41 protein-coding genes and 1 pseudogene (1 of these 42 cut by a window edge) are annotated in these 47,157 nt (G+C 71.1%); 28 read left to right on the plus strand and 14 right to left on the minus strand.

The window, feature by feature from the left end; genetic code table 11:
• Window positions 1–774, minus strand: partial view of an NADH-quinone oxidoreductase subunit D gene (locus tag AB0B35_RS31395; protein WP_203695271.1) — the 5' portion only. It extends 384 nt beyond the left edge of the window; only the first 774 of its 1,158 coding nucleotides appear in the window; the start codon lies at window positions 772–774; its stop codon lies beyond the left edge, outside the window.
• Between the two features lie 115 nt (window positions 775–889).
• Window positions 890–1,894, minus strand: coding sequence for an SAM-dependent methyltransferase (locus tag AB0B35_RS31400; protein ID WP_361052237.1), 1,005 nt, complete (start codon window positions 1,892–1,894; stop codon window positions 890–892).
• A 76-nt stretch (window positions 1,895–1,970) separates the two neighbouring features.
• On the opposite strand from AB0B35_RS31400, the gene AB0B35_RS31405 reads away from it, so the two are divergent.
• The 10 genes from AB0B35_RS31405 to AB0B35_RS31450 all read left to right on the plus strand — a co-directional run bounded on the left by AB0B35_RS31405 (window position 1,971) and on the right by AB0B35_RS31450 (window position 12,043).
• Window positions 1,971–3,236: a phytase gene (locus tag AB0B35_RS31405; protein WP_361052240.1), complete on the plus strand. Its 1,266-nt coding sequence runs from the start codon at window positions 1,971–1,973 to the stop codon at window positions 3,234–3,236.
• Window positions 3,237–3,413: 177 nt separating this feature from the next.
• Window positions 3,414–4,328 (plus strand): DUF2520 domain-containing protein, encoded by a 915-nt coding sequence (locus AB0B35_RS31410; protein ID WP_361052242.1) that lies wholly within the window; start codon window positions 3,414–3,416, stop codon window positions 4,326–4,328.
• Entirely contained in the window at window positions 4,325–5,173 is an 849-nt protein-coding gene (panC, locus tag AB0B35_RS31415) for a pantoate--beta-alanine ligase (protein ID WP_361052245.1), read from the plus strand. Before AB0B35_RS31410 ends, panC begins: the two co-directional genes overlap by 4 nt.
• Window positions 5,173–5,601 carry an aspartate 1-decarboxylase gene (gene panD / locus AB0B35_RS31420; RefSeq protein ID WP_361052248.1) on the plus strand — a complete coding sequence of 143 codons (429 nt, stop codon included), beginning with the start codon at window positions 5,173–5,175 and terminating at the stop codon, window positions 5,599–5,601. Before panC ends, panD begins: the two co-directional genes overlap by 1 nt.
• A gap of 139 nt (window positions 5,602–5,740) precedes the next feature.
• Complete coding sequence (locus AB0B35_RS31425) at window positions 5,741–6,622, plus strand: septum formation family protein (protein WP_361052251.1); 882 nt, start codon at window positions 5,741–5,743, stop codon at window positions 6,620–6,622.
• Between the two features lie 75 nt (window positions 6,623–6,697).
• Window positions 6,698–7,597: a septum formation family protein gene (locus AB0B35_RS31430; protein ID WP_361052254.1), complete on the plus strand. Its 900-nt coding sequence runs from the start codon at window positions 6,698–6,700 to the stop codon at window positions 7,595–7,597.
• An 86-nt stretch (window positions 7,598–7,683) separates the two neighbouring features.
• Window positions 7,684–8,571, plus strand: coding sequence for a septum formation family protein (locus AB0B35_RS31435; RefSeq protein ID WP_361052257.1), 888 nt, complete (start codon window positions 7,684–7,686; stop codon window positions 8,569–8,571).
• Window positions 8,572–8,686: 115 nt separating this feature from the next.
• Entirely contained in the window at window positions 8,687–10,393 is a 1,707-nt protein-coding gene (locus AB0B35_RS31440) for an L-aspartate oxidase (RefSeq protein WP_361052317.1), read from the plus strand.
• A complete protein-coding gene (gene nadC / locus AB0B35_RS31445) occupies window positions 10,390–11,271 on the plus strand; it encodes a carboxylating nicotinate-nucleotide diphosphorylase (RefSeq protein WP_361052260.1) in 882 nt (293 codons plus the stop codon). Before AB0B35_RS31440 ends, nadC begins: the two co-directional genes overlap by 4 nt.
• A gap of 7 nt (window positions 11,272–11,278) precedes the next feature.
• Window positions 11,279–12,043 (plus strand): type III pantothenate kinase, encoded by a 765-nt coding sequence (locus AB0B35_RS31450; RefSeq protein WP_144119701.1) that lies wholly within the window; start codon window positions 11,279–11,281, stop codon window positions 12,041–12,043.
• Here AB0B35_RS31450 and AB0B35_RS31455 read toward each other — a convergent pair.
• Window positions 12,033–12,761 carry a class I SAM-dependent methyltransferase gene (locus AB0B35_RS31455; RefSeq protein WP_361052263.1) on the minus strand — a complete coding sequence of 243 codons (729 nt, stop codon included), beginning with the start codon at window positions 12,759–12,761 and terminating at the stop codon, window positions 12,033–12,035. The genes AB0B35_RS31450 and AB0B35_RS31455 overlap by 11 nt on opposite strands.
• Window positions 12,762–13,341: 580 nt before the next feature.
• Here AB0B35_RS31455 and AB0B35_RS31460 point away from each other — a divergent pair.
• Entirely contained in the window at window positions 13,342–13,692 is a 351-nt protein-coding gene (locus AB0B35_RS31460; protein ID WP_203695248.1) for an Lsr2 family protein, read from the plus strand.
• A 411-nt stretch (window positions 13,693–14,103) separates the two neighbouring features.
• Window positions 14,104–16,632: an ATP-dependent Clp protease ATP-binding subunit gene (locus AB0B35_RS31465; RefSeq protein WP_360524034.1), complete on the plus strand. Its 2,529-nt coding sequence runs from the start codon at window positions 14,104–14,106 to the stop codon at window positions 16,630–16,632.
• A gap of 57 nt (window positions 16,633–16,689) precedes the next feature.
• On the opposite strand, the gene AB0B35_RS31470 is transcribed toward AB0B35_RS31465, so the two are convergent.
• The gene (locus tag AB0B35_RS31470; RefSeq protein ID WP_360524037.1) at window positions 16,690–17,538 is read right to left on the minus strand and encodes a polysaccharide deacetylase family protein; all 849 of its coding nucleotides are present in this window, start codon (window positions 17,536–17,538) and stop codon (window positions 16,690–16,692) included.
• Between the two features lie 58 nt (window positions 17,539–17,596).
• Window positions 17,597–18,481 (minus strand): A/G-specific adenine glycosylase, encoded by an 885-nt coding sequence (locus AB0B35_RS31475; RefSeq protein ID WP_361052266.1) that lies wholly within the window; start codon window positions 18,479–18,481, stop codon window positions 17,597–17,599.
• 55 nt (window positions 18,482–18,536) lie between these two features.
• On the opposite strand from AB0B35_RS31475, the gene AB0B35_RS31480 reads away from it, so the two are divergent.
• The 3 genes from AB0B35_RS31480 to AB0B35_RS31490 all read left to right on the plus strand — a co-directional run bounded on the left by AB0B35_RS31480 (window position 18,537) and on the right by AB0B35_RS31490 (window position 20,439).
• Entirely contained in the window at window positions 18,537–19,067 is a 531-nt protein-coding gene (locus tag AB0B35_RS31480) for an ACT domain-containing protein (RefSeq protein ID WP_361052269.1), read from the plus strand.
• A 43-nt stretch (window positions 19,068–19,110) separates the two neighbouring features.
• A complete protein-coding gene (def, locus tag AB0B35_RS31485) occupies window positions 19,111–19,653 on the plus strand; it encodes a peptide deformylase (RefSeq protein WP_203695238.1) in 543 nt (180 codons plus the stop codon).
• An 81-nt stretch (window positions 19,654–19,734) separates the two neighbouring features.
• A complete protein-coding gene (locus tag AB0B35_RS31490; protein WP_361052272.1) occupies window positions 19,735–20,439 on the plus strand; it encodes a hypothetical protein in 705 nt (234 codons plus the stop codon).
• 485 nt (window positions 20,440–20,924) lie between these two features.
• Here the strand turns inward: AB0B35_RS31490 and disA are convergent, their stop codons facing one another.
• The 5 genes from disA to AB0B35_RS31515 form a co-directional block, all read right to left on the minus strand.
• Window positions 20,925–22,037 carry a DNA integrity scanning diadenylate cyclase DisA gene (gene disA / locus AB0B35_RS31495; RefSeq protein WP_203695235.1) on the minus strand — a complete coding sequence of 371 codons (1,113 nt, stop codon included), beginning with the start codon at window positions 22,035–22,037 and terminating at the stop codon, window positions 20,925–20,927.
• Between the two features lie 48 nt (window positions 22,038–22,085).
• Window positions 22,086–23,507 carry a DNA repair protein RadA gene (radA, locus tag AB0B35_RS31500; RefSeq protein ID WP_360524051.1) on the minus strand — a complete coding sequence of 474 codons (1,422 nt, stop codon included), beginning with the start codon at window positions 23,505–23,507 and terminating at the stop codon, window positions 22,086–22,088.
• Window positions 23,508–23,532: 25 nt separating this feature from the next.
• On the minus strand, window positions 23,533–24,258 hold the full coding sequence (locus tag AB0B35_RS31505; RefSeq protein WP_360524054.1) for a hypothetical protein: 726 nt from the start codon (window positions 24,256–24,258) through the stop codon (window positions 23,533–23,535).
• Window positions 24,259–24,310: 52 nt separating this feature from the next.
• Window positions 24,311–25,111 carry a UbiA family prenyltransferase gene (locus AB0B35_RS31510; protein ID WP_361052274.1) on the minus strand — a complete coding sequence of 267 codons (801 nt, stop codon included), beginning with the start codon at window positions 25,109–25,111 and terminating at the stop codon, window positions 24,311–24,313.
• A gap of 252 nt (window positions 25,112–25,363) precedes the next feature.
• Window positions 25,364–25,792: a hypothetical protein gene (locus AB0B35_RS31515; RefSeq protein WP_361052276.1), complete on the minus strand. Its 429-nt coding sequence runs from the start codon at window positions 25,790–25,792 to the stop codon at window positions 25,364–25,366.
• Window positions 25,793–26,088: 296 nt separating this feature from the next.
• Between AB0B35_RS31515 and AB0B35_RS31520 the strand changes: the two genes are divergently transcribed.
• The 6 genes from AB0B35_RS31520 to AB0B35_RS31545 all read left to right on the plus strand — a co-directional run bounded on the left by AB0B35_RS31520 (window position 26,089) and on the right by AB0B35_RS31545 (window position 34,117).
• Window positions 26,089–26,574 (plus strand): CarD family transcriptional regulator, encoded by a 486-nt coding sequence (locus AB0B35_RS31520; RefSeq protein WP_120317389.1) that lies wholly within the window; start codon window positions 26,089–26,091, stop codon window positions 26,572–26,574.
• A 26-nt stretch (window positions 26,575–26,600) separates the two neighbouring features.
• The gene (gene ispD / locus AB0B35_RS31525) at window positions 26,601–27,302 is read left to right on the plus strand and encodes a 2-C-methyl-D-erythritol 4-phosphate cytidylyltransferase (RefSeq protein ID WP_361052320.1); all 702 of its coding nucleotides are present in this window, start codon (window positions 26,601–26,603) and stop codon (window positions 27,300–27,302) included.
• 77 nt (window positions 27,303–27,379) lie between these two features.
• Window positions 27,380–27,847: a 2-C-methyl-D-erythritol 2,4-cyclodiphosphate synthase gene (gene ispF / locus AB0B35_RS31530; RefSeq protein ID WP_361052279.1), complete on the plus strand. Its 468-nt coding sequence runs from the start codon at window positions 27,380–27,382 to the stop codon at window positions 27,845–27,847.
• Window positions 27,848–28,327: 480 nt separating this feature from the next.
• Window positions 28,328–30,757: a malectin domain-containing carbohydrate-binding protein gene (locus tag AB0B35_RS31535; RefSeq protein WP_361052281.1), complete on the plus strand. Its 2,430-nt coding sequence runs from the start codon at window positions 28,328–28,330 to the stop codon at window positions 30,755–30,757.
• A 241-nt stretch (window positions 30,758–30,998) separates the two neighbouring features.
• On the plus strand, window positions 30,999–32,321 hold the full coding sequence (locus tag AB0B35_RS31540; protein ID WP_361052284.1) for a hypothetical protein: 1,323 nt from the start codon (window positions 30,999–31,001) through the stop codon (window positions 32,319–32,321).
• A 266-nt stretch (window positions 32,322–32,587) separates the two neighbouring features.
• Window positions 32,588–34,117, plus strand: coding sequence for a DNRLRE domain-containing protein (locus tag AB0B35_RS31545; RefSeq protein ID WP_361052285.1), 1,530 nt, complete (start codon window positions 32,588–32,590; stop codon window positions 34,115–34,117).
• 57 nt (window positions 34,118–34,174) lie between these two features.
• Here the strand turns inward: AB0B35_RS31545 and AB0B35_RS31550 are convergent, their stop codons facing one another.
• From AB0B35_RS31550 to AB0B35_RS31560, 3 genes are read right to left on the minus strand one after another with little or no spacing between them, the layout of a single operon-like run.
• Window positions 34,175–35,086, minus strand: coding sequence for a glycosyltransferase family 2 protein (locus tag AB0B35_RS31550; protein ID WP_361052288.1), 912 nt, complete (start codon window positions 35,084–35,086; stop codon window positions 34,175–34,177).
• Window positions 35,083–36,627: a glycosyltransferase gene (locus tag AB0B35_RS31555; protein ID WP_361052291.1), complete on the minus strand. Its 1,545-nt coding sequence runs from the start codon at window positions 36,625–36,627 to the stop codon at window positions 35,083–35,085. Before AB0B35_RS31555 ends, AB0B35_RS31550 begins: the two co-directional genes overlap by 4 nt.
• Window positions 36,624–37,064: a UDP-N-acetylglucosamine--LPS N-acetylglucosamine transferase gene (locus tag AB0B35_RS31560; protein ID WP_360524180.1), complete on the minus strand. Its 441-nt coding sequence runs from the start codon at window positions 37,062–37,064 to the stop codon at window positions 36,624–36,626. The genes AB0B35_RS31555 and AB0B35_RS31560 overlap by 4 nt, the downstream gene beginning before the upstream one ends.
• Before the next feature lie 335 nt (window positions 37,065–37,399).
• Here AB0B35_RS31560 and AB0B35_RS31565 point away from each other — a divergent pair, with 335 nt between their 5' ends.
• The 7 genes from AB0B35_RS31565 to AB0B35_RS31595 are packed head-to-tail and all read left to right on the plus strand — an operon-like array spanning window position 37,400 to window position 46,299.
• On the plus strand, window positions 37,400–39,118 hold the full coding sequence (locus tag AB0B35_RS31565; protein ID WP_361052293.1) for a Wzz/FepE/Etk N-terminal domain-containing protein: 1,719 nt from the start codon (window positions 37,400–37,402) through the stop codon (window positions 39,116–39,118).
• Entirely contained in the window at window positions 39,115–40,113 is a 999-nt protein-coding gene (locus AB0B35_RS31570) for a DUF3048 domain-containing protein (protein ID WP_361052296.1), read from the plus strand. Before AB0B35_RS31565 ends, AB0B35_RS31570 begins: the two co-directional genes overlap by 4 nt.
• A complete protein-coding gene (locus tag AB0B35_RS31575; RefSeq protein WP_361052299.1) occupies window positions 40,110–41,555 on the plus strand; it encodes an O-antigen ligase family protein in 1,446 nt (481 codons plus the stop codon). The genes AB0B35_RS31570 and AB0B35_RS31575 overlap by 4 nt, the downstream gene beginning before the upstream one ends.
• A 46-nt stretch (window positions 41,556–41,601) precedes the next feature.
• Entirely contained in the window at window positions 41,602–42,825 is a 1,224-nt protein-coding gene (locus AB0B35_RS31580) for a hypothetical protein (protein WP_361052301.1), read from the plus strand.
• On the plus strand, window positions 42,825–43,694 hold the full coding sequence (locus tag AB0B35_RS31585) for a sulfotransferase (RefSeq protein WP_361052304.1): 870 nt from the start codon (window positions 42,825–42,827) through the stop codon (window positions 43,692–43,694). Before AB0B35_RS31580 ends, AB0B35_RS31585 begins: the two co-directional genes overlap by 1 nt.
• Window positions 43,691–45,283, plus strand: a complete 1,593-nt coding sequence (locus tag AB0B35_RS31590) for a polysaccharide biosynthesis C-terminal domain-containing protein (RefSeq protein ID WP_361052306.1) — start codon at window positions 43,691–43,693, stop codon at window positions 45,281–45,283. Before AB0B35_RS31585 ends, AB0B35_RS31590 begins: the two co-directional genes overlap by 4 nt.
• Before the next feature lie 29 nt (window positions 45,284–45,312).
• Window positions 45,313–46,299 carry a glycosyl hydrolase gene (locus tag AB0B35_RS31595; RefSeq protein WP_361052309.1) on the plus strand — a complete coding sequence of 329 codons (987 nt, stop codon included), beginning with the start codon at window positions 45,313–45,315 and terminating at the stop codon, window positions 46,297–46,299.
• A gap of 288 nt (window positions 46,300–46,587) precedes the next feature.
• On the opposite strand, the pseudogene AB0B35_RS31600 reads toward AB0B35_RS31595, so the two are convergent.
• Window positions 46,588–47,157, minus strand: a pseudogene (locus AB0B35_RS31600) (sulfate adenylyltransferase); the annotation flags it as partial.

Here is a 47,157-nt window from a genome sequence, read left to right on the forward strand (position 1 = left end):
CTCGCCGTAGGCCAGGTACGGCTCGTCGCGGCGCAGGTCGAAGTCCAGGCCGCTGGCCCGCCCGACGGGCCCGGAGGCGCCGTACGCGGCGGCCTGCTCGGCGGTCAGCACGCCGACGCCGACCGTGCGGGCCAGGAAGATGTCGTTGCGCCGGATCAGGTCGTCGAGCATCGGCATCCGCGAAGCGACCAGGTCGACGGCCTCCCGGGCACGCCGGGTCCAGCCCGCCGGGACCTCCTCCTTCAGCCCGCCGATCCGGTTGAACATGTAGTGCATGCGGCCGCCGGTGGCCTCCTCCATGACGGCCTGCAGCACCTCACGCTCGCGGAACGCGTAGAACACCGGGGTGATCGCGCCGATCTCCAGCGGGTACGAGCCGAGGAACATCAGGTGGTTGAGCACCCGGTTCAGCTCGGCCATCGCCGTGCGCAGCCAGACCGCGCGCTCCGGCACCTCCAGCCCCATCAGCCGCTCGACGGCCATCGCCGCGCCCAGCTCGTTGCTGAACGCGCTCAGCCAGTCGTGCCGGTTGGCCAGCACCAGGATCTGCCGATAGTCACGGACCTCGAACAGCTTCTCCGCGCCGCGGTGCATGTATCCGACGATCGGCTCGGCGGACAGCACCTTCTCGCCGTCCAGCACCAGCTTCAGCCGCAGCACCCCGTGCGTGGACGGATGCTGGGGCCCGATGTTCAGCACCATGTCGGTGCCCAGCTGCTGGGCCCCCGCCCCCGCGCCGACCGTCAACTCCCGGCTACCGCCCGCTGCCACCATGCGCGCCATCGTAAGCCAGCCCCAAGAATGGAAGGGCACCTTGCTAACGCTATTTGTAGAGGAAGGGCACCTTCTTAACGCTGCCACCTGCTGCGGCCTGGGACGGGGCGGTCGGTCAGGGGTGGGGGAGCAGGAAGGGCAGCTCGCGCGGGTCGAGGCCGGTCCACTGCGCCAGCCACCAGTGCGCCCCGAGCCCGCCGGTGGCGGTCAGCTCGCCGATCTCGCTCGCGTCGGCCAGCGCACGCACGTAGGCGAGCGGATCGGTTGAGGCCAGGGTGAGCGGGGGCCGGCCGGCGGTGACGCCGAGGCGGTGCAGCGCCGCGCGCTGGTCCAGCAACCGCCAGCCGTCCTCGATCGGCTCGTCTGCCTCAGCCACGCCGCCCGCCTTCAGCGCACCGCCCGGCCCGGCCGCACCGCCCGGCCGCGCGGCCGCGGCCACGGCGATGGAGTCCATGGCGACGTGGCACGTGATGTCGGTGCTGCCGTCGAAGGCCGGGGACACCTCGCGGCCGTCCCGGAAGCCGGTGGCCGTCGGCAGCGCCGGTCGCCGATCGCGCAGGTGCCCGTAGTCGACCGCCAGCGCGAGCCCCGCGTCCAGCGCGCCGACGGCGTCGGCCCAGGCCTCGTCGCGGCTGCGCCCGACCTCCACGATGTCGTCCGGTCCGGCGGGCCACCACCGTTCGATCCACGCGGCGTCGACGGGATCGACGGCTCCGCACGGGTTCAGATCCGTGTCCAGGTACGACCCGTCGCGCGCGAGGTCCAGCGGCACGTTGTCGAGCCACTCGGTGGCCAGCAGCAACCCGGTCAATCCGCGCGGAAGTTCGGTACGCCAGATGATGTCGTCGCCGCCGCGAGCGCTGACCTCCACGGCCACCGGCCGGACTCGCGCACGCAACGACACGGGCAGCGCGGCCAGCACGCCCTGCAGCAGCTCGCCGCGCCCCGCACCCACGTCCACCAGGTCGAACACTTCCGGATGGCCGAGGGCGCGGTCCACGTCGGCGGCGAGCGCGGCGATCGCGCGGGCGAAGTGGGGCGACTGGGCGCTGGTCCGGAAGTGGTCGGCGGGCCGCTCGCGGACGAAGAACCCGTCCGGCCCGTACAGCGCAGTTCGCATCGCGTCCCGCCAGCGCATGGAAACGGTTCACTCTCCGTTCGTCCCAGGTTGCCCTGCCGAATCTACGGTCCGGCCCATGCGACGTATTCTCACCTGCCTCACGGCAGGCGCCCTGGCGGCGACCGCGCTGCCCGGCGTGGCCGCGGCCGAACCCGGGCCGGCGACCGGCGGCGTGCCCGCCCTGCGCGCGGTCACGGCGAAGTTCGAGACCCCCGCGCTGTACGACGACGAGGCCGGCGGCGACGCCGACGCGGACGACCCGGCGATCTGGGTGAACGAGCGGGACAAGGCCCGCAGCCGGGTCATCGTGACCGCGAAGAACGGCGGCCTGCGCGTCTACGACCTGCGGGGACGCGAGACCCAGTCGTTCGCCACGCCGGACGCGCCGGGCCCGGACGACGAGCCGGGCCGGTTCAACAACGTGGACCTGGTCACCGGCTTCCCGCTGCACGGGCGCCTGGTCGACCTGGCCGTGGTCACCGACCGGGGCCGGGACAAGCTGCGCTTCTACCGCATCGACGACGGCGTGCTGACCGACGTGACCGCGCCGGACGTGCCGTTCGCGTTCAACAAGACCCAGGAGGAGGTCAACGAGCAGGCCACCGCGTACGGGTTGGCGACGTTCCGCGACGGCCGGGACTTCCTGGCGGTCGCCAGCCGCCGGCACACCCCGGAGCTGGGCATGTTCCGCCTGGTCGCCAAGGGCGCGAAGGTGAGCTACCAGCGCGTCGACCGGCTGGTGCTGCCGGACACGTTCGCGTTGAAGGGCGGCGGCTCCTGGACCCCGTGCCTGGAGCCGGGCGAGCTGCCGCAGGTCGAGGGTATGACGGTGGACCCGGCGCTGGGCGTGCTCTACGCCGCGCAGGAGGACGTGGCGCTGTGGCGGGTCTCCGTCACCGGCGGCCGCTTCGGCTACACGCCGCGCATGGTCGAGCGGACCCGGGAGTACGGCGTCCCAGCGGTCTACGACCCCGAGACCGAGGAGTGCACGGTCGACTGGTCGGCCGACCCGGGCGAGGGCGGGCGCATCGCCGCCGACGTCGAGGGCGTGACGATCTTCAAGACCGGCCGGTACGCGGGCACGCTGCTGGTCTCCTCGCAGGGCGACGACACCTTCTACACGTACGACCGGCTGACCCTGCGCCCCACGGGCCGGTTCGCGGTCGTCGACGGCCGGGTCGACGGCTCCCAGGAGTGCGACGGCGCGGCGGTGGTGAACACCCCGCTGCCCGGCTTCCCCGGCGGCCTGCTGGTGGTGCACGACGGCCAGGAGACCCCGTCCGGCGACCGCGCCGCGACCAACGTCAAGTTCGTCGACGCGGGCTTCCTGAATAAGCACTGAGCAGCGAGACGGCAGTCACGAAGGGCGCTTCCGGGACGTGGTTCCGGGAGCGCTTTTCGTTGTGCGGATGTGAACGAAACGCGGCAGTGCGGTTTCGCACAGTCTCTGTCCAGTGATCAGGACACGGGGTCATACTTGCCCCGACCGGTACCCCGAAGAAGAGGACTGGATCAGATCATGAGTGCTGAGCTCACCATCGGTGTGATCGGCGCCGGCCGGGTCGGCGCGGTCCTCGCCGCCGCCCTGCGGGGCGCGGGACACCGGGTAGTCGCCGCCTCCGGCGTGTCCGCCGCGGCCAAGCACCGCATCCGCACCCTTCTCCCGGGTGCGCAGAATCTTCCCGCCGACGAGGTGGCTCGCGCCGCGGCCGATCTGCTGATCATCGCGGTGCCCGACGATGCCCTGGCCGGCGTCGTGACCGGCCTGGCCGCCACCGGCGCGCTGCGGCCGGGCCAGGTCGTGGCGCACACCTCGGGCGCGCACGGGCTGGCTGTGCTGGCCCCGGCTGCCGCGGTCGGCGCCCGCACGCTGGCGCTGCACCCCGCGATGACTTTCACCGGCACCGCCGCCGACCTGGACCGGCTGCCCGGCATCTCGTACGGGATCACCGCCGCCGACGCCACGGTGCGCGCCCTGGCCCAGGCGCTCGTCGCCGACCTGGCGGGCAGCCCGGAGTGGATCGCCGAGGACCGCCGCGCGCTCTACCACGCCGGGCTCGCCCACGGCGCGAACCACCTGGTCACCCTCGTCAACGAGGCGGCCGACCGGCTGCGCGACGCGGGCGTGCTGAGCCCGGAGAAGGTGCTCGGCCCGCTGCTGACCGCCGCGCTGGAGAACGCGCTGCGCATGGGCGACTCGGCGATCACCGGACCGGTGTCGCGTGGCGACGCCGGCACCGTCGCCCGGCACGTCCAGGAACTGGCCCGCACCGCCCCCGACTCGCTCCCGGCGTACGTCGCGCTCGCCCGGCGCACCGCGGACCGGGTGATCGCCAGCGGGCGGCTGCGCCCGGTCGACGCCGAGTCGCTGCTGGGCGTGCTGGCCGACCCGACCGCCGCCGACGCCGGGCAGCTCGGCGAGGCGGCGAAGTGACCGCCGTCGTCCGCACCCGCGAGGAGCTGGCCACGGCGCGGTCGGCCGCGCACGGCTCCGTCGCCGTGGTGATGACCATGGGCGCGCTGCACGAGGGGCATGCCACCCTGCTGCGGGAGGCCCGCAAGCACGCCGACGTCGTGCTGGCGACGATCTTCGTGAACCCGCTGCAGTTCGGCCCGAACGAGGACCTGGCCCGCTACCCGCGCACCTTCGACGCCGATCTGGCGGTGTGCGCGGCCGAGGGTGTCGACCTGCTCTTCGCGCCGACGCCCGAGGTGATGTACCCGCACGGGCAGCCGCAGGTCACCGTCCACCCGGGCCCGCTGGGCGAGGTGCTGGAGGGGGCGGTACGCCCCGGCCACTTCGCCGGCGTGCTGACCGTGGTCGGCAAGCTGCTCCTGCTCACCCGCCCGGACCTGGCGTTCTTCGGAGAGAAGGACTACCAGCAGCTCACACTGATCAAGGCCATGGTGCACGACCTCGAACTCGGGGTGGAGATCGTCGGGGTGCCGACGGTCCGGGAGCCGGACGGGCTGGCACTGTCCAGCCGCAACCGCTACCTGAGCGCGGCCGAGCGCGAGACCGCGCTGGCCCTGTCCCGTGCGCTGCGTTCGGGAGCCGCCCGGCGCGAGCCCGCGGCGGTGCTGGCGGCCGCGCGGGCCGAACTGGCCGGGGTGGATGTGGACTACCTGGCCCTGCGCGGGGCCGACCTGAGCGAGGACCCGGGTCCGGGCGAGGCGCGGCTGCTGGTCGCGGCCCGCGTCGGCACCACCCGGCTGATCGACAACCTGCCCGTCCACCTCGGCGCGGCAGCCACGACGACCGAGGAAGAACCGGCCTGATGTTCCTGCGCACCATGTTCAAGTCCAAGATCCACCGGGCCACGGTGACCCAGGCCGACCTGCACTACGTCGGCTCGGTCACCATCGACGAGGACCTGATGGACGCCGCCGACCTGCTGCCCGGCGAGCAGGTCGCGATCGTGGACATCACCAACGGGGCGCGGCTGGAGACGTACGTCATCCCGGGCGAGCGGGGCACCGGCGTGATCGGCATCAACGGCGCGGCGGCGCACCTGGTCAAGCCCGGCGACCTGGTCATCCTCATCTCGTACGCGCAGACCGACGAGGCCACCGCCCGCTCGTACACCCCGCGGGTGGTGCACGTGGACGCCGACAACCGGATCATCTCGCTCGGCGCGGACCCGGCCGAGGCCGTGCCCGGCATGGTCGGCGACGTCGTCCGGGGCGACCTGACCCTGAGCCGCTAGGCCGGGTTCCGCTGCGGCAGGTGGTTCTAGCTGCGGATTCGTACGCCGGATGTGACCCGGCTCTCGGCCGTTAGGCCGATACGGCCGCGACGACCTTCGCTTAGGCTCGCCCAGGCTCTATGACCTGGGAGGATGGGCGATGCGGGGACGCCTTACGGCCGGCACGATGCTGGCCGCGCTACTGACGAACCTGGCCCTGGCCGGCTGCGGGACCGCGCTGCCGACCGAGGTGGACTCGAAGCTGACCGACGACTGGGTGAAGGTCGCCGACGTCAAGGGCTGGGTGCCCGAGGCGGGCGTCTGCCTCGGCGTCGTGTCCAAGGACACCGGCCGCTACACCGACGCCGTCGTCGACTGCGCCAAGTCGCACTACGGCGAGGTCGTGCACGTCGGCGAGTTCAAGGGCCTGACGACCTCCCCCGGCCCGAAGGACAACGCCGCCGCGCTGGCCGAGTGCGACAAGGAGGCCGCGACCTACCTGGGCCGCCCCTGGAGCCTGGCGCGCCTGGAGATGACCCTGGCCGTGCCGACTCCGACCGCCTGGGACGGCGGCGCGCGCTGGTTCCGCTGCGACCTGTCCGAGGTCTCCTCGGTGTTCGACGACCGGGACTGGGTGCAGCGCACCGGCAGCCTGAAGGGCGAGGTGCCGGCCGCGCTGCTGGTCGGCTGCACGCACACCCAGGACAAGGGCGACACCATCGTCAAGATGCCCGAGGTGGCCTGCAGCAAGGCGCACAACAGCGAGTTCGTCGGCGCCTACCGCGCCGGCATGACCACGGCCTACCCGAAGTCCGAGCGGCAGTGGAACGTCATCCATGACAAGTGCCAGGACCTGGCCGCGAAGTTCATGGGCGTCAGCCTGAGCAGCGCGAGCCGGATCGGCGTCATCTCCAGCCCGAACAACGCGGAGTCCTGGGCCGCCGGTGACCGGATGGTCCGCTGCTCACTCTGGTTCTACGACGGCAAGACCATGAAGAAGTCGGCCAAGGGGACCAAGGGCAAGGGCGTTCCGGGCTGGTAGAAGGCCGACAGCACCGCTGTCGCGGCCGCCTTCCGTCCGTTAGGCTCCCGGGCGGACGTCTGGGAGGGACGACACATGGCATGGAGGCGGAGGATCGCCGCCGGTGCGGCCGTCTGCGCACTGGCGGCGCCGTTGGCGCTGGCCGGCTGTTCCTCGCCGGTGCCCGGTGTGGACGGCAAGCTCGCCGACGACTGGGCGAGCCTGCCCGCGGCGCAGGTGTTCACGCCCAGCGCCGAGGTGTGCCATGAGAAGGCGTACGAGCAGACCGGCCGGGCCACCGCGTACCGGCCGGTCGACTGCGCCACGGAGCACTACGGCGAGACGGTCTACGTCGGCACGCTGACCGGTGCCGCCGCCGAGCTGGCCGCCCCGCCGGAGGCGGACGACGCGGTGCTCGCGGGCGCGTTCGCCGAGTGCGACGAGCGGTCCACCGCGTTCGTCGGCCGGCAGTGGCGCGACGGCCGCCTGACCCTCGACCTGACGCTGCCCTCGGCCGCGGCCTGGCAGGGCGGCGCCCGGTGGTACCGCTGCGAGCTCAACGAGCTGACCACAGTCACCGACAAGGCCGACTGGGTCCGCCGCACCGGCAGCCTGCGCGGCTCGCTGCCCGCGCCGCTGCTGCTCACCTGCTTCGCCGAGAGCGGCAAGAACGGCTCGGTGGACACCATGCCGGAGACCGACTGCGCCAAGTCGCACAACGCGGAGTACGTCGGCACCTTCACCGCCGCGGCCAACCGCAAGTACCCGGCGAGCGAAGCGGACTGGGACTACTTCCACGACAACTGCCGCAAGGCGATGGCCACGTTCATCGGCGTCACCGTGAGCGCCACCAGCAAGTACGGCGTGATCTCGTGGCCGTACAGCAAGGCCACCTGGGCGGGGGGCGACCGCGGCGTGCGCTGCTACCTGTGGCTGGAGACGAAGAAGATGACGGGCTCGGCCAAGGGCACCGCGGGCAAGGGCATCCCGAGCTGACCGGTCGACCGGATACGCGTCGAACCCGCTGGCGGGTATGAAATATGCTCCCCATTCATGTTCGGCATGGCTTGGGGAGGGCACTGATGCGTGAGGTGATCGGCCGTAGGGTCGCAGGGGTCGTGCTGGTCGCGGCTGCCCTGCTGGCCACATCGGCCTGCGGGGGGCAGCTGCCGGCGGGAGCCGACGGCGACCTCACCAACCAGTGGCCGGCGCTGCCGGCGGCTCAGAGCTGGCGTCCCGAAGAGGCGAAGTGCGACGACGGCTTCCGCGACGTCAGCTACCGCTCGTCCTACAAGCCGGTCGAGTGTGACCAGAGCCACACTTACGAGACGGTGGCCGTCGCCGACTTCACCGGCGAGGCGGCCTCGCGCACCACGGTGCCGTCGGAGGGCTCGCCGGACATGCGCGCGGCCTGGGCCGACTGCGACAAGCGCATCACCGACTTCCTCGGCGGCGACTGGCGCTCGGGCGCCCTGTGGTTCGGCGTCTCGGTGCCGTCGGCGGCCGGCTGGGACGGCGGCGCGCGCTGGTACCGCTGCGAGCTGACCGCGCTCGACGGCCAGTACGGCGACCCGGTGGCCCGGACCGCCTCGCTCAAGGGCGAGTTCACCAAGGCGTCCGCGCTGAAGTTCGGCTGCTACCAGTACGGCACCCGGCTGGTCTCCACCGCCTGCAACAAGGCCCACAACGCCGAGTTCGTGGGCGTGTGGAACGCGGGCGGCGCCGCCTACAGCAGCCTGGCCGGCATGAAGACGCGCATCGCCAAGGAGTGCCGCACGCTGGTCGCCAAGTTCGTGAAGGTGCCCAACGACTCGAACATCAGCTACCGCACCGGTGTGGTGTGGAACTGGCCGTCGAAGTCCGACTGGGAGGCCGGCGACCACGGCGTGCGCTGCCACCTCTGGCTGGACAAGAAGAAGCTGACGAAGTCGCTGCGCAACGGCGGCACGAAGGTTCTGCCCACGAACTGAGCCCGATACCCGCACCCGTCCCCGGCCTTCTGCCGGGGGCGGGTGAGGGGTGTCACGTGGGGTCGGGGGTGAACGGCGGGCTGCGGCGCGGTTGACTGTGCTGGTGCGCAAGGCGTTGACAGTCCCGGTTGATCTTCCGGTGTTGCCCCGGGCGTTGCCCGCGCGGCCCGCGAGCTGGTTCGAACCCACCGACGTGGTGGTGATCGGGTCCGGCATCGCCGGCCTGACCGCGGCGCTGCACCTGCGTGAGGCAGGCCTGCACGTCACCGTGGTCACCAAGGTCAACATCGATGACGGCTCCACCCGCTGGGCCCAGGGCGGCATCGCGGCCGTGCTGGACCCGCTGGACACCCCGGCCGCCCACGCCCGGGACACCCTGGTCGCCGGCGTCGGTCTGTGCGACCCCGCCGCGGTCGACGTGCTGGTCACCGAGGGCCCGGCCCGGGTGCGCGAGCTGATCAAGATGGGTGCCGAGTTCGACCGCCACCCGGACGGCTCGCTGATGCTGACCCGTGAGGGCGGGCACCACGCCAACCGCATCGTGCACGCGGGCGGCGACGCGACCGGCGCCGAGGTGCAGCGGGCGCTGCACGCGGCGGTGCGCCGCGACCCGTGGATCCGCCTCGTCGAACACGCGCTGGTGCTCGACCTGCTGCGCGACGCCGCCGGCCGGGCCTGCGGGGTGACCCTGCACGTGCTCGGCGAGGGCACCGAGGACGGCGTCGGCGCCGTGCTCGCCCGCGCCGTCGTGCTGGCCACCGGCGGGCTGGGCCAGATCTTCGCGGCCACCACCAACCCGATCGTCTCCACCGGCGACGGCGTAGCGCTGGCGCTGCGTGCCGGGGCGGACGTCACCGACCTCGAGTTCGTGCAGTTCCACCCGACGTCGCTCTACCTGCCGAACAATCGCACCGCGCAGCAGCCGCTGGTCAGCGAGGCGCTGCGGGGCGAGGGGGCCTACCTGGTCGACGGGGACGGCAAGCGCTTCATGGTCGGGCAGCACGAGCTGGCCGAGCTCGCGCCCCGCGACGTGGTCGCCAAGGGCATCCACCGGCAGATGCTGGCCTCGGGCACCGATCACGTCTACCTGGACGCCCGGCACGTGCCCGACCTGGCCCACCGGTTCCCGACGATCACGGCGTACTGCCTGGCCGCCGGAGTGGACCCCACGGTGGACCTGATCCCGGTGGCCCCGGCCGCGCACTACGCCTCCGGCGGGGTCCGCACCGACCTGGACGGCCGCACCAGCATCCCCGGCCTGTACGCCTGCGGCGAGGTCGCCTGCACCGGCGTGCACGGGGCGAACCGTCTGGCCTCGAACTCCTTGCTGGAGGGCCTGGTCTTCGCGCGGCGCATCGCGGCCGACATCACGCGTGACCTGCCCGCACAGACCGACCCGGTGCTCGACGGCCCCGAACACGTGGCCCCGCCTGCGGCAGCCGGTGGTCTGGCATGGACGCCGCAGGGCTTGGTCCCCGCGAGCGAGCCGCCGGTGGACCTGGCCGCGCGTCGGCGGGAGCTGCAGCGGGCGATGACCCGGGGGGCGGGCGTGCTGCGCAGCGCGCAGACGCTGGCCGAGACCGCGCGCGTGCTGGGCGAGGTGGGCACGCCGCCGCTGCCGGGGCGCACCGCGGGCTGGGAGTTCGCGAACCTGCTGACGGTCGCGAGCGCGCTGGTCGCGTCGGCGTCCCTGCGCGCCGAGACGCGCGGGTGCCACTGGCGCGAGGATCATGCAGAGGCGGTCGACGGCTGGCGGGGTCACCTGTTCCCCGGGTTCGCCGAGGACGGCACGACGACGGACACGTGGGAGGCGATGGCGTGAGGGACACGACGCAGGCGCAGCTGCTCAAGGCAGGGCTCGACCCGGACGAGGTGCAGCGCATCGTGGCGAACGCGCTGCGCGAGGACCTGGGGCCGGACCGGCTCGACGTGACCAGCGTGGCGACCATCCCGGAGCACCAGGTCGACACCGCGGACCTGATCGCCCGGGAGCCCGGCGTGCTCGCCGGGCTGGCCGTGGCGGAGCTGGTGTTCGAGCTGGCCGGTCCGGGGGCGGAGGTCACCGTGCACGCGGCCGACGGCGACACGGTGGCGCGCGGCGACGTGCTGGCCACGATCACGGGGCCGACCCGCACCCTGCTGTCGGCCGAGCGCACCGCGCTCAACCTGCTCTGCCGCATGTCCGGGGTGGCCACGCACACCCGCCGCTGGGTGGAGCAGCTCGCCGGCACCAAGGCGCTGGTGCTGGACACCCGCAAGACCACCCCGGGCCTGCGGCCGCTGGAGAAGTACGCGGTCCGCGCGGCGGGCGGCACCAACAAGCGCATGGGCCTGTACGACGTGGCCATGATCAAGGACAACCACAAGCTGGCGGCGGGCTCCGTGACCGCGGCGTACGACCTGGTCCGGGCGAACTTCCCGGATGTGCCGGTGCAGGTCGAGGTGACCACCCTGGCCGAGGCGCAGGAGGCGGTGGCCGCCGGGGCGACGTTCCTGCTCTGCGACAACATGTCCCCGCAACTGCTGCGCGAGGTCGTCGCGGCGGTCGGCGACCGGGCCGAGCTGGAGGCCACCGGCGGCCTGACGTTGCAGGTCGCCGCCGAGTACGCGGCCACCGGCGTCGACTACCTGTCGGTGGGGGCGCTCACCCACTCGTCGCCTATCGTGGACATCGCCTTGGACCTCCGAGCGCGGAAGTAGACGTCGGGTGCTGCTCTGTATCGACATCGGTAACACCAACACGGTGCTCGCCACCTTCGAGGGCGACAAGATCGTGCACTCGTGGCGGGTGAAGACCGACGCCCGCAACACCGCCGACGAGCTCGGCCTGATGTTCCGGGGGCTGCTGGCCGGGGACAACGTCGAGATCACCGGGGTGGCGGCCTGCTCGACCGTGCCCGCCGCGCTGCGCTCGCTGCGCACCATGCTGGGCCGTTACTACGCCGGGCTGCCCGCGGTGGTCGTGGAGCCGGGTGTGAAGACGGGCGTGCAGCTGGCCATCGACAACCCGAAGGAGGTGGGCGCCGACCGCGTGGTGAACACGCTGGCGGCGCACACCCTCTACGGCGGGCCGGCCATCGTCGTCGACTTCGGCACCACCACCAACTTCGACGTGATCAGCGCCCGGGGCGAGTTCCTCGGTGGCGCGTTCGCCCCGGGCATCGAGATCTCCTTCGACGCGCTCGCCGCCCGCGCCGCCCAGTTGCGCAAGGTCGAGCCCGCCCAGCCCCGTTCGGTGATCGGCAAGAACACGGTCGAGTGCCTGCAGGCCGGCATGTACTTCGGCTTCGCCGGCCAGGTGGACCGCATCGTCGAGCGGATGATCGAGGAGCTGGGCGGGGTGACCGCGGTGATCGCCACGGGTGGGCTCGCGCCGGTGGTGATGGGCGAGTGCCGCACCATCACCCATCACGAGCCGATGATCACCCTGATCGGCCTGCGCATGGTGTACGAGCGCAACGTCAGCGCCTGACCGTCCGCAGCACCTTCGTGACGTAGGGCAGCGCGAAGTTCTCCCGCCCGCGCAGGTCGGGGTGGGTCGCGCACAGTGCGAGGACCGCCTCGCGCAGCCGCTGCCGCTCGTCCTCGGGTGCGACGAGATACCAGGAGCGGGTGGCGATCAGGTCCAGCAGGCCCTGCGGGGTCTGCCGGACGCTGTGCCGGAACTCGGCCTGCTCGAACGGGGCGAACAACTCGCCGAACTCGGCGTTCTCGGGCCGGTGGAAGAGGGCCGACCGGATGATCACGTCGAGCTGCCGGACCCAGTCGACGCTCACGTCGCGGTCGTTGCGCATCGGCGCGAACACCCCGCCGGGGCGCAGCACCCGGATGATCTCCGGGTGCGCCCGCGCCTTGTCGAACCAGTGGTACGCGGTGCCCACGACGACGGCATCGGCGTACCCGTCGGGCAGCGGGATCGACTCCGCGGAGCCTTCCAGCGCGACGACGCCCGGGGTGACCGCGTCGAGCGCGGCGCGCATTCCGGGGTCGGGCTCGACCGGCACCACCTCGAAGCCCGCGGCCAGCGCCACCCGGGTGAGCTGGCCGGTGCCCGCGCCCAGGTCGACCACGCGACCGGGAGCCGTGCCGATCGCCCAGGCCAGCGCCTCGGCGGGATAGGTCGGGCGGGACCGCTGGTATGTCTGCGCCGCCGCGCCGAAAGAGAGCCGGTGCTCTTCGATGGGGTCCATGTGCGCCTCCCGTGTGTGTCGCCATAACGCCCGGCCCACCCTAGTGCCGCCCGCCTGGCACGAATTCGTCCAGGCCCCGCGGATCGATCGACAGGCTCATCCCGGGCCGCTCGGATTCGGCTGTGGGGCGTTTCCCGAATCGGGCCCACAGGGCGGGACGATCGCGCCCCCGGGGCTGCCGACCGCCTGCGCATTGGGCGGCCGGATAGGCCGGACGGCGCACAGGGTCATCGGTCCGTCGCTGAGCGCGAATTGTTCGCCCGCTCCACGGCTGGTGCCCGGGCGACTGCGCAGTGCGAGCGAACCGCTGCGGCGGTATGCCGTGCGTCCGGCGCGCAGGAACCGGTATCCACGGTGTCTCGGCAATGGCGCGGGGAATCCGTTTTCCCTAGTCAGAGGATAATCGACCGGGCGGCTGTCCGACTTCGCGCCGCGCCCGGCGTTGGTATGCCGAATAATGGGTCACGCCGGAATTGATCCGCTGTCAATGAGTGGCTATCCTGGCGAGCGCTTGCACTATGAATTCATGGCGCCCTCGACTGGCGGGGAGGATCCGGGGCGGCGAAGAAAGGATGACCGTATGGCCAGGCGCGAGATTGTGGTGCTGGCGGACGACCTCGATGGTTCCGAGGGCGATGTCCGCAGTGTGAGATTTGGATTCGAAGGCGCCAATTACGAGATCGATCTCGGCCCGGCGAACCACGACAAGCTGGCCCTCGCGCTGGCGCCGTTCGTGGCCGCCGCGCGCAAGGAGAGCGGTCGTCGTGGACCCGCCGCGGCTCCCAAGGCGAAGGCGCCGACTGCGGCCGAGCAGCGTGCCTTCAACCAGCGGGTGCGGGATTGGGCCAAGGGGCAGGGTGAAGCGGTCAACGACCGGGGCCGGGTGCCGGCGAAGGTGATCGAGGCGTACTACGCCGCGGGTCTGCGGTAACCCTTTGTAGGTTTTGCGGCGTTTGCCGGATTGGCGGTACGGCGCGAAGGTTGCGTGCTTCCTTCGCGTCGTACCGTTTTTCGTGTTCGGTGGTCCGCGCCGGGCGGGTCGGCCAGGATGTGGACACCGATATTTCGCTGTGCGCGTAGCGGTCCTGGATGCGGAACAGCCGCGAGCGAGGCAAGGTTGGCTCTGATGCCAGCCACGTCGGCGGTTTGCAGGGCAAGATGCCCCGTTTCCTCCGCTTTCTAGTCGACGGTAAGCGACCCGATGGTTACCCAACGGTGACCGGACGAGCGTTTCCGGCGGGCCGACATGGTCGGGGTCTGGCGTTAGAGTGAGTGAAACAGCTTCGCCGCCGCGGATCTCCGGCAGGGGTTCGAGGAACTGAGGCGTAGGTGAGGAGCGGGAATGTTCGAGCGGTTCACCGACCGGGCGCGTCGGGTGGTCGTCCTGGCCCAAGAAGAGGCCAGGATGCTCAACCACAACTACATCGGCACGGAGCACATCCTGCTCGGCCTCATCCACGAGGGTGAGGGCGTCGCGGCGAAGGCGCTGGAAAGTCTCGGCATCTCGCTGGAGGGCGTGCGCCAGCAGGTAGAGGAGATCATCGGCCAGGGCCAGCAGGCGCCGAGCGGGCACATCCCGTTCACGCCGCGGGCCAAGAAGGTGCTTGAGCTGTCCCTGCGCGAGGCGCTGCAGCTCGGCCACAACTACATCGGCACCGAGCACATCCTGCTCGGTCTGATCCGCGAGGGCGAAGGCGTCGCGGCCCAGGTGCTGGTGAAGCTCGGCGCCGACCTCAACCGGGTGCGCCAGCAGGTCATCCAGCTCCTCTCGGGCTACCAGGGCGGCAAGGAGCCGGCCGCGGCCGGCACCGCCACCGGCGAGGCCGCTCCGTCCACCAGCCTCGTGCTGGACCAGTTCGGTCGCAACCTGACCCAGTCGGCGCGGGAGGGCAAGCTCGACCCCGTGATCGGCCGCGAGAAGGAGATCGAGCGGGTCATGCAGGTGCTGTCCCGCCGCACCAAGAACAACCCGGTGCTGATCGGTGAGCCCGGCGTCGGCAAGACCACCGTGGTCGAGGGCCTGGCCCAGAAGATCGTCAAGGGCGAGGTGCCCGAGACGCTGAAGGACAAGCAGCTCTACACGCTCGACCTCGGCGCTCTGGTGGCCGGCTCGCGCTACCGCGGTGACTTCGAGGAGCGCCTGAAGAAGGTGCTCAAGGAGATCCGCACGCGCGGCGACATCATCCTGTTCATCGACGAGATCCACACCCTGGTCGGCGCGGGCGCCGCCGAGGGCGCGATCGACGCCGCCAGCATCCTCAAGCCCATGCTGGCCCGCGGCGAGCTGCAGACCATCGGCGCGACCACGCTGGACGAGTACCGCAAGCACCTGGAGAAGGACGCCGCGCTGGAGCGCCGCTTCCAGCCGATCCAGGTCGGCGAGCCCTCGGTGGCGCACACCATCGAGATGCTCAAGGGCCTGCGTGACCGCTACGAGGCGCACCACCGGGTGACCATCACCGACGCGGCCCTGGTCGCGGCGGCGAACCTGGCCGACCGGTACATCTCCGACCGCTTCCTGCCGGACAAGGCGATCGACCTGATCGACGAGGCCGGCGCCCGGATGCGCATCCGCCGCATGACCGCGCCGCCGGACCTGCGCGACTTCGACGAGAAGATCGCACAGGTGCGCCGCGACAAGGAGTCGGCGATCGACGCGCAGGACTTCGAGCGGGCCGCGCAGCTGCGCGACAAGGAGAAGCAGCTCCTGGGCCAGAAGGGCGAGCGGGAGAAGCAGTGGAAGGCCGGTGACCTGGACGTCGTCAGCGAGGTCGACGACGAGCAGATCGCCGAGGTCCTGGCCAACTGGACCGGCATCCCGGTGTACAAGCTGACCGAGGAGGAGACCTCCCGCCTGCTGCGCATGGAGGACGAGCTGCACAAGCGGGTCGTCGGCCAGATCGACGCGGTCAAGGCGGTCTCCAAGGCGATCCGGCGCACCCGGGCCGGCCTCAAGGACCCGAAGCGCCCGTCCGGCTCGTTCATCTTCGCCGGCCCGTCCGGTATCGGTAAGACCGAGCTGTCCAAGGCGCTCGCCGAGTTCCTGTTCGGTAGCGAGGACGCGCTGATCCAGCTGGACATGTCCGAGTTCCACGACCGTTACACGGTGTCCCGCCTGGTCGGCGCCCCGCCCGGATACGTCGGCTACGACGAGGGCGGCCAGCTGACCGAGAAGGTGCGCCGTCGGCCGTTCTCGGTGGTCCTGTTCGACGAGATCGAGAAGGCCCACCCGGACGTCTTCAACACGCTGCTGCAGATCCTGGAGGACGGTCGCCTGACCGACGGCCAGGGCCGCATCGTGGACTTCAAGAACACCGTGATCATCCTGACCACCAACCTGGGCACCCGGGACGTGGCCAAGGCGGTCTCGCTGGGCTTCCAGAAGTCCGAGGACGCCGAGTCGAACTACGAGCGGATGAAGGTCAAGGTCAACGACGAGCTGAAGACCCACTTCCGCCCGGAGTTCCTGAACCGCATCGACGACACCATCGTCTTCCACCAGCTCACCGAGGTGGAGATCCTCTCGATCGTGGACATCATGATCAAGCGGATCGAGAACCAGCTGCGCAACAAGGACATGGGCCTGGAGCTCACCGACAACGCCAAGAAGTACCTGGCGAAGAAGGGCTTCGACCCGGTCCTGGGTGCCCGGCCGCTGCGCCGGACGATCCAGCGCGAGCTGGAGGACACGCTCAGCGAGCGGATCCTGTTCCAGGAGCTCAAGCCCGGCCAGCACGTGCTGGTCGACTGCGAGGGCGACCCGGAGCAGATCGAGACGTCGAAGCTGACCTTCACGGCATCGCAGAAGGCGGCCGCTCCCGAGGTCCCCGAGACCCCGGCCGAGCCGGTCGGCAGCGACGCCGCCGCGTAACGAGCACGTTTACGAAGAAGGGGCACCGCGCGAGCGGTGCCCCTTCTTCGTAAACGCTCAGCCGATGTAGTCCTCCAGCAGGGCGGGCGTCAGGCCCGATTTGTAGATCGCGTTCAGCGCGCCCAGCAGGTCGTCCATCAGGGCGGGGCGGAAGTGCATCAGCAGCACGTCGCCGGGCTGCACGACCTTCTTGGCGGTCTGGTACCGCACGATGCCCTTGTCGACCGTCTGTGTCCAGAAGAACGCCGCCTGCGCCCCGCAGTCGTGCGCGGCCTTCAGCGTCGTGGCGTCCTTGTTGCCGAACGGGGGCCGGAACAGCGTCGGCCGTCGGCCGAACAGCTGCTCCAGCTTGTCCGCCGACCCGCAGATCTCCTTCTTCTGGAAGTCGTACGACTTGCCCTTCAGCGACGTGTGCGTGATCGTGTGGTTCTCGACCATGCCGCCGGCCTCCTGGATCGCCTTGAAGTACGCCGTGTACTTCGTGGCGGCGGGGGAGTTGAGGAACATCGTCACCGGGATCTTGGCCTGCCGGATGAACTCGATGACCTCCGGCTTACGCGACAGCGCACCGTCGTCGATGGTGATGAAGGCGACCTTGTTCGTGGTCGGCACCTTGAACAGCCACATGGCCGACGCGCTCTCCGGCACCTTGACCCGGTGCGGGGCCGGTGCGGGCCCGAACTTGGGGGCCTTGTCCAGATACCACTGCAGGGACTTGAACGCCGCAGGCGACGGCAACGCCGATGGGCTGGGCGAAGCGCTGGGGCTCGGCGAGGCCGACGGAGTCGGGCTGACGTCAGGGCCGGCGAAAATCGGGTCCGGGCCGGCGCTCTTGCACGCGGCAGGCGCGAGGAGGGCGGTCAGCAGGAACACGGCAATGGCGCGGCGTACGGGGGTGGAGGCCACGCCCGGACTCTATCCAGGCTGAGTGAATCCGCAATACCACGGAAAGCTCGGGGCCGAGTCAGAAATCGGCGGGAACACGCCCGGGCAGGCCGAAACGCTCCCCCCGGGGCACCACGAGACCGTCGGCGAGCAGGCTGTCCAGGGCCCGCTCCCGCTGCACCTGGTCCGGCCACACCACGTCCAGGGCCGGCTTCGGCACCGCCCCCGTCGCCTGCCGCAGCACGGCCAGCAGCAGCCCGCGCACCTGGCGGTCGGTGCCCGCGTAGCGCTGCGGCTTGCGGGACGGGCCCGCCGGCAGCGCCGCGCCGGAACGCCGCCACGCGCACCGCTCCCGCAGCGGGCAGGCCTCGCACCGGGGTGTACGCGCCGTGCACAGCACCGCGCCCAGCTCCATGAACGCCGCACTGGCGCGCGCAGCCGCCGGGTCCTCCCGCGGCAGCAGCGACTCCACCAGCGTCAGGTCCGCCGGGGTGGTGGCGGCGCCGGCGTCGGCCAGCCCGCTCACCGCCCGCGCCGCGACCCGGCGCACGTTCGTGTCCACCACCGGATGGCGCTGCCCGTACGCGAACGCCAGCACCGCCCGCGCCGTGTAGTCCCCGACGCCCGGCAGCGCCAGCATCTGGTCCAGCCGCCGGGGCACCTCGCCGCCGTGCCGCTCCACCAGCGCCGTCGCGCACGCGTGCAGCCGCATCGCCCGCCGGGGGTAGCCCAGCCGCCCCCAGGCCCGGATCGCCTCGCCGGAGTCCTCCGCGGCCAGATCCGCCGGGGCGGGCCAGCGGGCCACCCACTCCCGCCACACCGGCAGCACCCGCACGACGGGCGTCTGCTGGAGCATGAACTCGCTGATCAGCACCGGCCAGGCGCCGATCTCCGGAGCCCGCCAGGGCAGATCGCGCGCGTTGACGTCGTACCACGCAGTGGTCAGCGAGGCGAGTTCGGACATGCGCTCCACCCTACTGGTGCACAATGCCCGCAGGAGCGAGCGTCGAGGAGCAGGCATGACTGACGTGCACGGAGCCGAACTGGCCGTCACCGTGATCGGACCGGACCGCACCGGGATCGTCGCCGACGTCGCCGAGGCGCTGGCCAGGCTCGGTGCGAACCTCACCGACTCCACGATGACCCGGCTGCGCGGCCACTTCGCGATGACCCTGATCTGCACCGCGTCGGCCAGCGCCACCGAGGTCGAGGCCGCCCTGCTGCCGCTGTCCGCGGACGGCCAGCTGCTGGTGACGGTCCGCGACGTCGGACCCGACGAGCCACCGCACAACGGCGGCCTGCCGTACCTGCTCAGCGTGCACGGCGCGGACCGGCTCGGCATCGTCGCCGCGGTGACCCGGGTCGTCGCCGACGCCGGTGGCAACGTCACCGACCTGTCCACCCGCCTGGTCGGCCCGCTGTACCTGCTCGTAGCCGAGGTCGACCTGCCCGAAGGCGTGCCCGGCGAGCTGACCAAGCGGTTGGCGCACGTCGCCGACGAACTCGGCGTCGAGGTCAACCTGCGCCCCGCCGGGGCGGACGTCTTATGAGCGGCCCGCACACCGACGGCGACCGGCACGGCGAGGAGGCGGCGTGAGCATCGAAGGCTGGGACATCACCGCGCTGGGCACCGGCCGGGCGCTGCCCGTCGTCACCGCGCCGGAACCGGTGCTGAGCCGCGTCGGCGAGCCCGTCGATCCGACCGACCCGCAGATCGTGGCGCTCGCCGCCGACCTGGTCGCGACCATGGCCGTGTCACCCGGCTGCGTCGGCCTGGCCGCGCCGCAGGTCGGCGTCAGCGTGCAGCTGTTCGCCGTGGACGTCACCGGCCACCCCAAGGCGGCCACCCTGCACGGCGCGTTCGTGCTGGCGAACGCGGTGATCGTGGAGGCCAGCCGGTGGCGGCCGGGCCGCGAGGGCTGCATGTCCGTGCCCGATCTCACCGGCGACGTCAAACGCGCCGGGCGCATCGTGGTCACCGGTGAACTGCCTGGCAGCGGCCGCAAGGTGACGATCACCACCGATGCCTTCGAGGCCCGTGCGCTCCAGCACGAGATCGACCACTGCAACGGACTGCTCTTTTTGGACAAGGTGAGCGGGGCGCACGCGATCTATCAGCGCAAAGTCTATCTGTGACACGGACTTCGCCTACTGAGCGTGTCGCGTAGTGCGTGTCGTGATCGAGGGCGCTAGCGTGAGCACATCATGAGACTGATAGTGGGTCCGCTGCCCGCAGCCGTCTACTGGCGACGCCGCGCCATGGTGCTCGGTGCGCTGCTGGCTGCCGTACTCATGATCACGCTGGTGGTGCGGGGCACCGGCAGCGGCGGGGCTCAGCAGCCCACCGCCAACGGCACGCCGACCAGCGCGGGCGCATCGCCCGCTTCGGCAGCCGGCGAACCCCTCGCGTCCCCGGCAGCGTCACCGACCGACGGCGTCATCACGCCCGTGTCCGAGCTGACCCCGTCGCCGACCAGTGCGGGTGAGGGCGAAGGTGAGGGCGAGGGGGAAGTCGACCCGAACGCCTGCACGGACACCGAGATCAAGGTGACCGCGAAACCAGCCCAGACCAGCCTCAAGCGCGGCAGCGACCTGCTGATCACGCTGCTGATCAAGAACGTCTCGCAGCGGACCTGTACTCGTGACGTCGGTGCGGACCTGCAGGAGCTGCGGATCCTGAAGAGCACGGAGAAGGTCTGGTCGAGCGACGACTGCGGGGGGCCGCGGGGGCACGAGGTGCGGTCGTTCCCGCCTGCGCATGAGCGGTCGTACACGGTGGTGTGGAACGGGCATTCGAGTTCTGCTTGTGAGAAGTCGATCAAGCGGGTGCCTGATGGGCCGGTTCCTGCTGCTGGGGAGTATCGGCTGTATGCGCGGGTCGGGACGGCGATTTCCGCTTCGGTGACGTTGAAGCTTACGTAGGTGGGGTCGCGGAGCCGGGGGAATGCTCTTGGCGCTGGGGCCGCAAAGGGCGCGGCCTTTTACGCGCCTGCGAGCATTCCCCCCGGCTCCGCTCCAACCGTAGGCGCACGACCGCGGTGGTCAAGGTAAGTGGGGCAATCCAAGGTATGAGCGACAGCCTTACCGACCCACATGCCGTCCCCCGAGCAACGCGTAGCCGCCACCGCTAACGCCCCGAACTCATGTCACGGGAGAACACGGATCTCCGGTGTTCACCGTCCGACTCTTCGTCGGGGCAGACGCCGTCCTCTGTTACGCCCTGAACCGGGTTGGTGGGGCGGGGTGGGGAGGCTGTCGCTTTGTGGGAAAAGGGTGCCCTTTTTACCTGGTTACTTTGTGAGGGTGGCGTGGAGCGGGGGTTGGGGGTCGAGGGCGTAAAAGGCCGCGCTCTTTGCGGCCCCAGCCCTCGACCCCCAACCCCCGCGGAACGCCTACGCAGTCACGGTCTAGACATACCGCTCAAGGATCGACGTCTCAGCGAGCCGAGAGAGACCTTCGCGGACACCCCGGGCGCGAGCGTCCCCGACGCCGTCGACGGCCTGAAGGTCTTCGACGGTGGCGCCGAGGAGGCGCTGGAGGCTGCCGAAGTGGTCCACGAGGCGGTCGACTATGGCGCCGGGCAGGCGCGGGACGCGGGCCAGGAGGCGGAAGCCTCGGGGACTGACCGCGGCGTCAAGGGCCTCGGTGGTGGCGGGGTAGCCCATGGCCTTGGCGACCGAGACGAGGTCGATGAGTTCGCTGGCCGTCAGCAGGTCCAGTTCCACCAGTGCTTCGTCGACGGTTCTGGTCTTGCGGTTCGGGGGGAGGTAGTCGCGGATGACGAGGGTGCGGTCGGCGTCTACGCCGGCCATCATCTCGTCGAGCTGGAGTGACAGGAGGCGGCCGTCCGTGCCCAGCTCCACGACGTAGCCGGCGATCTCGTCGGAGATGCGGCGGACCATTTCGAGGCGCTGTACGACGGCCAGGGCGTCGCGGACGGTGACCAGGTCCTCGATCTCCAGGGCGGAGAGGGTGCCGCTGACCTCGTCGAGGCGCAGCTTGTAGCGCTCCAGCGTGGCCAGGGCCTGGTTGGCGCGGGAGAGTATCTGCCCGGAGTCGTCCAGGGTGTGCCGCTGGCCGGCCACGTAGACGCCGATGATGTGCATCGACTGGCTGACCGAGATCACCGGGTAGCCGCTCTGCTTGGAGACGCGCTCAGCGGTGCGGTGGCGGGTGCCGGACTCCTCAGTGGGGATGGAGGCGTCGGGCATCAGGTGTACGGCGGCGCGCAGGATGCGGGTGCCGTCGGCGGAGAGCACGACGGCGCCGTCCATCTTGCACAGCTCACGCAGGCGCGTGGCGGAGAACTCGACGTCGAGCGGGAAACCGCCCGTGGCCAGGGTCTCGATGAGTTTGTCGTACCCGAGGACGATGAGGGCGCCGGTCCGGCCGCGCAGGATGCGCTCGAGGCTGTCGCGCAGAGGCGTGCCCGGAGCTACCCGTGCCAGGGTGGCGCGCAACGGATCACCGCCGACTGCGGCGGTGTTCCAGGTGGTGTCGCGATCGATCGGCACGGGCACAGTCTACGGGGGCCGCCGGAGACTGCCCGTCGGCCCGTGGTGGAAGCGTCACTCAGCGGACAACCGCGCAGCCCAGTGCAGTGCCGTACGCAGATCGGACACCTCTTCGACCCGCATGTCCCCGGCTGCCGTACCCGTTGACGACGGTCCGCAACCGGGCGGCACCAGAGCGTATTTGAACCCGAGCCGGGCCGCCTCGGCGAGCCGCCGGGGGACCGCGCCGACGCGGCGCACCTCACCGGTGAGACCTACCTCACCGATGGCCGCGAGCCGGGGCGACATGGACAGGTTGAGCCCGGCGGAGGCGACGGCCAGCGCGACGGCCAGGTCGGCGGCGGGCTCCACGACCCGGATGCCGCCGACGGTCGCGGCGAAGACCTCCTTGTCGTGCAGCGCCATGCGCTCGGTGCGCCGCTGGAGCACGGCCAGCACCATGGCCAGCCGGGCCGAGTCGAGGCCGGAGACGGTGCGCCGCGGCGAGCCGGCCACGGTCGCCCCGATCAGCGCCTGCACCTCGGTGACCAGGGCGCGGCGGCCCTCCATGGCGACGGTGACGCAGGTGCCGGGGACGGGTTCGGCATACCGGGTGAGGAACAGTCCGGACGGGTCGGGCAGCGAGGCGATGCCGCTCTCGTGCATCTCGAAGCAGCCGACCTCGTCGGCCGCGCCGAAGCGGTTCTTCAGCCCGCGGACCAGCCGCAGCGAGGAGTGCTTGTCGCCCTCGAAGTGCAGCACCACGTCGACCAGGTGCTCCAGCACGCGGGGACCGGCCACGTTGCCGTCCTTGGTGACGTGGCCGACCAGCACGGCCGCGATGTTGCGCTCCTTGGCCACGGCGATCAGCGCGGCGGTGACGGCGCGCACCTGGGTGACGCCGCCGGGCACGCCGTCGTTGCCCGGAGCGGCGATGGTCTGCACGGAGTCGAGCACGAGCAGGCCCGGCTTGACCGCGTCGAGGTGGCCGAGCACCGCGGCGAGGTCGGTCTCGGCGGCCAGATAGAGCTGCTCGTGCAGGGTGTTCATGCGTTCGGCGCGCAGCCGGATCTGGCTGACGGACTCCTCGCCGCTGACGATGAGGGCGGGGCTGCCGGCCCCGGACGCCCACTGCTGGGCCACGTCGAGCAGCAGGGTGGACTTGCCGACGCCGGGCTCGCCGGCCAGCAGCACGACCGAGCCGGGGACGATGCCGCCGCCGAGCACGCGGTCGAGTTCGCTGACGCCGGTGGCGACAGCACGGGCGGGCACGGCGGAGATGGTGGCGATGGGCCGGGCGGGCTCGCCGGGGGAGCGGGGGGCCACGTTGCGCATCGCGCCGAGGGCCGGGCCGGTCGAGGCTTCGATGACCGAGCCCCACTCGCCGCATTCAGGGCAGCGGCCGAACCACTTGGGAGGCTGATGCCCGCACGCGTCACAGACGTATCCGGGGCGTGCGGGCTTCGCCGTCTTCGAGGAGGTGCTGCGCACAGTCACGTGCGCAACCTACCCCGTGGGTGTGTCAGTGGCCTTCGCCCTCGGTGCCGGGGCGGGTCGGCGGCGCGCTGGCGGGCAGGCGCGGCTCGGGGCTCAGCGGCGGCGCGAGCGGCACGACGGTGCCCGGCAGGGTCTCGATGACCACGCCGTTGGAGAAGGTCAGCTTCAGGTGCACGCCCTCGCCGTTGGGCACCGGCTTCTTGAGCCCGGTCAGGGCGAGGAGCTGGCCGCTGGCCGGGGTCAGCTCCAGGTAGCCCGCCGGCGGGATGGTGAGCTTCGCCGGGGCCGCGGTGGCCGGGCTCGGGCTGGCCTCGGGTTCCGGGCTGGCCTCCGCGTTCGGAGACGGGCTGCCGGACGCCTTCGGCGACTTGGTCGCCGCCGGGCTCGGGGACTCCGCCGCCGGGCTCGGGCTCGCGCTCGCCTTCAGGTCGGCCGCCGAGACGAGCTTGACGCTCGCCGCATCGTTCGACTCGAACTTGTCGAGCGTGATGGGCTGCTGGGTGTCGTTGAAGATCCGCACCTGCAGCGGAGCCGTCGCACCCTGCGCGTAGCCCTTCGGGCCCGCGTAGGCGAGCATCGCGTCGCGCAGGGCGACGCTGCCGCCGTTCGGACCCGGCACGGTCAGGCTGTAGCCGGGCACGGCCGCGACCTGGTCGGCGGTCTGGGAGTTCATGCCGGCGCTGCAGCCGGTCAGGGCCAGGGCTGCGGCGGTGGCACCACCGGCCAGGAGCATGGTGATCGAGCGAGTCACGGGCTCAGCGTAGTGTCCGCCGATCGAGGCCACGCAGCCGACCCGCCGCCGATCACAGCGCCCCGCTGAGCACCAGCAGAGCCAGGTCCACGGCGGCCACCGCGAGCAGTGCGCGGAAGGCGGCGCGCGGTGCCGCGTACCAGCCGATGATGATCAGGACGACGGCCGTGAGCAGCGCGCCCGCCCCGGCCCACAGCGGCGGCCGGGCTCCGGCCAGCAGGGTCAGCGTCGCGGCCAGCAGCAGTGCCGAGGCGGCGGCGAGGCTGCGCCGCGCGCCGAGCCGCTGGGGCAGGCCGCGGATTCCGGTGGCCGCGTCGTCGGCCAGGTCGGGCACCGCGTTGAGCAGGTGCGCGGCACCGGCCAGCAGGGCTGCTGCGGCGACCAGCCAGGCGGGCGGGGCTGGTGCGCCCGGCAGCGAGGTGCTGACGAAGATCACCAGGCCGGCGAAGGACACCAGGTAGGGCACGATCGACCAGGCCGTGGCCTTGAGCGGCCAGTTGTAGAGGTGGGCGGAGAGCACGGCGACCGCGAACCAGGCCCCCGCGGGCCACCCCCACCACACGCAGGCGGCGGCGGTCGCGGCGGCGGCCACCACGGCCGCGACGGCGACGGTACGGCGGCCCGCCGGGTCCCCGGCCAGCGGCTTGTCGATCCGTCCCACCGCCGCGTCGCGGGCGGCGTCGATCGCGTCGTTGGCCCAGCCGACCGACAACTGGCTCAGCGCGACCGTGCCCATGACCGCCGCGACGCCGCCTGGCGTGTGGCCCATGCCGACCGCCAGCAGGCCGCCGAACACGGTGACCGCGAGCGCGGGCAGGGGATGGCAGGCGCGCAGCAGACCCAGCGGTGACATCAGAACAGTGTCGCGCCTGACCCGACCCATCGGGACCGGCCGCCCCGCCCGTCCCGCCTTTTCGGGACCGGCCGCCCGTCCGCCCCGCCCGGTTCGGCACGGTGCGGCACCGCACCAAGATCGCTCGACTTGCCTGGCACGTGGGTGAAAGAGGCTTCAAGATACGCACGTCTGCCCGGCAAGTCGGACGGTCTTGGCAGGCAGGCGGGCGGGCGGGCGGCAGCGGCGGCGGCGGTCGGGGCGCCGGACGGGTCAGGGGCCTGGGAAGTGCTCGCTCGGCGGCAGGGTCGTGCCGGTGGGCGACGTGCTGGGAGGAGTGCTCGCGGGGGCGGAGACCGCCGGGCGCACCGGCGGGCCGGGCTGCGGGCTCTCCGGGGTCGACTTGGTCAGCCCTGGCCAGGCGATGAGCAGCAGGCTCAGCAGTGTGATCACCACGGCGACGCCGAGCACGATGAGCGGCAGCACGAGCGAGGGCTGATCGGGGTCGTCGATGTGTTCGGGCAGGTGCAACCGGCGTCGCCAGCGGGCCCGCCACGCGGCGCGCCGGGCGGCCCTGGCTTCGGCCCGCAGTTCTTCCCTGACCCGCTCCGCCTCTTCGGCCAGCTCAGCGGGGTCATCGGGAATGACGACCTCACCCCACTCGGGCGGGAGGTCCGGAAGGCCGTTGCCCAGCGTGCCCATCGCCGGCTCCTCGCGCGTTCAGCACCGCGTCTCTCTACTGTCCCGCGTCGTACAGACTCACGCTAGTGGTGCGTCGGAGGAGATTGAGGTCTGTTCGCGATGTGGACATCGACCCCACAGATGCCAATCAGTGCATAAAAGGTTACTCAGCGTAGCGGAAGAAGCGGTGCGGAGCAGTGTCAAGCAGAAGAAATACGGCTCACAACGGGGGTGAGCTGCGCTAACTGTGCAAGACGGGCTGGGACTGCGCGGCACGCCCGTGTTACCCTAGACACAGCGAAAGGGGTTTCGTACCTATGGATTTCAGTGTCGGCGAGACCGTTGTCTACCCCCACCACGGGGCCGCACTCATCGAGGCTATCGAGACCCGCACCATCAAGGGCGAGGAAAAGCTATACCTCGTCCTTCGGGTTGCTCAAGGCGACCTGACGGTGCGGGTGCCCGCCGAGAACGCCGAGATCGTCGGCGTGCGTGAGGTGGTTGGCGAAGAGGGCCTGTCCAAGGTTTTCGACGTCCTCCGCGCCCCGCACACCGAGGAGCCGACCAACTGGTCGCGGCGGTACAAGGCGAATCTCGAGAAGCTCGCCTCGGGTAACCCGCTCAAGGTGGCGGAGGTCGTGCGTGACCTCTGGCGCCGTGAGCGTGAGCGTGGTCTGTCGGCGGGGGAGAAGCGGATGCTCGCCAAGGCTCGGGACATCCTCGTCGGCGAGGTCGCGCTCGCCGAGAAGAGCACCAAGGACGGCGCAGAGGTCCTTCTGGACAAGGTGCTCGCCGAGGCGTGACCCGCACAACGGCAGTGTCATCTGATATCGATAGCCGCGACGTTCCTGCGCCCCACCGGCGCAAGGACGTCGCGGTTCTCGTTCCCGCCGCGGGCATGGGCGTACGCCTCGGCGGCGGAACCCCGAAGGCCCTGCGCGAGCTGGCCGGCGAGCCGCTGCTGGTGCACGCGTGCCGCAGGCTCGCCCTGGCTCCCTCGGTAGCCATGATCGTCATCGCCGCACCGCCGGACGACGTGGACGCGGTCCGCGCGCTGGTGCCCGGCGCCACGGTGGTGCCCGGCGGCGCGACCCGCCAGCAGTCGGTGGCCGCCGCCCTGGCCGTCGTGCCCGAATCCATCGAGGTCGTGCTGGTGCACGACGCCGCCCGCGCGCTGACCCCGCCCGAGCTGGTCGAGGCGGTGGCCGACGCGGTCCGCGCCGGCGCGGCCGCCGTGGTGCCCGCCCTGCCCGTGGTCGACACCATCAAACGGGTGGACGCCGGCGAGCACGTCCTGGAGACGATCGACCGCACCCCGCTCCGCGTGATCCAGACCCCCCAGGGCTTCCCCCGCCTGACCCTGGTCCGCGCCCACGCCGAAGCCGTCGGCGAGCACACCGACGACGCCGGCATGGTCGAGCGCCTCGGCCACAAGGTGCACTGCGTCCCCGGCAGCGACCTCGCCCTCAAAATCACCCGCCCCCTGGACCTCGTCATCGCCGAATCCCTCCTGGCCACCCACCCCCTCTAGTCGGTCGATCATGAACCTATGGCAGTGTTCGGCGGTGTGTCGCCACCCTGGCGCCGTGATGATCTAGGAGGCGGCCGGTGAGGGTCGGTATCGGGACGGATGTGCACGCGTTCGACGAGACCCGCCCATGCTGGGTCGGCGGGCTGCTGTGGCCGGACGTGCCCGGACTGGCCGGCCACTCCGACGGCGACGTGATCGCGCACGCCGCCTGCAATGCGCTGTTCAGCGCGGCCGACCTGGGCGACCTCGGGGCGAACTTCGGCGTGGACCGGCCGGAGTGGTCGGGCGCCTCCGGGGTCACGCTGCTCACCGAGGCGGCACGGCTCGTCCGCGCCGCCGGGTTCGAGATCGGCAACGTCTCCGTGCAGGTCGTCGGCAAGTACCCGAAGGTCGGCACGCGCCGGGGCGAGGCGCAGCGGGTGCTGTCGGCCGCGGCGGGGGCGTCGGTGAGTGTCTCCGGCGCGACGACCGACGGCCTCGGATTCACCGGCCGCGGCGAAGGGCTGGCGGCGATCGCGGTCGCGCTGGTGCTGCCACAATCTTGATCATGTGGCTGAGCAGGGCGTAGACGGACAGTTGGCAAACCCAGCCGGTCCGAATTAGACTCGCTCCAGATAACACGACCGTCGTGATCGGACGCCGAGGCTTACTCGTTCACTCGATGTCGTGCAGTCGACACGAGGAGGAGCTGATCCGGTCGCTCCCGTGACTGCCAGCGGAGCTGCCGTCGCGGAAGATACAACACCCACCCGCCTTGGGTGTTGATTGATTGTCCGATCAGCCACATTGCCTGCTCTTCCCTTGCCTTGCACAGCGGGTTCGCCGAAGCTTCAGGATTAGCGTCAGCTGCGGCTTATCGCGTCCGGGCACCGGTGTCTCTACCGGGCCCGCTTCCTTTGGTTGGGCGGGAGAAAACAACTGTGCGAAGGCTAGGTCGCACCACGGTGGCGGGGACTGCGGTAATCGCGGCCCTGCTCTTGGGCGTCGGTCCGGCGTCGGCGGTGCAACCGCCGCACGATCGGTCCGTGTCCGCGGTTCCGTCGACCGCGACACCGAACATCAATGACGGGACGGTCAACGCGATCGTCAAGGTGGACAACAAGGTCTTCGTCGGCGGCACCTTCACCGGGGTCACCGACCGAGGCACGGGTACGGTGCACAGCCGGCCGTACCTGTTCGCGTTCGATGCGACCACGGGTCTGGTGGACCCGACGTTCGCGCCGAACATCAACGACGAGGTGCTGTCGCTCCAGCCGGGCAGCCAGCCGGGCACGGTCTTCGTCGGCGGCCGCTTCACCGGGGTGCAGGCCGGTGGCTGGAGCAGGCTGGTCCTGCTCAACACCACCGACGGCTCCGTGGTGTCGTCGTTCAAGGCGGCGTCCTTCAACGGCGCGGTCAACTCGGTCAAGCAGTTCGGCGACCGGATCCTGGTCGGCGGCTTCTTCACCACGGCCGCTGGGAACGTCCGCAACGGCCTGGCGTCGGTGAACGCGATCACGGGTGACTTCGACCCGTTCGTGAACGTCTCGCTGACCGGGCACCACAACTACAACGGCTCCGGGGCGAGTTCCTCCGTCGGCGCCACCGAGCTCGACATCACGCCGGACGGCACCAAGGCCGTCGTGCTCGGCAACTTCAAGCAGGCCAACGGCGGCGACTACGACCAGGTCGTGGTGCTGAACCTGACCGGCGCCGCGGCGTCCATCGCCGCGTGGCACACCAACCGGTTCGACGACCGCTGCAAGGCCACGTCGTTCGACAAGTGGGTGCGCGACGTCGACATCTCGCCGGACGGCACATACTTCGTGGTGGTCACCACGGGCGCGCCCAACGCGGGCACGCTGTGCGACGCCGCCAGCCGGTGGGACTTCGTGACCGGCACGAACCTGCAGCCGGCCTGGGTGGCCTACACCGGTGGCGACACGCTGCTGTCGGTGGCCATCACCGGCACGGCGGTCTACGTCGGCGGCCACCAGCGTTGGATGAACAACGCTGACGGCAAGGACACCGCGATGCAGGGCGCCGTGGCGCGGCCGGGTCTGGCCGCGCTGGAGCCGGGCACCGGCATCCCGATGAAGTGGAACCCGGGCCGCAACCCGCGTGGTGTCGGCGCCTCGGCGCTGTACGCCACGGAGGACGGCCTCTACGTGGGCTCGGACACCCCCTACATCGGCAACTACGAGTACATGCGCGGCCGGATCGCGTACTTCCCGCTCGAGGGCGGCCTGACGCCGCCGGCCGGCGTGGTGGGCGACCTGCCGACGGAGGTGTTCTTCCCGAACAGCACCGTCACCGTGCCGGCCAACGACGTGCTGTACCGCGTCAACGCGGGCGGCCCGGAGCTGGCGGCGACCGACGGTGAGATGGCCTGGCTGGCGGACACCGCCAGCACCAGCCTGTACCGCAACTCGGGCAGCACCGCCAACACGATCGTGTCGAACACGATCACGGCGGACGCCTCGGTGCCGGCTTCGACGCCGATGGCGGTCTTCGACGACCGGCGGTTCGACCCGTCGGCCGCGCCGGAGATGATGTGGAACTTCCCGGTCGCCGCCGGCACGCAGGTGGAGGTCCGCCTCTCCTTCGTGGCTCGGGACTGGAACTACAGCTCCGCAGGTCAGCGCGTGTTCGACATCAAGATCGACGGTGTGGTCCGCGCGGACGACTACGACACGGTGGCGCAGGTCGGCTACAAGGTCGCGCACACCCTGAAGTTCCCGGTCACCAGTGACGGGACGGTCAACATCGAGTTCATCCACGGGCTGCTCAACCCCGCGGTGGACGCGATCGAGATCGTGCGGACCAGCGGTGGCACCGGCCTCGGTGTCGCCAAGCGCACGTACAACGGCACCACGGCCGGCGCACTCACCGGCGTCGGTGGCGCGGACGGCACCGTGTGGGCCAACCTGCGCGGCGCGTTCCTGGTCGACAACACGCTGTACTACGGCATGTCGGACAGCAACTTCTACAAGCGGACGTTCGACGGGGTCAACTTCGGTCCGGCCTCGCTGCACAACCCGCACTCCGACCCGCGCTGGGACGGTGTGCTGGTGGACGAGTTCGGGTCCACTGCCACGTACGACGGCAAGAAGACCGCGATCTACACCGAGCTGCCGAGCGTGCGGAGCATGTTCTACAGCAACGGCCGGCTGTACTACACGATCACCGGGAACAACTCGCTGTTCTGGCGCTACTTCAGCCCGGACAGCGGGGTCATCGGTTCGCAGCGCTTCCAGGCCAACGGCAGCGGCACCAGCACCTCGCTGGAGTGGCTCGGCACCTCGTCGGGCGTGCTGTTCCTGTCCGGCGGCTACGTGTACTGGTCGCGTACCGACGGCCGGCTCGTCAAGCGGGCGTTCGACGGCACCGCGTTCAGCGGCGTCGCCACCGCGGTCAGCGGTCCGGCGATCGACTCGGTGAACTGGACGTCTCCGGGCGCCTTCCTGTTCGGCTGAGCGAGCACCAAGCGGTAAGGCGGACCGGTCACCCTCGGGTGGCCGGTCCGCTCTCTTTGTGGGGACGGCCCGTTGCCGGTTACGGGCCGAACGGCTAAAGTGTGCCGAATGCCTGGGGTTAATTGTTGACAATAGACCCGTAATAGTGCGTGAAGTGGTATTCACGCAAGCGGTTACCGGGCTTTCCCGCGGTCGCCTGCACGACAGGCTCGCTTGCCGATTCGTGGCAGCATCCGGACGTATGTATGGCTTCTCGATCGCGCGTCGCGGTAGGCGGCGCTCGGTGCTCGTCGCGCTGACCACTGCGGCCACCCTCGCCGCCGTCGCCGTCGGCACCCCCGTTTCGGCGGTATCGGTCCAGCACGCCGCACTGGTCGGGCAGGATCCGGTCAACTGGACGCCGCACGCGCTCGACGGCACCGCCTTCAAGATCCTGGCGATCGGCGGCCGCGTCTACGTCGGCGGTTCGTTCACCCAGATCAGGCCGTCGAACTCGGCCACGGTGACCACCCAGCGCCGGCTGTTCGCGTTCAACGCCACCACCGGCGCGATCGACACCACGTTCAAGCCGGTCGTCGACGGCACCGTCCGCGCCCTGGTCGCCGCGCCCGACGGCCAGTCGCTCTACATCGGCGGCGACTTCACCAACGTCAACGGCGTGCGCTCCCGCGGCGTGGAGCGGATCAGCGCGACGACCGGCGCGTCCGTGTCCGGCTTCACCGTGCCGGAGATCAACGGCGGCGTCGACGAGCTGGAGTTGACCGGCAACCGGCTGCTGCTCGGCGGGCGCTTCCAGACCGTCGGCGGCGCGAGCCGGCGCGGCCTGGCCGCGCTCAACGCGGGCACCGGCGCGGCCGACGCCTCGGTGAACATGAGCCTGGACGGGGCGCGGGTCACCGGCTCCGGGGCCACGTCGGCGGTGAAGGTGACCGCCATGGACGTCACCCCCGACGGCTCGAAGCTGGTCATCATGGGCAACTTCAGCAGCGTCGCGGGCCAGGCCCGGCACCAGATCGCGGTGGTGAACCTGACCACCTCGCCGGCCACGCTGTCGCCCTGGACGACGACGCGCTACCAGCAGATGTGCGCGAACTCGTTCCCGACCTACATGCGCGGCGTCGACATCTCGGCCGACGGGACCTGGTTCGTGGCGGTCACCACCGGTGCCCGGCGCACCGGCTCGCTGTGCGACACCGCGGCCCGGTGGGACCTGGTCAGCCAGGTCGCCAACAAGCAGCCGGTGTGGGTCAACTACACCGGCGGGGACACGCTGCTGTCGGTCGCGGTCGCCGGGGCGGCCGTCTACGTCGGCGGCCACCAGCGCTGGCTGGACAACCCGGACGGCCGGGACAGCGCCGGTCCGGGCGCGGTCCCGGCCGAGGGCATCGGCGCGATCAATCCGGTGACCGGCAAAGCCTTCGCGTGGAACCCCGGAAAGGATCGTGGCGTCGGCACTGAGGACATCTACCCCACTACCGCAGGACTGTGGATTGCCAGCGATACCGATACAGTTCATGGCGAGTTCCATGGAAGGATCGCATTCTTTCCATTGCCGGTAATGTGATCGGATTGCCTTCCGATCGCCGATCACGAGAAATGTGATCAGGATCGGCAGTGAGATGTGCGGCGCCGTGGCGGACAATGCTTGTTCGCCACGGCGCCGCATACGGCTGCCATGAGCCAATACAGAGATCGCGGCACGGGCCGCGTGAACCTGCTCGGAGTCTGACTGTGGCCTACCCCGCGCGGAGCACCCGCTTCGCACCGCCAGAACGCTTGGACCCCCCTCGAACACGGCGAGGCGGCTTCTGGCCGCCGTCGCGTGGCCGCATGATCGTGGCCGCTGTCGTCGCCGCCTGCGTCGGTGTGGCACTGATCGGCGTGGCGATCGTGTTCGCCAAGGACAGCCCGCCCGAAACGACCACCCAGCGCATCCCCGTGGGCGAGGACGGATACGTGGTGCGCGAGGAGCCGGACACCGTGTTCGGCGGCCGGGACACCCTGGTGTCCGTCGCACGTCCCGACTACTACGCGGTGACATACCTGAAGTTCCAGGTCGCGACGCCTGCCGGCTTCCGCGTCCAGTCCATGTCGCTGCAGCTGCAGGCTGACGCGAAACCCCCGGCGTCGCTGCAGGTGCGCTCGGTGCTCAGCAGCGACTGGTCCGAGAAGGAGCTGTCGTACGCCACCCGGCCCGGCCTCGGCGAGGTGCTCGGCGGCGAGCCGACGGTCTCGGCGAGCAACCTGGTCAGCTTCGACGTCAGCGTGGCGGTGCCCACCCCCGGACAGGGCCCGGCCCGGTACTCGTTCGCGGTGACCAACGCCAGCGACAGCGAGACGCTGACCCTGTTCGCCGGCGAGCACGGTGCTGGTGCGCCGGCCCTGGCGGTGACCTTCATCGAGATCCAGGACACCGAGACGCTCGACGGGCACCAGCGCGGCGACGGCAGCGGCAAGCCGAACCCGTCCGGCACCGCCTCTCCCGGTGCGTCGGTGTCGCCGTCGGTCGACCCCTCCGCCTCGGTCACCCCGGGCCAGCCGAACCCGCCGGGCAACATCCCGGCCGGGCGCACGCTGTGCGGCGTCGGCTTCATCCCGAAGAGCGGCGAGTCGTACGCCCAGGGCGTGACCCGGGTCGACAACCTCTACGGCGGCCTGGAGGCGTTCCGCACGTTCTACACGGGCGCGCCGGCGGCCTGGCCCGGCAACGCCGGCAAGGCGGGGCGGACCGTGGTCGTCTCCTTCAAGTACAACCCCAAGGAGATTCTCGGCGGCTCTCGCGACTCCTACCTGCGCAACTGGTTCGCCCAGGCGCCTCGGGACCGCGACGTCTACTGGGTCTACTACCACGAACCCGAGGACAACATCGAGGCCGGCGTGTTCACCGCGGCCGACTACCGGGCGGCCTGGCGGCGCATCGCCGGGCTGGCCGACGCGGCGGGCAACCCGAAGCTGCACGCCACGCTGGTGCTGATGGACTGGAGCGTGTTCCCGCAGTCCGGCCGCAAGTGGAAGGACTACTACGCCGGCAGCGACGTCATCGACGTGCTCGGCTGGGACGTCTACAACTTCAACTTCACCAACCCGAAGTACCCGGACGCCGCGACCATGGTGAACCGGGTGGCCAACGTGTCGAAGGCCGAGGGCAAGCCGTGGGGCATCGCCGAACTGGGCACCGCGATCCTGCCCGGCGACTCCTCGGGCACGGGCCGGGCCGCCTGGCTGACCGCCGCGGGTAATGCCTCGATCAAGGGCGGCGCGCTGTGGGTGACGTACTTCGACGTCGACTTCACCCGGGCCGACTGGCGGCTGCTGGACGCGCCCAGCCAGAAGGCGTGGCGCGGGTTCTGCGACGCGTGAGGTGAGCAGCAGAAAGGGGGCGGGATCCGTGGATCCCGCCCCCTTTGTCGTGCAACGTCAGATGCCGCGGCCGCGCTGGTGCAGCCGGCGCAGCACGGTGTCGGCCGAGACGAGCCGGGTCGCCACCGCCAGCGCCAGGTAAGAGCGGGCCTCGCGGGGGCTGTGCCGGATGGTCTTCTTCACCCAGCGCATGGCGTCCTTGCGGTGCCCGCCCGCGGCCTGCGCGAACGCGATCTGCCCCGTGATCCGGGCGTGGCCGCGCGGCGCGCCCTCGAACTCCGGGTAGCGCTCCAGCAGCCACTCCAGCGCCTCGGCGATGGTCGCCCAGCGCGCCGTGAAGTACGACTGCCGGTGCCAGCGCACCCGCACGCCGACCCCCGGCGCGTTGGCGATCGGCGCCCGCCGCGCGACGCGCAGCAGCAGCTCGTAGTCCTCGGCGTAGCTGCCCGGGATGTTCTCGTCGACCAGGCCGATCCCGTCGACCAGCGCCGCCCGGCGGAACAGGAACGTCGACGGGTGCAGCTCGGTCAGCCGCGAGCGCAGCAGCTCGGGCAGCGTCACCAGATCGCGGTCCAGGGTGCGGTCCACGTCCTTGCCGTCGTAGTCGATGACGACGCCGATCGAGCACAGCTCGGTGGCCGGGTGGGCGTCGAGCATGGCGACCTGGGCCGCCAGCTTGCCGGGCAGCCACTCGTCGTCGTCGTCGCAGAACGCGACCAGCTCGGTCGCCGTCGCCAGGATGCCGGTGTTGCGGCCGCCGGCCAGGCCCTGGGTGCGCGTGTTCGTGATCACCCGGATCCGGCGCTGCGGGTCGTCCTGGACCAGGGAGTAGTCGGGCTCGCTCTGGTCGTACACGACGACGATCTCGACCGGGCCGGGGTAGTCCTGGCCCAGGATCGCTTCGATCGCCTTGCGCAGCAGTTCCGGGCGGTTGCGGGTGGGCACGACCACCGAGACGCTCGCCGTCATTTCCTTCTCCAGTCCAGGTAGCCGTAGCGCGCGCGGCCGAACCACGTCATCACGCTGAGGATGCGGCGCTTGCGGGGGGCGAGCTTGCCACGCCAGGCGGCGTCGAGCCGCAGCTCCAGCTCGCCGTTGGTGAAACGCATCGGGTTGCCCGCGACGGTGTGGGTGGTCTCCAGCCGGGCCACGGGCAGCCCGTCGGCGGGCTGCGTCAGGCACTCCGCGCCGCCGGGACCGAGGCCCGCGAAGGCCCGGATGCGGCGCAGGCCGTCCACGGGCCGGGCCACCACGTCCTCGTAGCGCAGCCGCAGCGTGGGCGTGCGCACCCAGCCGAGCACGTGGAACAGCGCGTTGTGCACCGACCACAGCACACCCGACTTCACCGTCGAGTACTGCGGCATGAACACCTCGGCGCCCACGATCTCCGGGCGGCGCACCTCGCGGCTCCACGAGTAGGCCACCGCGCGCCCGTCCCGGATCAGGTGCAGCACGCGCAGGTCGATGCCGCGCGCGTGGCGCAGGGCGAAGGCCAGCGAGGCGTGCTTGCTGGAGTCGACGACCACGCTCGCCCCGGAGACGTCGGCCACCGCGCGGTAGATCCGCCGGTGCAGCTCGCCGTACGCGCGCAGGTCCCTCTTACGGCGGTTCAGGAAGAACGGCAGGGACATCCGCAGCACGAAGCGCATCCGGTCGACCCGGTGCTTGAGGGCCATGGCGGCGTCGAGGTCCAGTTTGTCCCAACCGCCGAACGCCAGATCGCCCACCTTCGCCCAGAACGGGCAGTCGGCGAAGGCGCTGCCGCACCCGCAGCGCTCGTTGTCGCGCAGGGCACGTTCCCAGATGTGAGTCACCTCACCGACCGCGCACACGTCGGGGGCCTGGCCGAGGATCCGGTCGGTCAGCGTGGAGCCGCTGCGCCCCCAGCCACCGATGAACAGCACGGTGACCTGATCGGACGGTGCCGGCCGGGGCGTGCGCTTGATGAGGCCGTCCGCGATCGCGCCCACGCGCAGCGCGGCCGCGGTCGCCGCGGCACCGGCCTCGCTGCCCGAGATGCGCAGCCGGGTGGGCTCGGCCACCGCAGCGTCGAGCGCGGCCCGGAACTCGGCCTCGGTGCGGCACAGCTCGACCATGCCCAGGCTGCCCATTCGGGCGGCGAAGCGCTGCTGGTGGTCGTCGACGTGCTCGTGCAGCGTCGGGTCACGGGGCACCACGATCGGCTTGTGCCCGGCCCGGCGGGCCTCGGTGATGGTGGCGGGGCCGCCGTGGCAGACCACCACCGCGGCCTGGCGCAGCCGCTCGTTCAGCGTCTCGTGGTCGAAGAACGCGTCCGAGCCGGGTGCCTGCCGCGGGGCCGACGAGCCGTACTGCATGACGCAGGGCACGCCGCTGCCGGCGGACCAGCGCTCGGCCCAGTCCAGCAACCGGTCGAAGGAGTGCACGTCGGTGCCGACGACGACGAGCACGGCGTCGCGCTCCGGCCGGCGCGGCGCGGGCACGGTCAGCGCGGTGCGCTGCGACGGGAAGTCGGGGGAGGTGGTCGTCACAGCAGCGGCCCCACCAGTGTCGCGCCCTTGTACAGCCGCAGCTGCTCCTCGAACTGGACCAGCATGCGCGAGGTGAACGGCTTGCACAGTCGAGCCGTCAGGGTGCGCGTTTCCAACCGGTCGTAGACCTCCACGTAAACAGTGGGTATCCGCAGCAGTCGGGCGACGATGAAGAACGGCAGCGCCACGCCCGCACCGGTCGAAATCACCACATCAGGCCGCGATCTGCGCAGCATCTTCACCGCGAGCAGTGCGTTGCGCAGCAGATTCGGGATGTTCCGGGTGGTCGGGTAGTGCGCGTAGACCACGTTCTCCCCACCGAGCAGGCTGTGCGCGTCCTGCGTGGGGAACGTCACCCAGGTGCGGAAACGGTCTGTCCACCATGGACGCAATGCGTACAGCTGGGCGAGATGTCCGCCCGACGAGCCGACCAGCATGACATGACGTGCACGATTCGGTTCGCCCACCTCGGTTCCTTTCCTGTCGACGACCCGCAGCCTAGCGACACGATTTAACATTTCGTTGCGGACGATTGTCGGTAGCCTGACAGTGCACGTGATCTGACCGAACGGCAGGTTCGGCCGTCATACTCTTGACCCCGCAGATGCGATCGTGGCGTCCAATAACTCCGGTCTGACACAGAAGTGGCCGTTTGGCTGAGCGCGTGCCAGGCAGCGATGGCTAGGGTGAGGACCGTCTACCCAGGGCGTCTTCACCTGCGCCGCGCCGGTCGTCGGTCCTGTGTTCATGGGTTTGTTAACAAGGGGAATCAATGGCTACGAATGCGGCCTCGGTGCCGACGGCGAGCGTGGGCGATTACGTCGGCTGGCTGGCCCGCCGCTGGTGGCTTGTGGTCATCGCGGTGGCGGTCGGCGCGGTCGGCGGTCTCGGGGTGGCGGCGACCCAGCCCAAGGTGTACGTGTCCGAGACCAAGGTGCTCGTGATGCAGGTCGGCCAGGACACCACGACCAAGGTGAACCTCGACACCGAGTCCCAGGTCGTGCGCTCCACGACGGTCGGCGGCGCGGCCAAGAACCTCCTCAACACGGACACCCCGGTCGAGGAGCTGGTCTCCCGGGTCACCGTGACGGTCCCGGCGAACACCTCGGTGCTCTCCATCACGTTCGACGCCCCCACGGTCGCCGAGGCGCAGCGCGGCTCGCAGGCCTTCGCCCAGGCCTACCTGGACCAGCGCGCCGCGGAGGCGCAGAAGAACGTCGACGTGCAGGGCGCCGCCATGCGCGACGAGATCGCCGGCCTCACCAAGCAGCTCGACGAGGTTGCCGCGCAGCTGGTCGGCCTGGCCGCGAACTCCGCGGACCGGCAGAAGGCCGTGCAGAAGCAGCAGATCCTCACCTCGCAGATCAACACCCTGAACGCGCGACTGATCCCGCTGCTGGCCACCACGGTCAAGCCGGGCAACATCCTGTCCGCGGCGACCAAGCCCACCTCGCCGGCCAAGCCGGACCTGATGCTCTACCTGGTCAGCGGTGTCGCGATCGGCCTGCTGCTGGGCCTGGCGGGCGCGCTGGTGCTGGACCGCATGGACTCCCGGATCTACCACAGCCGCCAGATCCCCTACCGCAACGACGTGCCGGTGCTGATGGAGGTGCAGCGTGGCCGGGACAAGGCGGTGGCCGACGCGGCGAGCGCGCTGGGCCGCGAGTTCAGCCTGCTGCGCAACGTGCTGCGGGTCGCCGCCGGCGCCGCTCGGGGCGGTCGTCCCTCGGCCACCGACGCGCTGCTGATCTGCGGCGCGGCCCCCGGCCCGGCGGTCGAGTTCGTGGTCGCCAACCTGGCTGCGGCGTTCGCCCGGTCGGGCGAGCGGGTCGTGATCGTGTGCACCGACTCCACCTCGCACCTGCCCGCCATGCTCGGCGTGAGCCCGTCCCGCGGTCTCGGCGACGTCATCGCCGGTGAGGTCACCCTCGACAGCGCCCTGTATGCCGTGCCCGCGATCCGCGGTGTCTCGCTGCTGGGCGCCGGCCGCCTCGACCCGCGGGTCGAGCTGCCCGTCGCAGCCGTGTCCGACCTGCTGGCGCAGCTGCAGCAGCAGGCCGACCGGGTGCTGCTGGCCACCGCGCCGCCGAGCCGCGCGGTCGACGCCCAGGCGCTCAGCGAGATCGCCGCGTCCGTCCTGCTGGTCGTGGAGACCCGGGTGGCCCGCGCCGAGGACGTCGAGGAGTCGGTCGAGCAGGTCGCCCGCGTCCAGGGCCCGCTGGCCGGCCTGCTTGTCGTGCGCAGCCCGCGAGTCGGTCGCAAGATCAAGGTCAAGGCGGTCCCCAGCGCGGCGGTCGTCGACCAGCCCGCCGTTCCGGCATCCGCGGATCTGCCCCGGGCGGGCCGCGAATTCGACCAGACGATGGTCATCCCGCGCGTCGGCGAGGACGGCGACCGGATCGAGTTCTGGGCCGGCGGCACCACCGACAGCAAGGTGAACGGAAAGCGCACCTCCTCCTCCGACCAGACCACCTCCGCCGATCTGCGATGAAGCGGTCACTGCGCCTGGGTGCGGCGGCCGCGCTGGCCGCCGCGGCGTTCACCTCGGGGTGCTCGGTCGGCCCGGCCAAGCCGCCGTCGACGGCGGCTCCGGTCGAGCAGTCGCCCTTCACGCTGCCGTCGCCGGAGGCGGTGCGCCCGCGCGCCCCGCTGACCGGGCTGGAGACGGAGGAGGCGACCAAGTCGAAGGCCGCGGTCATCGTGCCCATCGAGGTGGGCACGGGCGCCGCGGCCCCGGTCGGGCTGGACAAGGCCGACGTCGTCGAGCTGGAGTTCGCCGAGGGCAAGCTGCTGCGAGTGGCGGCGGTGTTCCAGTCGACCCCCGCGGACAAGGTCGGCCCGGTGGCGGCAGTGCGCCCCGCCGAGATCAAGCTGCTGAACCAGTTGCAGCCGTACATGGTGCACAACGGCACGCCCAAGGGCTGGCTCGACCTGCTGACCTTGTCGAAGCTGGCCGCGGTCACCCCGGCGAAGAAGACCGGGTTCACCACCGTCTCCGGCCGGGTCTTCGTGAACACGGGCACGCTGCAGGCGTCCGCCCCGGCCCAGCAGAAGCTGCTGGCCTCGCTGTTCCAGTTCGGCCAGGCGGGCGAGCCGGTCGCGATGGGCGCGACCCCGGCCACCACGATCTCCATCGCGTCCCCCGGCAAGGCCGCGGTGACCTGGAAGTTCGACACGACGGCCCGGCGCTGGCAGACCACCCTCGGCGGGGTGCCGGTGGCCACCGCCAACCTGGTCCTGCTGACCACTCCGTTCAACAAGAAGGACGTCAAGGCGCTCGACCGCGAGGTCACCATGGCCGACCCGATCGGCAAGGGTGCGGCCCAGGTGTTCGGCGCCGGTCAGGGCGTCAAGGCGACGTGGAACAAGGACGGCTTCTTCGCCGCCCTCAACCTGCTCGGCCCTGAGCAGTCCGTGGTGCGGCTGACCCCCGGCCCGACCTGGATCCTGCTGCTGCCCTCGACCGCGAAGGTGACGGTCTCGTGAGCACCGCCGCCGGCCGCCTGCCGGGTGACACCGCACCCGGCAGCGAGGGCGTCCGCGGCGTGGCGGCAGCGCCCGAGCACGCCCGAGCGCTCCCGCCGCTCGCGGCCGTGCTGCACCGCCGCGGTCAGCGCGACCCGATCCCGGCCCGCGACTGGGCGCTGTTCGCGATGATCGTGCTGTACCCGGTGGGCTGGCTGCTCGGCCTGACCCTGGCCTGGGTGCCGCTGCTGGCCATCCCGATGGCGCTGGAGCTGTTCCGGCGCGGCCGGGTGCGCATGCCCGCCCCGGTCTTCGCCTGGCTGCTGCTGTGCTTCCTCGGCCTGGTCGGCGTGGTGATGCTCGACGCCACCGTGCCCAACGCGCTGCCGCCGGAGATGGGGCTGGGCCGGATCCTGGCCTTCGTCCGCCGACTGCTGGACATGGCCGCGGCGATCGTGGTGCTGCTGTACGTCGGCAACCTCACCGAGCGCGAGCTGCCGACCAAACGCGTCGTGAAGTTCCTGGCGTACTTCTTCGTGGTGCTCGTCGTCGGCGGTATCGCGGGCGTGCTCCTGCCGCGGATCGCGGTGACCACCCCGCTGGCCGAGGTGCTGCCGAAGTCGCTGCTGGCCAACGGCTGGGTGCGGTCCTCGGTGCGCATCGAGTTCGCCCAGTGGCAGACCATCGTGGGCGAGGCCCCCTCGCCCCGGCCCGCTGCGCCGTTCCAGTACACCAACGCGTGGGGGCAGTGCATCGCGGTGCTGCTGCCGTGGTTCGTCCTCGCCACGCTGTACAAGGCCAAGGGGCTGTGGAGCAAGGTCTGGCCCTCGCTCATCCTGGTCGCCGCGATGATCCCGATCGTCTACTCGCTCAACCGGGGCACCTGGGCGGGCCTGGGCATCATCCTCGCCTACCTGGTGGTCCGTATGGCGATCCGCGGCAGCATCATGCCGGTCGCCGGTGTGCTCGTCGCGGTCGCCATGGCCGGCCTGCTGGTGCTGGCGACCCCGCTGGGCAGCACCGTGATGGCCCGCATGGACAACCCGCACTCCAACGAGGGCCGGGCCTCGCTCAACGCCGCCGCCCTGGAGGCCGCCAAGGCCTCGCCGATCATCGGGTTCGGCGGGCAGTCGGAGACGATCGGCAGCGAGCGGTCCATCGCGATCGGCCAGAGCCCGTCCTGCGAGCAGTGCGGCAACCGCGACATCGGCAGCGACGGCCAGCTGTGGATGCTGCTGATCACGCAGGGCTTCGTCGGTGCCGGCCTTTACCTGCTGTTCTTCCTCTGGATGGGCTGGCGGTTCCGTCGCGACCATTCGTGGCTCGGCATCGCCGCGGGCGTCACCGTGCCGCTGGCGGTCTGGTTCTCCACGATCTACAACTCGACCGGCATGACCCTTGTGATCATGATGGTCCCGCTGGCCCTGCTCTGGCGCAACGAGACGAACCGGGTGTACACATGAGCCGCGCGCCGATCCTGACCACCGCCCGCCGCCCGGAGGCGGCGAAGTGAGCGGCGAGTTCCTCACCGAACTGGGCAGGCTGCTGGGCGACGACACCGTCGGCGCGCCCGCGGACCGGGTCTTCCTCGGCCGGGGCGCGCACGCCGCGGACGAGGTCTACACCGTGGTCCCCGCCATCGGCAAGGCCCGGCTGCTGGTGCCGCACGGCGACCGCCGCGCGGCCGGGGCCGCCATCCGGCACACCAGCGCCCCGCGTTCGGCCAAGGACCGGCTGCGCCAGCGGGTGCTCGCCGGGGTCTTCTCCACCGGCCTCGGCCGCCGCACCCTCGGTGACCTGTTCTTCCGTGACCGGCTGGCGGTGCGGGCCGAGCCGTCGCTGGCCGAGCACCTCAGCGGGCTGCTCGGCGAGCAGGTGCGGCTGAGCGTGCGCTTCGGGCCGCCGCGGGCCAACCGCAAACCCGTGCTCCAGCTCATCGACGGCCGGGCGCGCACCATCGCGTACGCCAAGATGGCCGTCAACGAGCTGACCACGACCCTGATCGACGCCGAGCACCGCGCGCTGCGCCTGCTCGCCGACCGCGACCTGGCCCCCGCCCGGGTGCCCGAGGTGCTGCACTTCGGCACGTGGGCCGGCGCGGCCCTGCTCGTCGTCGGCGCGCTGCCGGTGAGCCAGGACGCCCCGCCGGACGGGCTGACCCCGCTCAGCCTCGCCGCGATGCGCTCCATCGCGCAGGTCCAGGGCGTCACCCGCGCCAGGTACGCGGGCAGCACCTACGCCGCCCGGCTCGCCGCCCAGGTCGACGTGCTGGGCGAGCGGCCCGCCGCGACCCTGATGCGCCGCGCGCTGGCCGAGTGCGCCGGCGCCGAGCTCGGCTTCGGCTGCTGGCACGGCGACTGGAACGGCGGCAACATGTCCGTCCGCGACGGGCAGCTGCTGCTGTGGGACTTCGAACGCTTCACCCCGGACGTGCCCGTCGGCTACGACCCGCTGCACTTCGAGCTGCACGAGGCCGTCGCGGTCCGGCACACCGACCCGGTCGTGGCCGCCCGCGCGGTCGCCGAACGGGCCGTGGAACTGCTCGCCCCGCTCGGGGTCGACGCCGCGGTCGCCAACGAGGTCGCCGCCCTGTACTTCGTCGAGATCGGCAGCCGGTACCTCGGCGACGGTCTGGACAACCTCGGTCGGCCGATGGGGCGCGTCGACGAGTGGATCAACGGGGCGTTCGCCGGACTCGGCGGGCGATGGGCTTCTCTGGTGGGAGAGAACTGATGGCAGTCAAGAGCCGCGTACGCAAGTTCGTCTGGCGCAAGGCCGGCGCGCTCGCCCGGACCGCGGGACAGCTCACCGCGGACCGGCGCATGGTGCCGTCCTTCCTGATCGTCGGCACCCAGCGCGGCGGCACCACGTCACTGCACAAGGCGCTGGCGCAGCACCCGGCCTACCTGCCGCCGCGTTTCCGCAAGGGCGTGCACTACTTCGACATGGACTACCACCGCGGGCACGCCTGGTTCATGGGCCACTTCGTGAGCCGCACCAAGGCCGAGCGCGCCGCGCAGACCCTCGGCCACCCCGTGGTCACCGGCGAGGCCAGCCCCTACTACATGTGGCACCCGCTGGCCCCCCAGCGCATCGCCAAGGACCTGCCCGGCGTCAAGCTGATCGTGCTGCTGCGCGACCCGGTGGAGCGCGCCTACTCCGGCCACGCCCACGAGTACGCCCGCGGCTTCGAGACCGAGAAGTTCGAGCAGGCCGTCGCGTTGGAGGCCGGGCGCATGGCCGGCGAGCGCGAGAAGATGGCCGCCGACCCGAACTACCACAGCCACGCCGTACGCCACCTCGCGCACCTCGGCCGCGGCCAGTACATCGACCAGCTACTTCACCTGGAGTCCCTGGTCGGCCGGGAGCGCCTGCACGTCGTCGACAGCCACGACTACTTCGCCGACCCCGCGCGCGTCTTCAGCGGGGTGTGCGAGTTCCTCGGCATCCCGGACGTGCCCGGCATCGTGCACGACCAGCACAACGCCCGCCCGCGCTCGCCGATGTCCGACGAGCTGCGGTCCCGGCTGGAGGACCACTTCGCGCCGTACGACGCCCGGCTCGCCGACTGGCTCGGCCATCAGCCGAGCTGGCGGCGATGAGCGTCGACGCGCCGGCCCACGCCGGCGCCTACGGGGCCGACCGCGGGCGCGTCATGCGCAGCAGCCTGTTCAACCTGGTCGGGGCGGGCGTCTCGGCGATCGCCGGGCTGGCGCTGACCGTGGTGGTCACCCGCGGCTTCGACGCGAGCGTCGCCGGGGTGCTGTTCACGCTCACCTCGGTGTTCCTGATCCTGTCGGCGGCCGCGCTGCTCGGCGCGGAGACCGGCGTGGTCTACCTGCTCGCGCAGCAGCGGGTCCGGGAGGAGACCGGCCGGATCCGGGCCACCGTGCGGGTCGCCATGACCCCGGTCGTGGTGGCCAGCATCCTGATCGCGGCCGGGCTGTGGTTCGCCGCGCCGTGGCTGGTCGACGTGATGCTGCCGGAGGCCCCGGCGGGCACCGTCGCCGCGATCCGGGTGTTCGCCGTCTTCCTGCCCACCTCCACCATCACCGGTGTGCACCTGGCCGTCGGCCGTGGACTCGGCACCACCCGGCCCAACGTCATGGTCATGCGGGTGCTGCGACCCGGACTGCAACTGCTCGGCGTCGTCGCCGTGCTGGTGGCAGGGTGGACCAGCTCGGTGTCACTCGCCCTGGCCTGGGCTGTGCCGTACGCGCTGGGCCTGGTCGTGGCGGTGCTGTGGTCGGCGAAACTGCGGCGCAAGGCCGAGCGCTCCGGCGGACAGCCGGTCGAGGCGCCCACCCGCGAGGACTGGGGCCGGTTCTGGCGCTACGCCTCGCCGCGGGCCGGCACCGGCCTGGCACAGCTCGCACTGCAGCGGCTCGACGTCGTGCTGATGGCCGCGCTGCGCGGCCCGGTGGACGCCGCGCTCTACACCGCCGCCACCCGCTTCCTGGTCATCGGCCAGCTCGGCGGCCAGGCGCTCGGGCAGACGGTGCAGCACCGTTTCTCCGGGCTGCTCGCGCAGGACAAGCACGACGAGGCGAACAGCCTCTACCAGATGACCACCACCTGGCTCATCGCGCTGATCTGGCCGTTCTACCTGACCTGGGCCATCTTCGGCGGACAGTTGATGACGGTGTTCGGCGAGGGCTACACGGCCGGCGGCGACGCGGGCCTCGTCGGCGTCGTGCTGTCGCTGACCATGCTCGTCGCGACCGCGTGCGGCATGGTCTCCACGGTCCAGGAGATGGCCGGCCACACCGGGATCGCCTTCTTCCAGACCATGCTCGCCCTCGTGGTGAACGTGGTCCTCAACATCGTGCTGATCCCGTCCTACGGGATCGTCGGCGCCGCGATCGCCTGGTCGGCGGCCCTGCTCATCAAGAACCTGCTGCCGCTGGTACAGCTGCAGCGCAGGCATGGGCTGTCCCCCCTCTGCCGGGGCGGCTTCATCGCGATGGCGGCCGCCGTCGCGTGCTACGCCGCCCTACCACTGCTGGTCCGTGTCCTGCTCGGCGACCACCCGCTCGTCGGGTTCGGCTCGGTGCTCGTCGCGACAGTCGCCTATGCGGCGGTAGTGTGGCGGTGCCGGCACGTTCTGCAACTGGCCGGTCTGCGCGCGCTCCGGCGCCGTGGCAAGACCCCGGCACAGCCCTCACCCCCAGTGGAGTCCCTCGTCCCATGAGAAGAGCATTACCGGCTGCGGGGCTGGTGATGGTGCTTCTGGCAGTGGCGGCTGCCGGCTGCACGACCGTCGTCCCAGAGGACGAGCCGGCGGTGCCGGCCCGTCCCAGCCCCACCCTCAAGCAACTCCCCGCGGCCGCGTCCGGCCCGTTCACCACGACCGGACGTGGCCCTGCCGTGCCCGAGACGGGCGCCTGGTTCGGCGCGTTCGTGAACGCGCAGAACCGGCGCACCGGCGACCAGCTCGAAGCGATCGACAGCTTCGAGGACATGATCGACCGTCCGCTGGCGCTGGCCCACTCGTTCCACCCGTGGCAGGACGACTTCCCCTCGACGTACGACTACGAGCTGGTCCACCGCGGCAAACTGCTCATGATCTCCTGGGCCGGCACCGACACCCGGTCGATCGTGACCGGCGTCTACGACGAGGAGATCAAGCGGCGCGCGGCTGCCGTACGCGACTTCCGCACGCCCATCCTGCTGCGCTACCGCTGGGAGATGGACCGCCCGAACCTGTTCAACGTGGTCCACTCACCCGAGGACTACGTGGCCGCGTGGAAGCACGTACGCAGCATCTTCACCGAGGTCGGCGCGGACAACGCGGCCTGGGTCTGGTGCCCGCACGCCGACGGTTTCATGGACGGCCGCGCCCAGCCCTATTACCCGGGCGACGACCAGGTCGACTGGCTGTGCGCCGACGTGTACTCCGGCCCGGAGATGTACACCTTCACCGAGCTGATGGCCCCGGTCCTGGAGTGGGCGAGGCACCGCCCCCGCCCGCTGCTGATCGGCGAGTTCGGCGTGGTGCAGGGAGAGCCCGGCCAGCGCTCCGCCTGGCTCAACGAGATGCGGCTGGCCCTACCCCAGCACCCCCAGATCAAGGGCGTCCTCTACTTCAGCACCGCCACGGACTCCCGCCCCCGCTACGCCACCACCTTCGACAACGAACCCGACGCCCTCAAGGCCCTCACCATGCTGGCAAAGGACCCCTGGCTAACCCGCCAACCCGGCCACTGACCCCGGGCCCGCCTGCGTCGATCATGAACTTATGGAGGGTTTCGGCGGCGTGTCGCGGCCCTGGGGCCGTGATCGACTGGCTGGCGCTGCCGGGTGCGAGTCGGTGGTCGGTGGTGATCGCCGTTTCAGGTCAGATCGTGCGGTGGGGCCGCAGTTCTTGACCGGAGACGGCGATCTTTCCGCGGTGTGGGGACCTACCAGCTGTGGGCGTCGCGGGTAGCGACCCCATGAAGGCCGAAACCGCGCCTTCCCGAGTGGGAAGGCGCGGTTTCGTGTCAGCCTGGTTGGTCAGGCGGCTTCGATGATCATGCCGGCGGCGACGGTGCGGTTGGTGGCTTCGTCGATGATGATGAAGCCGCCGGTGGTGCGGTTGCGGCGGTATTCGTCGGCCATGAGCGGGATGGTGGTGCGCAGCCGGATGCGGCCGATGTCGTTGAGGCCGAGTTGGGTGGCGGTGTCGTCGCGGTGCAGGGTGTTGACGTCGAGCCGGTATTGCAGGCCTTTGACGATCGCCCTGGCCGTGCGGGTGGTGTGTTTGATGGCGTATTTGCCGCCGACGGTCAGGGGTTTGTCGTCCATCCAGCAGACGAGGGCTTCGATGTCCTGTGCCGGGGTGGGGGTGTTGTGCGGGCGGCAGATCATGTCGCCGCGGGAGATGTCGATCTCGTCTTCGAGCCGGACGGTCACCGACATGGGCGGGAATGCTTCGGTGACGGGTCCGTCGGCGGTGTCGATTCCGGCGATCTTGGTGGTCATGCCGGAGGGCAGGACCATGACCTCGTCGCCGGGTTTGAGGATCCCGGAGGCGACCTGTCCGGCGTAGCCGCGGTAGTCGGTGACGACGGTGGACTGGGGGCG

Origin of the sequence: Catellatospora sp. NPDC049133, from assembly GCF_040648455.1 — a bacterium.
Classification (GTDB): Bacteria; Actinomycetota; Actinomycetes; order Mycobacteriales; family Micromonosporaceae; genus Catellatospora; species Catellatospora aurea.

Bases quoted from the DNA above. Each gene is read 5' to 3' on its own strand.
- AB0B35_RS31400 (WP_361052237.1), bottom strand. From the start codon at position 1,894: ATGCGAACTGCGCTGTACGGGCCGGACGGGTTCTTCGTCCGCGAGCGG.
- AB0B35_RS31405 (WP_361052240.1), top strand. From the start codon at position 1,971: ATGCGACGTATTCTCACCTGCCTCACGGCAGGCGCCCTGGCGGCGACC.
- AB0B35_RS31410 (WP_361052242.1), top strand. From the start codon at position 3,414: ATGAGTGCTGAGCTCACCATCGGTGTGATCGGCGCCGGCCGGGTCGGC.
- panD (WP_361052248.1), top strand. From the start codon at position 5,173: ATGTTCCTGCGCACCATGTTCAAGTCCAAGATCCACCGGGCCACGGTG.
- AB0B35_RS31425 (WP_361052251.1), top strand. From the start codon at position 5,741: ATGCGGGGACGCCTTACGGCCGGCACGATGCTGGCCGCGCTACTGACG.
- AB0B35_RS31430 (WP_361052254.1), top strand. From the start codon at position 6,698: ATGGCATGGAGGCGGAGGATCGCCGCCGGTGCGGCCGTCTGCGCACTG.
- AB0B35_RS31435 (WP_361052257.1), top strand. From the start codon at position 7,684: ATGCGTGAGGTGATCGGCCGTAGGGTCGCAGGGGTCGTGCTGGTCGCG.
- AB0B35_RS31455 (WP_361052263.1), bottom strand. From the start codon at position 12,761: ATGGACCCCATCGAAGAGCACCGGCTCTCTTTCGGCGCGGCGGCGCAG.
- AB0B35_RS31460 (WP_203695248.1), top strand. From the start codon at position 13,342: ATGGCCAGGCGCGAGATTGTGGTGCTGGCGGACGACCTCGATGGTTCC.
- AB0B35_RS31465 (WP_360524034.1), top strand. From the start codon at position 14,104: ATGTTCGAGCGGTTCACCGACCGGGCGCGTCGGGTGGTCGTCCTGGCC.
- AB0B35_RS31475 (WP_361052266.1), bottom strand. From the start codon at position 18,481: ATGTCCGAACTCGCCTCGCTGACCACTGCGTGGTACGACGTCAACGCG.
- AB0B35_RS31480 (WP_361052269.1), top strand. From the start codon at position 18,537: ATGACTGACGTGCACGGAGCCGAACTGGCCGTCACCGTGATCGGACCG.
- AB0B35_RS31510 (WP_361052274.1), bottom strand. From the start codon at position 25,111: ATGTCACCGCTGGGTCTGCTGCGCGCCTGCCATCCCCTGCCCGCGCTC.
- AB0B35_RS31515 (WP_361052276.1), bottom strand. From the start codon at position 25,792: ATGGGCACGCTGGGCAACGGCCTTCCGGACCTCCCGCCCGAGTGGGGT.
- AB0B35_RS31520 (WP_120317389.1), top strand. From the start codon at position 26,089: ATGGATTTCAGTGTCGGCGAGACCGTTGTCTACCCCCACCACGGGGCC.
- AB0B35_RS31540 (WP_361052284.1), top strand. From the start codon at position 30,999: ATGTATGGCTTCTCGATCGCGCGTCGCGGTAGGCGGCGCTCGGTGCTC.
- AB0B35_RS31545 (WP_361052285.1), top strand. From the start codon at position 32,588: ATGATCGTGGCCGCTGTCGTCGCCGCCTGCGTCGGTGTGGCACTGATC.
- AB0B35_RS31550 (WP_361052288.1), bottom strand. From the start codon at position 35,086: ATGACGGCGAGCGTCTCGGTGGTCGTGCCCACCCGCAACCGCCCGGAA.
- AB0B35_RS31560 (WP_360524180.1), bottom strand. From the start codon at position 37,064: ATGCTGGTCGGCTCGTCGGGCGGACATCTCGCCCAGCTGTACGCATTG.
- AB0B35_RS31565 (WP_361052293.1), top strand. From the start codon at position 37,400: ATGGCTACGAATGCGGCCTCGGTGCCGACGGCGAGCGTGGGCGATTAC.
- AB0B35_RS31570 (WP_361052296.1), top strand. From the start codon at position 39,115: ATGAAGCGGTCACTGCGCCTGGGTGCGGCGGCCGCGCTGGCCGCCGCG.
- AB0B35_RS31585 (WP_361052304.1), top strand. From the start codon at position 42,825: ATGGCAGTCAAGAGCCGCGTACGCAAGTTCGTCTGGCGCAAGGCCGGC.
- AB0B35_RS31590 (WP_361052306.1), top strand. From the start codon at position 43,691: ATGAGCGTCGACGCGCCGGCCCACGCCGGCGCCTACGGGGCCGACCGC.
- AB0B35_RS31595 (WP_361052309.1), top strand. From the start codon at position 45,313: ATGGTGCTTCTGGCAGTGGCGGCTGCCGGCTGCACGACCGTCGTCCCA.